Annotated in this window: 54 protein-coding genes, 1 tRNA gene, 1 pseudogene and 1 other annotated feature (1 of these 57 running past the window's edge); of the genes and pseudogenes, 18 read left to right on the top strand and 38 right to left on the bottom strand. The window is 53.2% G+C overall.

The annotated features are described in order from the left end of the window. The 3 genes and pseudogenes from ileS to ACVXHP_RS13625 all read right to left on the bottom strand — a co-directional run. A protein-coding gene (ileS, locus tag ACVXHP_RS13635) for an isoleucine--tRNA ligase (RefSeq protein WP_447571643.1) crosses the window boundary here: on the bottom strand, positions 1-327 show its beginning. The gene continues 2490 nt to the left of window position 1, outside the view; only the first 327 of its 2817 coding nucleotides appear in the window; its start codon is at positions 325-327; its stop codon lies beyond the left edge, outside the window. 37 nt (positions 328-364) lie between these two features. Continuing rightward, the gene (gene ribF / locus ACVXHP_RS13630) at positions 365-1303 is read right to left on the bottom strand and encodes a bifunctional riboflavin kinase/FAD synthetase (RefSeq protein ID WP_200008533.1); all 939 of its coding nucleotides are present in this window, start codon (positions 1301-1303) and stop codon (positions 365-367) included. A 7-nt stretch (positions 1304-1310) separates the two neighbouring features. Continuing rightward, positions 1311-1526 (bottom strand): annotated as a pseudogene (locus tag ACVXHP_RS13625) (DUF2575 domain-containing protein). Positions 1527-1631: 105 nt separating this feature from the next. Between ACVXHP_RS13625 and rpsT the strand changes: the two are divergent. The 3 genes from rpsT to ACVXHP_RS13610 all read left to right on the top strand — a co-directional run bounded on the left by rpsT (position 1632) and on the right by ACVXHP_RS13610 (position 5796). Beyond that, positions 1632-1895: a 30S ribosomal protein S20 gene (gene rpsT, locus ACVXHP_RS13620; RefSeq protein ID WP_038637070.1), complete on the top strand. Its 264-nt coding sequence runs from the start codon at positions 1632-1634 to the stop codon at positions 1893-1895. Between the two features lie 448 nt (positions 1896-2343). After that, positions 2344-3717, top strand: a complete 1374-nt coding sequence (locus tag ACVXHP_RS13615; RefSeq protein ID WP_447571642.1) for an MFS transporter — start codon at positions 2344-2346, stop codon at positions 3715-3717. 39 nt (positions 3718-3756) lie between these two features. Beyond that, positions 3757-5796, top strand: coding sequence for a glycoside hydrolase family 31 protein (locus ACVXHP_RS13610; RefSeq protein ID WP_200008529.1), 2040 nt, complete (start codon positions 3757-3759; stop codon positions 5794-5796). Between the two features lie 54 nt (positions 5797-5850). On the opposite strand, the gene nhaR is transcribed toward ACVXHP_RS13610, so the two are convergent. The 4 genes from nhaR to dnaK form a co-directional block, all read right to left on the bottom strand. After that, entirely contained in the window at positions 5851-6744 is an 894-nt protein-coding gene (gene nhaR / locus ACVXHP_RS13605; RefSeq protein WP_006686630.1) for a transcriptional activator NhaR, read from the bottom strand. Between the two features lie 37 nt (positions 6745-6781). Further along, positions 6782-7948, bottom strand: coding sequence for a Na+/H+ antiporter NhaA (gene nhaA / locus ACVXHP_RS13600; protein ID WP_042312462.1), 1167 nt, complete (start codon positions 7946-7948; stop codon positions 6782-6784). A gap of 209 nt (positions 7949-8157) precedes the next feature. Beyond that, positions 8158-9291 carry a molecular chaperone DnaJ gene (dnaJ, locus tag ACVXHP_RS13595; protein WP_201442871.1) on the bottom strand — a complete coding sequence of 378 codons (1134 nt, stop codon included), beginning with the start codon at positions 9289-9291 and terminating at the stop codon, positions 8158-8160. Positions 9292-9376: 85 nt separating this feature from the next. Next, positions 9377-11299, bottom strand: coding sequence for a molecular chaperone DnaK (dnaK, locus tag ACVXHP_RS13590; RefSeq protein ID WP_042312465.1), 1923 nt, complete (start codon positions 11297-11299; stop codon positions 9377-9379). A 384-nt stretch (positions 11300-11683) separates the two neighbouring features. Here dnaK and ACVXHP_RS13585 point away from each other — a divergent pair, with 384 nt between their 5' ends. The 3 genes from ACVXHP_RS13585 to satP all read left to right on the top strand — a co-directional run bounded on the left by ACVXHP_RS13585 (position 11684) and on the right by satP (position 13549). Beyond that, the gene (locus ACVXHP_RS13585; RefSeq protein WP_042312469.1) at positions 11684-12088 is read left to right on the top strand and encodes a DUF2541 family protein; all 405 of its coding nucleotides are present in this window, start codon (positions 11684-11686) and stop codon (positions 12086-12088) included. Between the two features lie 32 nt (positions 12089-12120). After that, complete coding sequence (msyB, locus tag ACVXHP_RS13580; RefSeq protein ID WP_447571641.1) at positions 12121-12834, top strand: acidic protein MsyB; 714 nt, start codon at positions 12121-12123, stop codon at positions 12832-12834. A 148-nt stretch (positions 12835-12982) separates the two neighbouring features. Then, positions 12983-13549, top strand: coding sequence for an acetate uptake transporter (gene satP / locus ACVXHP_RS13575; RefSeq protein ID WP_042312473.1), 567 nt, complete (start codon positions 12983-12985; stop codon positions 13547-13549). Positions 13550-13583: 34 nt separating this feature from the next. On the opposite strand, the gene ACVXHP_RS13570 is transcribed toward satP, so the two are convergent. The 3 genes from ACVXHP_RS13570 to tal form a co-directional block, all read right to left on the bottom strand. After that, positions 13584-14891, bottom strand: a complete 1308-nt coding sequence (locus tag ACVXHP_RS13570; protein WP_200008522.1) for an MFS transporter — start codon at positions 14889-14891, stop codon at positions 13584-13586. 124 nt (positions 14892-15015) lie between these two features. Further along, positions 15016-15603, bottom strand: a complete 588-nt coding sequence (gene mog / locus ACVXHP_RS13565; RefSeq protein WP_003829749.1) for a molybdopterin adenylyltransferase — start codon at positions 15601-15603, stop codon at positions 15016-15018. Between the two features lie 110 nt (positions 15604-15713). Then, complete coding sequence (gene tal, locus ACVXHP_RS13560; RefSeq protein ID WP_005124064.1) at positions 15714-16667, bottom strand: transaldolase; 954 nt, start codon at positions 16665-16667, stop codon at positions 15714-15716. A 274-nt stretch (positions 16668-16941) separates the two neighbouring features. On the opposite strand from tal, the gene ACVXHP_RS13555 reads away from it, so the two are divergent. Both ACVXHP_RS13555 and yaaA read left to right on the top strand, forming a co-directional pair. Then, a complete protein-coding gene (locus tag ACVXHP_RS13555; protein WP_447571640.1) occupies positions 16942-18372 on the top strand; it encodes an alanine/glycine:cation symporter family protein in 1431 nt (476 codons plus the stop codon). A 77-nt stretch (positions 18373-18449) separates the two neighbouring features. Next, positions 18450-19223 (top strand): peroxide stress protein YaaA, encoded by a 774-nt coding sequence (gene yaaA, locus ACVXHP_RS13550; protein WP_447571639.1) that lies wholly within the window; start codon positions 18450-18452, stop codon positions 19221-19223. Between the two features lie 84 nt (positions 19224-19307). Here the strand turns inward: yaaA and thrC are convergent, their stop codons facing one another. The 6 genes from thrC to yjjY all read right to left on the bottom strand — a co-directional run bounded on the left by thrC (position 19308) and on the right by yjjY (position 25573). Next, positions 19308-20594 carry a threonine synthase gene (gene thrC / locus ACVXHP_RS13545; RefSeq protein WP_447571638.1) on the bottom strand — a complete coding sequence of 429 codons (1287 nt, stop codon included), beginning with the start codon at positions 20592-20594 and terminating at the stop codon, positions 19308-19310. Positions 20595-20597: 3 nt separating this feature from the next. After that, positions 20598-21527 (bottom strand): homoserine kinase, encoded by a 930-nt coding sequence (thrB, locus tag ACVXHP_RS13540; protein WP_204561636.1) that lies wholly within the window; start codon positions 21525-21527, stop codon positions 20598-20600. A 1-nt stretch (position 21528) separates the two neighbouring features. Further along, on the bottom strand, positions 21529-23991 hold the full coding sequence (gene thrA / locus ACVXHP_RS13535) for a bifunctional aspartate kinase/homoserine dehydrogenase I (RefSeq protein ID WP_200008514.1): 2463 nt from the start codon (positions 23989-23991) through the stop codon (positions 21529-21531). Between the two features lie 23 nt (positions 23992-24014). Continuing rightward, positions 24015-24141: a sequence feature (Thr leader region), on the bottom strand. Beyond that, positions 24071-24136, bottom strand: coding sequence for a thr operon leader peptide (thrL, locus tag ACVXHP_RS13530; protein ID WP_032337689.1), 66 nt, complete (start codon positions 24134-24136; stop codon positions 24071-24073). (Overlaps the previous feature by 66 nt.) Positions 24142-24347: 206 nt before the next feature. Next, the gene (locus tag ACVXHP_RS13525) at positions 24348-25034 is read right to left on the bottom strand and encodes a tRNA/rRNA methyltransferase (protein WP_150344638.1); all 687 of its coding nucleotides are present in this window, start codon (positions 25032-25034) and stop codon (positions 24348-24350) included. A gap of 398 nt (positions 25035-25432) precedes the next feature. Further along, complete coding sequence (gene yjjY, locus ACVXHP_RS13520) at positions 25433-25573, bottom strand: YjjY family protein (RefSeq protein ID WP_042998021.1); 141 nt, start codon at positions 25571-25573, stop codon at positions 25433-25435. Between the two features lie 95 nt (positions 25574-25668). On the opposite strand from yjjY, the gene arcA reads away from it, so the two are divergent. Beyond that, on the top strand, positions 25669-26385 hold the full coding sequence (gene arcA / locus ACVXHP_RS13515) for a two-component system response regulator ArcA (RefSeq protein ID WP_001194359.1): 717 nt from the start codon (positions 25669-25671) through the stop codon (positions 26383-26385). 60 nt (positions 26386-26445) lie between these two features. On the opposite strand, the gene creD is transcribed toward arcA, so the two are convergent. From creD to creA, 4 genes are read right to left on the bottom strand one after another with little or no spacing between them, the layout of a single operon-like run. Continuing rightward, positions 26446-27807 carry a cell envelope integrity protein CreD gene (gene creD, locus ACVXHP_RS13510; RefSeq protein WP_447571637.1) on the bottom strand — a complete coding sequence of 454 codons (1362 nt, stop codon included), beginning with the start codon at positions 27805-27807 and terminating at the stop codon, positions 26446-26448. Positions 27808-27864: 57 nt separating this feature from the next. After that, the gene (gene creC, locus ACVXHP_RS13505) at positions 27865-29289 is read right to left on the bottom strand and encodes a two-component system sensor histidine kinase CreC (RefSeq protein WP_316130650.1); all 1425 of its coding nucleotides are present in this window, start codon (positions 29287-29289) and stop codon (positions 27865-27867) included. Further along, positions 29289-29978, bottom strand: a complete 690-nt coding sequence (gene creB, locus ACVXHP_RS13500) for a two-component system response regulator CreB (protein ID WP_316130651.1) — start codon at positions 29976-29978, stop codon at positions 29289-29291. Before creB ends, creC begins: the two co-directional genes overlap by 1 nt. A 12-nt stretch (positions 29979-29990) precedes the next feature. Then, positions 29991-30464 (bottom strand): protein CreA, encoded by a 474-nt coding sequence (gene creA, locus ACVXHP_RS13495; RefSeq protein ID WP_003018998.1) that lies wholly within the window; start codon positions 30462-30464, stop codon positions 29991-29993. Between the two features lie 211 nt (positions 30465-30675). Here creA and robA point away from each other — a divergent pair, with 211 nt between their 5' ends. Continuing rightward, on the top strand, positions 30676-31545 hold the full coding sequence (robA, locus tag ACVXHP_RS13490; RefSeq protein WP_200008502.1) for an MDR efflux pump AcrAB transcriptional activator RobA: 870 nt from the start codon (positions 30676-30678) through the stop codon (positions 31543-31545). On the opposite strand, the gene gpmB is transcribed toward robA, so the two are convergent. Continuing rightward, entirely contained in the window at positions 31542-32189 is a 648-nt protein-coding gene (gene gpmB / locus ACVXHP_RS13485) for a 2,3-diphosphoglycerate-dependent phosphoglycerate mutase GpmB (protein ID WP_069324097.1), read from the bottom strand. The genes robA and gpmB overlap by 4 nt on opposite strands. A 52-nt stretch (positions 32190-32241) precedes the next feature. On the opposite strand from gpmB, the gene yjjX reads away from it, so the two are divergent. Beyond that, entirely contained in the window at positions 32242-32757 is a 516-nt protein-coding gene (yjjX, locus tag ACVXHP_RS13480; RefSeq protein WP_038637026.1) for an inosine/xanthosine triphosphatase, read from the top strand. Between the two features lie 55 nt (positions 32758-32812). Here yjjX and trpR read toward each other — a convergent pair whose 3' ends face one another. Together trpR and sltY are read right to left on the bottom strand one after the other, a co-directional pair. Beyond that, complete coding sequence (gene trpR / locus ACVXHP_RS13475) at positions 32813-33139, bottom strand: trp operon repressor (protein WP_137360207.1); 327 nt, start codon at positions 33137-33139, stop codon at positions 32813-32815. Between the two features lie 89 nt (positions 33140-33228). Next, positions 33229-35166, bottom strand: coding sequence for a murein transglycosylase (gene sltY / locus ACVXHP_RS13470; protein ID WP_447571636.1), 1938 nt, complete (start codon positions 35164-35166; stop codon positions 33229-33231). Between the two features lie 211 nt (positions 35167-35377). Here sltY and ettA point away from each other — a divergent pair, with 211 nt between their 5' ends. Next, positions 35378-37045, top strand: coding sequence for an energy-dependent translational throttle protein EttA (gene ettA / locus ACVXHP_RS13465; protein WP_200008498.1), 1668 nt, complete (start codon positions 35378-35380; stop codon positions 37043-37045). Positions 37046-37127: 82 nt separating this feature from the next. On the opposite strand, the gene nadR is transcribed toward ettA, so the two are convergent. The 3 genes from nadR to serB form a co-directional block, all read right to left on the bottom strand. Next, positions 37128-38360 (bottom strand): multifunctional transcriptional regulator/nicotinamide-nucleotide adenylyltransferase/ribosylnicotinamide kinase NadR, encoded by a 1233-nt coding sequence (gene nadR, locus ACVXHP_RS13460; protein WP_042312507.1) that lies wholly within the window; start codon positions 38358-38360, stop codon positions 37128-37130. Between the two features lie 140 nt (positions 38361-38500). Then, positions 38501-39883 carry a DNA repair protein RadA gene (radA, locus tag ACVXHP_RS13455; protein ID WP_001728171.1) on the bottom strand — a complete coding sequence of 461 codons (1383 nt, stop codon included), beginning with the start codon at positions 39881-39883 and terminating at the stop codon, positions 38501-38503. 60 nt (positions 39884-39943) lie between these two features. Next, positions 39944-40912, bottom strand: a complete 969-nt coding sequence (gene serB, locus ACVXHP_RS13450) for a phosphoserine phosphatase (RefSeq protein WP_038637014.1) — start codon at positions 40910-40912, stop codon at positions 39944-39946. Positions 40913-41028: 116 nt separating this feature from the next. Here serB and ACVXHP_RS13445 point away from each other — a divergent pair, with 116 nt between their 5' ends. After that, positions 41029-41664 (top strand): YtjB family periplasmic protein, encoded by a 636-nt coding sequence (locus ACVXHP_RS13445; RefSeq protein WP_038637011.1) that lies wholly within the window; start codon positions 41029-41031, stop codon positions 41662-41664. Between the two features lie 15 nt (positions 41665-41679). Next, complete coding sequence (gene lplA, locus ACVXHP_RS13440; RefSeq protein WP_447571635.1) at positions 41680-42696, top strand: lipoate--protein ligase LplA; 1017 nt, start codon at positions 41680-41682, stop codon at positions 42694-42696. 93 nt (positions 42697-42789) lie between these two features. Here lplA and deoD read toward each other — a convergent pair whose 3' ends face one another. From deoD to deoC, 4 genes are all read right to left on the bottom strand, one after another. Next, positions 42790-43509 (bottom strand): purine-nucleoside phosphorylase, encoded by a 720-nt coding sequence (deoD, locus tag ACVXHP_RS13435; RefSeq protein ID WP_000224864.1) that lies wholly within the window; start codon positions 43507-43509, stop codon positions 42790-42792. Positions 43510-43704: 195 nt separating this feature from the next. Beyond that, positions 43705-44928 carry a phosphopentomutase gene (deoB, locus tag ACVXHP_RS13430; RefSeq protein WP_447571634.1) on the bottom strand — a complete coding sequence of 408 codons (1224 nt, stop codon included), beginning with the start codon at positions 44926-44928 and terminating at the stop codon, positions 43705-43707. 51 nt (positions 44929-44979) lie between these two features. Further along, complete coding sequence (gene deoA / locus ACVXHP_RS13425) at positions 44980-46302, bottom strand: thymidine phosphorylase (protein WP_016151609.1); 1323 nt, start codon at positions 46300-46302, stop codon at positions 44980-44982. Between the two features lie 107 nt (positions 46303-46409). Next, positions 46410-47189, bottom strand: coding sequence for a deoxyribose-phosphate aldolase (deoC, locus tag ACVXHP_RS13420; protein ID WP_447571633.1), 780 nt, complete (start codon positions 47187-47189; stop codon positions 46410-46412). 261 nt (positions 47190-47450) lie between these two features. Here deoC and ACVXHP_RS13415 point away from each other — a divergent pair, with 261 nt between their 5' ends. Together ACVXHP_RS13415 and ACVXHP_RS13410 are read left to right on the top strand one after the other, a co-directional pair. Further along, positions 47451-49001: a YjjI family glycine radical enzyme gene (locus tag ACVXHP_RS13415; protein WP_447571632.1), complete on the top strand. Its 1551-nt coding sequence runs from the start codon at positions 47451-47453 to the stop codon at positions 48999-49001. Next, a complete protein-coding gene (locus ACVXHP_RS13410; RefSeq protein WP_447571631.1) occupies positions 48973-49836 on the top strand; it encodes a YjjW family glycine radical enzyme activase in 864 nt (287 codons plus the stop codon). Before ACVXHP_RS13415 ends, ACVXHP_RS13410 begins: the two co-directional genes overlap by 29 nt. Before the next feature lie 95 nt (positions 49837-49931). On the opposite strand, the gene ACVXHP_RS13405 is transcribed toward ACVXHP_RS13410, so the two are convergent. The 8 genes from ACVXHP_RS13405 to ACVXHP_RS13370 form a co-directional block, all read right to left on the bottom strand. Beyond that, the gene (locus ACVXHP_RS13405; protein WP_447571630.1) at positions 49932-50708 is read right to left on the bottom strand and encodes a metal-dependent hydrolase; all 777 of its coding nucleotides are present in this window, start codon (positions 50706-50708) and stop codon (positions 49932-49934) included. Further along, complete coding sequence (locus ACVXHP_RS13400) at positions 50705-51778, bottom strand: patatin-like phospholipase family protein (RefSeq protein ID WP_447571629.1); 1074 nt, start codon at positions 51776-51778, stop codon at positions 50705-50707. The genes ACVXHP_RS13405 and ACVXHP_RS13400 overlap by 4 nt, the downstream gene beginning before the upstream one ends. Positions 51779-51899: 121 nt before the next feature. Next, entirely contained in the window at positions 51900-52061 is a 162-nt protein-coding gene (locus ACVXHP_RS13395; protein WP_003019081.1) for a DUF1328 domain-containing protein, read from the bottom strand. Positions 52062-52188: 127 nt separating this feature from the next. Next, the gene (gene osmY, locus ACVXHP_RS13390) at positions 52189-52806 is read right to left on the bottom strand and encodes a molecular chaperone OsmY (RefSeq protein ID WP_447571628.1); all 618 of its coding nucleotides are present in this window, start codon (positions 52804-52806) and stop codon (positions 52189-52191) included. Between the two features lie 308 nt (positions 52807-53114). Continuing rightward, positions 53115-54704: a peptide chain release factor 3 gene (gene prfC, locus ACVXHP_RS13385; protein ID WP_200008474.1), complete on the bottom strand. Its 1590-nt coding sequence runs from the start codon at positions 54702-54704 to the stop codon at positions 53115-53117. Positions 54705-54796: 92 nt separating this feature from the next. After that, the gene (gene yjjG / locus ACVXHP_RS13380; RefSeq protein WP_008786125.1) at positions 54797-55477 is read right to left on the bottom strand and encodes a pyrimidine 5'-nucleotidase; all 681 of its coding nucleotides are present in this window, start codon (positions 55475-55477) and stop codon (positions 54797-54799) included. Between the two features lie 14 nt (positions 55478-55491). Continuing rightward, on the bottom strand, positions 55492-55938 hold the full coding sequence (gene rimI / locus ACVXHP_RS13375; protein ID WP_038636994.1) for a ribosomal protein S18-alanine N-acetyltransferase: 447 nt from the start codon (positions 55936-55938) through the stop codon (positions 55492-55494). Further along, complete coding sequence (locus ACVXHP_RS13370) at positions 55907-56320, bottom strand: DNA polymerase III subunit psi (protein ID WP_447571627.1); 414 nt, start codon at positions 56318-56320, stop codon at positions 55907-55909. Before ACVXHP_RS13370 ends, rimI begins: the two co-directional genes overlap by 32 nt. A 103-nt stretch (positions 56321-56423) precedes the next feature. On the opposite strand from ACVXHP_RS13370, the gene rsmC reads away from it, so the two are divergent. Continuing rightward, entirely contained in the window at positions 56424-57455 is a 1032-nt protein-coding gene (gene rsmC, locus ACVXHP_RS13365; RefSeq protein WP_304702378.1) for a 16S rRNA (guanine(1207)-N(2))-methyltransferase RsmC, read from the top strand. Positions 57456-57602: 147 nt separating this feature from the next. After that, a tRNA-Leu gene (locus ACVXHP_RS13360) sits at positions 57603-57671 on the top strand.

Below are 57671 nucleotides of genomic sequence, written 5' to 3'. Positions count from 1 at the left end.
TTCCTGCTCTACTTTCAGCTCGATCGGCAGACCGTGGCAATCCCAGCCCGGAACGTAAGGCGAGTCATAGCCCGTGAGTCCTTTGGACTTCACGATAATGTCTTTCAGAATCTTGTTAACCGAGTGACCAATATGAATACTGCCATTCGCATAAGGAGGGCCATCATGCAGAATGAAGGTTTTTTTGCCTTTTTTGGCCGCACGAATGATGCCGTACAGGTCATCATCAGTCCAACGCGCCAGCATTCCCGGTTCGCGCTTGGCGAGATCGCCGCGCATCGGGAACCCTGTTTCCGGCAAATTCAGGGTTGATTTATAGTCACTCATCAGATTCTCGGTTCCGTATTTAAAACTCGTATAGGCATTAAGCCGGTTTTGTTAGCCCAAAAAAATCGCGGGCAGTCAACTCATCACGCGCAATCTGCGCTTTTAGTTCATCCAGCGAGGCAAATCGCTGCTCGCTGCGAATTTTTTTACGCAGCACTACATCTATATGGCGACCATAGAGGTCCATTACAACGTCCAGTAGATGCACTTCCAACTGCTGGCGTACGCCGGCTACCGTCGGGCGGGTGCCGATGTTGGCAACGCCGGGAAAAGGTTTGTCACCCAGCCCCATCACTTCAACCGCATAAACCCCTTTCACCGGAGAAACCTGGCGACGAAGCGGTAAGTTTGCCGTCGGAAAACCAATGGTGCGTCCTAACTCGTCACCATGTACCACCCGTCCTGAGATGGTAAAAGGGTGCCCAAGCAGGCTTTCGGCCAACTGCAGGTTATCTTCAGCCAGCGCCTGACGGACCGCGGTGCTGCTAATACGCACACCGCCTTCACAGAAGGTCTGGGTGCTGGTGATATCAAAGCCATACTCAGCGCCCGCTTCCTGTAATAACAAGAAATCGCCCGCACGGCTAGCGCCAAAGCGGAAATCATCGCCAACGGCGAGAAATTGTACACCAAGGCGCTTAACCAGCAGATCGCTGATAAAAGTCTGCGCCGTTAATGCCGCGAAGCGCCTGTCAAAACGCACACACAGTACGTAATCTACGCCACACTCCGCCAGATAACGCAGTTTTTCGCGCAGGCGGGTGAGTCGCGCAGGTGACTTGTCCGTGGCGAACAATTCCAGCGGCTGTGGCTCGAAAATCATCACCATTACCGGTAAATTGCGTTTGCGTCCTTCTTCCTGTAAGCCCTGCAACAACGCCCGGTGGCCGCGGTGCACACCGTCGAAATTACCAATAGTCAGCACACACCCATGCGGGGCCTGACTGAGATTATGTATGCCTCGTATCAGCTTCATGTCTGGCTCAAAACAGTGAAAATCGTGAAAGTATACCCTGTACCGCGGTCAAGGTTAACCGGCGATTGTTTCTCCGAAACAGAAAGAGGATGGTTTTCATTGTTATGAAGCAAATTGATGCCCTTCACGGGCAAGCCAATGCAATTTTTCTCATGGAAAGGCTGTATTCACGGCACGCAAGCTGGTAGAATCCTGCGCCATCACTACGCAACGAGTGCTGCAATTTAAACGGCGCTTATTTGCACAAATCCATTGACAAAAGAAGGCTAAAAGGGCATATTCCTCGGCCTTTGAATTGTCCATATAGAACACATTTGGGAGTTGGACCTTGGCTAATATCAAATCAGCTAAGAAGCGCGCCGTTCAGTCTGAAAAGGCCCGCAAGCACAACGCTAGCCGTCGCTCTATGATGCGTACTTTCATCAAGAAAGTATACGCAGCTATCGAAGCTGGCGACAAAGCTACTGCACTGAAAGCATTTAACGAAATGCAACCACTCGTGGACCGTCAGGCTGCTAAAGGTCTGATCCACAAAAACAAAGCTGCACGTCATAAAGCAAACCTGACTGCACAGATCAACAAACTGGCTTAATCGCCTGCTTGTTGTCGCTTTGTGAAAAAACCCGCGCAAGCGGGTTTTTTTATGTCTGTCGTTCAGGCCCACACTTTCTCCACTGCGGCCTGCTATCGCACCTTTCGTGCACTATGCTTGTTTAATCCCCTGTCCACCCACATCGCCATCAGGCAGATGAAAGTTGTTTTCTTTCACTGTTTACTTTTTTTTATTTCATTACTGTCGAAATTGTGACCGCCATAGCAAATAATATCATTGCTCAACAAAAAACGAATAAACGCAATCCTGATGTGAGATTTGATAATTGATCGCCACGCCGGGGTTAACTACTTTTCATAAAACGTCTTTATCCTTATTTTACCTAAAGGTTAATTTCCCCGGACAATAAAAAATAACGACAACCCTACTGCTTAGAAAGTAAAAGCTGTTTTTCTGGGCGTATCGCACCAATATCGGAGTTATCATTATGAGTTCTGTTATTGAGGATACCCAGTCTTGCGGGTCAACATCATTATCTTTACTACAGCGAATTAGCTACGGTTCTTTAGATGTAGCGGGAAATCTGCTGTACTGTTTCGGTTCAACATACATTCTATATTTCTATACAGACGTTGCCGGTATCAGCCTCGCCGTAGCGGGTGTCATCCTGCTGTTGGCGCGTATTGTTGATGGCATAGATGCTCCAATCTGGGGGATCATCATCGACAAGACCCGTTCACGCTACGGTAAATGCCGTCCCTGGTTTTTATGGTTACCGCTGCCTTTTGCCGTATTCAGCGCGCTTTCATTTTGGTCTCCTGATATCAGCATGACCGGAAAAGCCATATATGCAGCAATATCCTACATGATAGCCAGTATTTTATTTACCGGACTTAACACCCCGCTCAGTGCAATATTGCCCTTAATGACCCTGTCCCCCAAGGAACGTCTGGTCTTAAATTCCTGGAGAATGACCGGCGGGCAAATAGGGGTTTTATTAATGAACGCGACCGCCTTACCGTTAGTCGCTTTTTTAGGTAACGGTGATGACCATGCAGGTTTTATTTATACGGCAATTACATTTGCCATTATATCTTGCGCGCTAACGCTCTTTGCGTTTAAAAACATTCGTGAAATGGATGCGGATAAAATACAGCAAGAGCCAAGATTGCCGATGAAAAAAAGTTTCGCGGCCATGAAAGGCAACTGGCCGTGGATCCTGATGGTGCTGGCTAATCTGATCTTCTGGGTAGCGCTTCAACAGCGCTCAACGACCATTGTCTATTATCTGACCTACAACCTGGATCGCAAAGATCTGGTCCCGCTAATCAACAGCCTGGCGACGATTCAGATCCTGTTTATCATCGCCATCCCTTTCTTTAGCAAATATCTTTCTAAAACCTGGATCTGGATCGGCGGTCTGCTGGTCGCTACGTTTGGCGGTGTGATGATGTGGCTGGCTGCGGATAACATTCCAATGCTGATTGCCGCCTGGGTTCTGGGCAATATCGGTAGCGGTATCGCCTGCTCAATGCCCTTCGCCATGCTCGGATTCGCCGTCGACTTTGGCGCATGGAAGACGGGTGTCAAAGCTACCGGCATTCTTATCGCCTTTGGCAGCACCTTCTGCATCAAAATGGGCAGTGGTCTCGGTACCGCTTTTGCCGCCTGGATCATGAACAGTTTTGGCTACGTCCCTAACCATGCGCAGAGCGCTACAGGCCTGGAAGGGATAACCTGGGCTTTTATCTGGGCGCCCGCCCTCCTCTTCACGCTCGCAGCAATCCCCCTGCTTTTCTTCCGTAAATATGAAGCCATGGAAGACGAGGTTCGCCGCGATCTGGAAACGATCAATCACTAACGTTCTTATCTTTACCAGCCAAATATGGGAGAAACCACCATGCCATTTTTGCAACAAGACCCGCATCGTCTGGTCTGGCAGCAAAACGATCGCTATTTATGGATTGAACCCTGGGGCGAGAACAGCCTGCGCGTGCGTAGCGGCCGTCATCTGCCGGTTATGAGAAATGAAGACTGGGCGCTAACGGAGCCAGTGGCGGAGAGCGCCTGCCATATCGTCTATGACCAAAAGCAAGCCACGCTGACTAACGGAAAGATTATCGCTATCGTCAATCAAAAGGGCCAAATCAGCTTTTACCGCCATCCCCATAAATGTTTACTACAGGAGTTCTGGCGTCTGCGGGGAGAAATCGGCGAGGACGAATCTTCACACGGCCAGTACGTCAGCGCACTTAACCTTGAGGGGCGCGAATTTCGCCCTATTCAGGGTGGAAAATATGCGATTAAAGCCCGTTTCGAAGCCGCCGAAGACGAAAAAATTTATGGCATGGGCCAGTATCAGCAAGCCAATCTGGACCTCAAAGGGTGCGTGCTTGAGCTGGCACAGCGTAATTCCCAAGCCTCAGTACCTTTTATGCTCTCCAGCCTCGGCTATGGTTTTTTATGGAACAACCCGGCCGTAGGCCGCGTAACCTTCGCCCACAACGTTACCGAATGGGAAGCTCAGGTCAGCGAACAACTGGACTACTGGATCACCGCAGGGGATACGCCAGCGGAAATCAGCCAGGCTTACGCGCTCGCGACCGGCACGCCGCCGATGATGCCGGATTACGCCATGGGTTTCTGGCAGTGCAAACTCCGTTATCGTACCCAGGAAGAACTGCTGGCGGTCGCCCGCGAGTATAAACAGCGCAATCTGCCCATTTCGGTTATCGTTATCGACTTCTTCCACTGGCCGAATCAAGGTGACTGGATGTTCGACCCGCGCGACTGGCCCGATCCCGACGCCATGATCGCCGAACTGAAATCACTGGGTATCGAACTGATGGTGTCCGTCTGGCCAACGGTAGACAACCGCACCGAAAGCTATCGGGAGATGCGTGAAAACGGCTGGCTGGTACAAACGGAACGCGGATTGCCAATCAATATGGATTTCCTCGGGAATACCACTTTCTTTGATGCCACCCATCCGGGCGCGCGCGACTATGTCTGGGGCAAAGCCAAGCGCAATTATTACGATAAAGGCGTGAAGTTATTCTGGTTAGATGAAGCCGAGCCTGAATTCAGCGTTTACGACTACGACAACTATCGCTACCACGCCGGTCCGGTACTGGAAGTGGGCAATATCTACCCGCGAATGTATGCCAAAACCTTTTTTGACGGCATGAAAGCCGATGGCGAAGACAAGGTTATCAATCTGTTGCGCTGCGCCTGGGCGGGGAGTCAGAAATATGGCGCGCTGGTGTGGTCAGGTGATATTCACTCTTCGTTTCGATCGCTGCGCAATCAGTTTGCCGCCGGACTCAATATGGGGATTGCGGGTATCCCGTGGTGGACAACGGATATTGGCGGTTTTCATGGTGGTAATATTCACGATCCACGCTTTCATGAACTGCTGATCCGCTGGTTCCAGTGGGGCGTCTTTAGCCCGGTTATGCGCCTGCACGGCAATCGAGATCCGCAAATTTTACCCGAACAACCGTATCGGGACGGTATTGCGCAATGCCCGACCGGAGCGCCGAATGAAGTCTGGAGCTATGGCGAAGACGTTTACGATATATTGACGGGTTGCCTGACCTTACGTGAAAAGCTGAAGCCCTATATCAAGGCGCTGATGGCAGAAACGCATGAACGCAATGCGCCGGTGATGCGCACCCTGTTTTTTGAATTTCCTGAGCAGACAAAAAGCTGGGAGATCGCCGACCAGTACTGTTTTGGTCCCGATCTGCTGATTGCTCCGGTGATGCATGAGGGCATGCGCGAGCGTGATGTCTGGCTACCGGAAGGGGAAAAGTGGACAGATCTTGCGACCGGTGAAAGCTATTCAGGAGGGCAGACGCTGCATTACGCTACGCCATTGGACAGAATTCCGGTGTTTATCCGCGAAGGTGGACAGTACCGTAGCCTACTGAGTTTATAGAATGATTCCGGCTGCGGTAATTGCCCGCAGCCGGAAGTCTTACCGTGTTGATGTCTATTGCAGCTTAAATAATGCCGAGTAGTCCGCATTACAAATACGCTGTACCGCCGGATGCTGGATCATCCTTTCCGCAAATATAGCGTGGTACTCCTCCATCACATTCTCCACGCGCCCAATCTCAACAATCGAATCATCGGCATAGAAGTTGTTCGAATAGAGCGTTGGGGCAACGAAAATAGCGTTATGCGTTGCACCAAACGCTTTCATCAATGCGGCGTCATCAAACTCGCCGAGGATTTCAACGTTCAAGCCTTGTGAGTTAATCCAGTTCAACAGCTTACGCCCGAGCATCGAGCGACGTCCTGGGATTAGCAATCGACGCTCTTCCAGGCAGGCCGGAAACGGTTTCTCAGGCAAAGGCTGCGTGCACCAAAAACTCACGCCGCATTCGCCTATGCGCACCGAGAACAGTCCTTCCTGTTGCGTAGAATCGATCGGACAGTCAGAGATAATCATATCCAGCTTATGCTGGCTGAGCTGATCCAGCAGCATCTCGTGCGTTGATTCAAAACAACGCAGATGGATTTGTTCATCTTCCACCACCGCGGCATCCAACACACGGCTGACCAGCTGTTTGGATAGCGCATCCGCCACGCCGACATCAAACAGCAAATTAGACTCTTTGCGGTAGTTCACGATATCCAGCATTTCCTGGCTTAACGTGAACATTTTATCCGCATAACGAAAGACTAATTCGCCTAACTCACTTGGCTCCAGCCCACGCCCCTTCCGCTTGAACAATTTTCCCTGTAAGCGTTCTTCAAGCGCTTTGATCTGCCCGGTAATGGTTTGTGGTGTCAGATAAAGCGCTTCTGCTGCACCAACCACCGAACCTTCTTTATAGACATGCCAAAAGTAATACAGGTGGTTGTAATTTATATGAGACATACTCTCTCCCTGAAAATTGTCACGAAAGGGTTACCTGTCAGGCGGATGCGTTTAACCGGGTGCGTAACCAGCAGTAACCAATTACCGCCGACAGCAAGGAGCCAATCAAAATCCCCAGTTTCGCCCAGTTAATCAGCTCAGGATCGACGTTCCCAAACGCCAGGCTGGCGATGAAAATCGACATCGTAAAGCCAATGCCGCACAGAATCCCGACCGCCATGATCTGCTGGAAATTCGTTCCTTCAGGTAATTGCGCCAGCTTTAAGCGTAACGCCAGCCAGCAAAACAGGCTGATACCCAGCGGTTTACCGATCAACAGACCTGCAATAATCCCCAGCGGTAATACGGAGGTCAGCCCATCAATGGTGACACCCTGCAGTGAAACGCCCGCGTTAGCGAAGGCAAACAGCGGCAGGATCAGGTATGCCACCCACGGATGTAAAACATGCTCCAGACGCTTTGCCGGTGAGCGTCCATGTTTTTCCTTTAACGGAATGAAGAAACCGACGATCACGCCAGCCAGCGTCGCATGCACGCCGGACTTCAGTACCGCAGTCCACAGCACCACGCCCACCAGAATATAAATCCCGGTACGTCTCACGCCACACAGATTCAATGCCGCCAAGACGAGAATGGCACATGCGGCAACGCCCAGCGACAGCAGTGAGAGATCGCTGGTGTAGAACAGCGCGATGATCACGATAGCGCCAAGATCATCGATAATCGCCAGCGCCATGAGGAAGATTTTCAGCGCCAACGGGACACGACTGCCCAACAGTGCCAGCACGCCTAATGCAAAAGCGATATCTGTTGCAGCCGGGATCGCCCACCCTTCACGCGTGATAGGGTCAGCATAGTTAAATGCCAGATACAGCAGCGCAGGGACAATCATCCCCCCGATAGCGGCGATGATCGGAAAGGCCGCCTGACGCAGACTGGCCAGCGAGCCTTGCATTAACTCGCGCTTCACCTCCAGACCAATCAACAGGAAGAACACCGCCATCAACGCGTCGTTGATCCACAGCAGCATATTTTTGTTGATCTCAAGCGCGCCAACCCGCAGTTGCACAGGCGTTTCCAGAAAGGCGTGGTACCATCCACTGGTAATCCCGATATTTGCCATCAACATAGCGACGACGGCTGCGATGATCAGGATGATGCCCCCCGAGGCATCACTACTAAAAAAACGATGCAGATGTTTCACTTTTATTCTCTCTATTGGGTGAATACTTCGTAAATACTATATTACACCCTCAAAAAGCTCGTTAAAATTAGATTATTCATGTTGAATGATTCGGTTTTTACGATCCAATAAAGTAAAGTCGATAAAGATTTTCCGAACGGAAAACAGAAATAAAAAAGCCTGAAACATTTCAGTCCCAGGCTTTTAATCGAAGATTTCTGAGTCGAGAATTAGCGCGTCAGATCGTCAAAGAACTTCTTCACACCGTCGAAGAAGCTTTTCGAACGCGGGCTGTTGTTTTCGCCGGTAGGACCGCCGAAGCTTTCCTGCAGATCTTTCAGCAACTGCTTCTGCTTGTCGTTCAGACCAACCGGGGTTTCAACAACTACACGGCACAGCAGATCGCCCTGAGCGCCACCGCGAACCGACTTCACACCTTTCCCGCGCATGCGGAACAGTTTGCCGGTCTGCGTTTCGCCCGGAATTTTTAACTTCACGCGACCGTCCAGCGTCGGGACTTCAATCTCGCCGCCCAGCGCTGCCATTGAGAAGTTGATCGGCACTTCACAGTACAGGTTGTTACCTTCACGCTCAAAGATGGCGTGCTGTTTCACCTGCACCTGAACGTACAGATCTCCTGCTGGTGCGCCATGCTCACCGGCTTCACCTTCGCCAGACAGACGAATACGATCGCCGGTGTCAACGCCTGCCGGGATTTTAACGGACAGCGTTTTGCTTTTCTCAACGCGACCATGACCGTGACATTTGTTGCACGGATCTTTAATCAGCGTACCGCGCCCCTGACAATGTGGACAGGTCTGCTGTACGGCAAAAAAGCCCTGACGCATCTGCACCTGGCCGGAACCGTGACAGGTTGGACAGGTTTGCGGCTGAGTGCCCGCCTTGGCGCCGCTGCCGTGGCAGACGTCACACTCTTCCAGCGTCGGAATACGGATCTCTTTGGTGACGCCACGCACGGCTTCTTCCAGAGTGAGATCCATGTTGTAACGTAAATCAGCACCACGTGAGGCGCGCTGACGACCACGACCGCCGCCAAAGATATCGCCAAACACGTCACCAAAGATATCGCTGAAGTCAGCCCCGCCGCCAAAACCGCCGCCGCCGCCCATACCACCTTGCTCAAACGCAGCATGACCGTATTGATCGTAAGCCGCGCGTTTTTGCGCATCGGTCAGGATCTCGTAGGCTTCTTTGATCTCTTTAAACTTGGCTTCGGCCTCTTTATCACCCTGGTTACGGTCCGGGTGATATTTCATGGCCAGGCGCTTGTAGGCCTTTTTGATTTCACGCTCTTCCGCTGATTTGGAAACGCCTAAAATCTCGTAATAGTCTTGCTTAGCCATCTCTTTTTATCTGCCCCTAACATGCGTGCACGGGCGGAGAGGAAACCTCTTCGCCCGTGCCAGTAATTACCCGTTCAAAGGGCGATTATTTTTTGTCTTTCACTTCTTCAAACTCAGCGTCGACAACGTCGTCATCTTTCGCGTTGTTTGCAGAAGCATCAGCGCCTGCTGCACCAGCTTGCTGCTGTGCGTGCTGCTGCTGAGCGATTTCCATCAGTTTCTGGGAAACCTGTGCCAGCGCCTGCATTTTCGCTTCAATATCCGCTTTGTCTTCGCCTTTCAGAGAAGTTTCCAGCGCGGTCAGTGCAGACTCGATGGCAGTTTTGTCGTCAGCCGGCAGTTGGTCGCCTGCTTCTTCAACCTGCTTGCGAGTGCTGTGCAGCAGATGGTCGCCCTGGTTACGGGTCTGAACCAGCTCTTCAAACTTACGGTCAGATTCTGCGTTCGCTTCTGCTTCGCGAACCATTTTCTGGATTTCTTCTTCGTTCAGACCAGAAGAAGCCTTGATGGTGATCTTCTGCTCTTTACCGCTGTTTTTATCTTTCGCGGAAACGTGCAGGATACCGTCGGCATCAATATCGAAGGTAACTTCGATCTGCGGCATGCCGCGCGGAGCCGGGCTGATACCATCCAGGTTAAACTGACCCAGGTCTTTGTTATCGGCAGCACGTTTACGTTCACCCTGCAGCACGTGGATGGTTACCGCAGACTGGTTGTCTTCAGCGGTAGAGAACACCTGGCTGTGCTTAGTCGGGATGGTCGTGTTTTTCGCGATCAGTGGCGTCATCACGCCGCCCATGGTTTCGATACCCAGAGACAGCGGGGTAACGTCCAGCAGCAGTACGTCTTTCACATCACCAGTCAATACACCACCCTGAACGGCAGCACCGATTGCCACGGCTTCGTCCGGGTTAACGTCTTTACGCGGCTCTTTACCGAAGAATTCAGCAACTTTCTTCTGGACCATCGGCATACGCGTCTGACCACCAACGAGAATAACGTCGTTGATATCAGAAACAGACAGGCCGGCGTCCTGCAGAGCAACTTTCAGCGGCTCGATAGAACGGTTAACCAGGTCTTCAACCAGGCTTTCCAGTTTCGCACGGGTCACTTTGATGTTCATGTGTTTCGGACCAGTCGCGTCTGCAGTGATGTACGGCAGGTTCACGTCGGTCTGCTGAGCGGAAGACAGCTCGATCTTCGCTTTCTCAGCGGCTTCTTTCAGACGCTGCATCGCCAGCGGGTCATTACGCAGGTCGATACCCTGATCTTTCTTAAACTCGTCAACCAGGTAGTTGATCATACGGCTGTCGAAGTCTTCACCACCCAGGTGGGTATCACCGTTGGTTGCCAGAACTTCGAAGGTTTTTTCGCCGTCAACTTCGTCGATTTCGATAATAGAGATATCGAAAGTACCACCACCGAGGTCATAAACCGCGATAGTACGGTTGCCGACTTCTTTGTCCAGGCCGTAAGCCAGCGCAGCTGCGGTTGGTTCGTTGATGATACGTTTTACTTCCAGACCAGCGATACGACCGGCGTCTTTGGTTGCCTGACGCTGAGCATCGTTAAAGTATGCAGGCACGGTGATAACCGCTTCAGTTACCGGTTCACCCAGGTAATCTTCAGCCGTTTTCTTCATTTTCTTCAGCACTTCTGCAGAGATCTGCGGCGGTGCCATTTTCTGACCTTTTACGTCAATCCATGCATCACCGTTGTCAGCACCGATGATTTTGTACGGCATGATGGCTTCATCACGCTGCACTTCTTCGTCCTGGAAGCGGCGGCCAATCAGGCGTTTAATCGCAAACAGGGTGTTTTGCGGGTTTGTCACTGCCTGACGTTTAGCCGGCTGACCAACCAGAGTTTCACCATCCTGGGTATAAGCAATGATAGAAGGCGTGGTGCGATCGCCCTCGGCGTTCTCCAGCACACGTGCAGTAGTGCCATCCATAATCGCTACACAAGAGTTGGTAGTACCCAGGTCGATACCAATAATTTTACCCATCTAAACGTCTCCACTAAAAATTCGGTCATCATGTGGTTGTGAATCTGTAATAAGGGCGAAACGTGCGGTTTCAACTACCCTGAATCGTTTTTTTTCAGACTCACCACTGCGGTTGACTACTAAGTGGGGTCGTAACCCACTTCATCAAGGGGGGCATGAAAAATTTTTTTAGCGCAGAAGCAATAAATTTGCCGAAAAAAGGCACAAAACCACAAAAAATGAATAATCGCCGATCAAAATTAATTCATAAAACCAATTAATAAAGCACTGTTATTCACATAAAAATTGTAATAAAAAGAAAAGATTACGCGAATGAATCGTTTTTCTGTCGGCGGTAAAATAGTGCAAATCCTCACACTTTTGCAGCCGTCAAAGAGAAATTCCATGAAATCCGTTTTAACCCTTTCCGCCAGCCTGCTTATGGGCCTGCTGCTGAGCAGCGCCGCGCACGCTAACGATCATAAAGTTCTGGGGATGATTGCTATGCCCCGCAACGCAACTAACGATCTCACGCTCAAAATCCCGGTTTGTCGGGTGGTAAAGCGTATTCAGCTCACCGCCGATCGAGGCGATATTAACCTTAACGGCGCATCCGTTTACTTCAAAGCTGCGCGCACTTCCAGCCAAAGCCTGAATGTCCCGTCATCCATTAAAGAGGGGCAAACCACCAATTGGATCAACATTAATAGCGACAACGACAACAAACGCTGCGTATCCAAAATCACCTTTTCAGGCCAGTCGGTAAACTCTTCTGACATGGCGACGCTTAAAGTCATCGGCGACGACTAATTCCACCCTTTTATTCAGAAGCCATAGAAAACATGAATGTCACGTATTTGCATGACGACGACCTCGACTTTTTGCAGCATTGCAGTGAGGAACAACTCGCCACGATTACTCGCCTGTTAACGCATAATGAAAAAGGCAAAGCCCGTCTGTCGAGCGTTCTGAGCCACAACGAATTATTTAAATCGATGGAAGGACACCCGGAACAGCACCGCCGCAACTGGCAACTGATCGCCGGAGAACTTCAGCATTATGGTGGCGACAGCATTGCCAATAAACTTCGTGGTCATGGAAAGCTATATCGGGCGATTTTGCTGGATGTTTCGAAGCGTCTGAAGCTTAAAGCCGACAAAGCGATGTCCACGTATGAAATTGAGCAGTATTTACTGGAACACTTTCTACGAAATGCCTGGCAAAAAATGGATGCGGAACATAAGCAGATCTTTTTGCAGGCCGTTGATGCAAAAGTCTCTGAGCTGGAAGAGTTACTGCCGCTATTAATGAAGGATCGCCATCTGGCGACTGGCGTTTCTCACCTGCTCTCCAGTCAGCTTACTCAGATCCTGCGTACCCATGCCGCAGTGAGCGTCATCGGACATGGACTGCTACGCGGCGCAGGGCTTGGCGGCCCGGTCGGCGCGGCTTTAAACGGGGTTAAAGCGGTGAGCGGCAGCGCCTATCGCGTGACGATCCCGGCGGTACTACAAATCGCCTGTCTGCGCAGAATGATCAACAGCGCACAAGCGTGATGCACATCACAGGGAAAATAATTCATTTTCCCTTCGTTAGATCATAGACAGTGCCCTCTCCCCTGATTATCATGCCGCGCCCCGAAGACAGTGATCGTTATTCGGGGAAACTATTTCACCATTCAATCAATGATGATTTTGAGGAATTATGGGCAACACTAAGTTGGCTAATCCGGCACCGCTGGGCCTGATGGGCTTTGGCATGACCACCATTCTGCTTAACCTGCATAACGCGGGTTTCTTCGCCTTTGACGTTATTATTCTGGCGATGGGCATTTTCTACGGCGGTATCGCGCAAATTTTTGCCGGGCTGCTGGAATATAAAAAAGGCAACACCTTCGGTTTAACCGCCTTTACCTCCTACGGTTCGTTCTGGCTGACGCTGGTTGCGATCCTGATCATGCCGAAAATGGGCCTGGCGGATGCAACCAATGGTCAGTTCCTGGGCGTATACCTGGGTCTGTGGGGCGTGTTCACACTGTTCATGTTCTTCGGCACGCTGAAAGCGGCTCGTGCGCTGCAGTTTGTCTTCCTGAGCCTGACGGTGCTGTTCGCGCTGCTGGCCGTGGGCAACATTGCGGGTAACGAAGCGATCATCCACGTTGCTGGCTGGGTTGGCTTAGTGTGTGGCGCAAGCGCCATTTACCTGGCGATGGGCGAAGTGCTGAACGAACAGTTTGGCCGTACCATACTGCCGATTGGTGAAACGCACTAATCTGACGCTATCCCCCCTCGCGGGGGGATATTCCTTATAAGCGCTGTAACTCTCCCTGCACGCTCGTATCGCGATGATAAATATCCTGTCGCAGCCAAATCCCCAGTCCTAACCCCACCAGCGATAACGCCAGTACATACCAGGCTGGAGCCATTGGCGACACGCCCATTAACATCGTTACGGCGATTGGCGTCAGACCACCAAAAATGGCGTACGAAACGTTGTAAGAAAACGAGATACCGGTAAAGCGGACTTCCGCTGGAAACGCTCGTACCATGACATAAGGCACAGCCCCCACCACGCCAACGCACAAGCCTACCAGCCCATACAGCAGGAACAAGTGCTGAGGATGGCTACCGGTCAGATGATAGAAAAACCAGCTCGAACAGGCCAGCAGCAGGCTACCGACAATAAAGGTTTTGCTGGCACCAACCCGGTCGACAATAAACCCGGCCAGCAGACAACCGACGCACAGCATAATGGTCGCGACGCTGTTGGCTTGTAACGTCAATGCTGGCGCAAAGCCATACTGCTTTTGCAACCAGACTGGCGACATCAGGATCACCACAACAATCCCGGCCGATAACAGCCAGGTCAGCAGCATGGAAATGACCACCGCTTTTTTATGTTTGCTCACCACCGACTTCACCGGTAGCTCTTGCGCCAACGCTTTACGCTGCTGCATTTCGAGGAAGATAGGCGTTTCCTGCAGCCAGCGGCGCAGGTACATCGCCACCAGCCCAAACACGCCGCCCAGCAGGAAAGGAATACGCCAGCCGTAGTCATGCACCGCCTGTTGCGTCAGGCTGGTGTTCACCAGCGTTGCAACCACCGAACCCAGCAGAATCCCCACTGTCAGCCCAGCAGTCAGTGTTCCGCAGGCAATGCCGATGCGACGCGCCGGTACATGTTCCGCCACGAACACCCACGCTCCCGGCACTTCTCCCCCAATGGCTGCGCCCTGCAAAATGCGCATCAGTAATAATAGTAACGGCGCGAGGATCCCCATTGAGACATAGGTAGGCAACAAACCAATCGCCAGCGTCGGTATCGCCATCAGCAAAATGCTCAGGGTAAACATTTTCTTGCGTCCGACCAGGTCGCCAAAATGCGCCATAATGATGCCGCCCAATGGACGCGCCAGGTATCCGGCGGCAAAAATGCCGAAGGTTTGTACCTGACGTAGCCATTCAGGGATATCTGCCGGGAAGAAGAGTTCGCCAACAACAGCGGCAAAGAAGACGAAGATAATGAAATCATAAAACTCAAGCGCCCCGCCGAGTGCAGCAAGCGTAAGGGTTTTATAATCCTGGCGATTCAGGGGTCGAGTGTGTTGTGACATAGCAAACCATGAGTCAGTGGAGTAATTGAATATGTCTGTCGATAAATGTAAAGCAAAAATTACTATATCGTAAACAATTCAATACTCCACCTTCATTGTTACTTATATCACGATCAGGCTACTTTCAGGCGTTTATATCGCGTATTGCGCTTTTAGGACGAAAAGATGCTACAACTGCCGGTGCAGTTTCGACATAAGGCCCATCTAACAGCTGTATACAATACGGTACACTTGCAAAGATACCTGGCACGATGACCTTACCATCAGCATCTTTCACGCCTTCCAGCGTTTCTTTGATCGATTTCGGCTGCCCAGGCAGATTCAGGATCAGCGCCTGTTTACGAATCACGCCAACCTGACGGGAAAGGATTGCGGTTGGCACAAAGTGCAGGCTTATCTGGCGCATTTGCTCACCAAAACCTGGCATCTGGCGGTCAGCTACAGCCAGCGTAGCGTCTGGCGTTACGTCGCGACGTGCCGGACCCGTTCCGCCGGTCGTCAGCACCAGATGACAGCTCATTTCATCAACCAGCTCGCATAAGGTTTGTTCGATAATCGCCTGTTCATCCGGGATCAACCGCGTTTGCAGCTCAAAAGGGGTCGTAAGGGCTGATGCCAGCCACTCTTCAAGGGCCGGGATACCTTTATCCTGGTAAACGCCGCTGGAAGCACGATCAGAAATGGACACCAGGCCAATGCGTAAAGTATTCATGATTATTCCGTTTAAACAGTCTCGTTAAACAGAATGATACACTGCGAAAGGAAGGACAGACAGGTTTCAGAAGAGGTAGCGTGACCCCTGTCAGGGCCACGCCGAAATGATTACAGCAGATCGCCGATCATTTTTTCCAGTTTGCCCTGGTCTACAGCAAACTTACGGATACCGTCCGCCAGTTTGTCTACAGCCATTGGATCCTGGTTGTGCTGCCACAGGAACTCAGCTTCAGTGATACGTGCCGGACGCGCTTTCACTTCGCCAGAGAAAGACAGTTTACGTTCGATAGCGCCTTCGCTTTCCGCCAGCTCTTTCAGCAGTGCCGGTGCAATCGTCAGACGATCGCAGCCCGCCAGCTCAATGATTTCGCCGATGTTACGGAAGCTCGCGCCCATAACTACGGTTTCGTAACCGTGCTGTTTGTAATACTCGTAGATTTCCGTTACGGAAACCACGCCCGGATCTTCTGCCGGTGCATACTCTTTCTTGTCGGTGTTGGCTTTGTACCAGTCAAGAATACGACCAACGAACGGAGAAATCAGGTATACGCCAGCTTCTGCACAGGCACGCGCCTGCGCAAAGGAGAACAGCAGGGTCAGGTTACAGTTGATGCCTTCTTTTTCCAGCTGCTCAGCGGCACGGATGCCCTGCCAGGTTGAAGCCAGTTTGATCAGAATTCGATCGTTGCTGATGCCAGCATCGTTGTACAGTTTGATCAGACGTTTTGCTTTCGCGATGGACGCGTCGGTGTCATAGGACAGGCGAGCGTCAACTTCTGTGGAAATGCGTCCCGGGACCAGTTTCAGGATCTCCAGACCGATGTTTACCGCCAGTTTATCAGTCGCGTCGACGACCTGCTGCGCGCGGTCGTTGCTCTGCTGCTTAGCCCAGGCTACAGCGTCATCAATCAGCTTGCGATATTCCGGGATCTGCGCTGCGTTAAGAATGAGAGAAGGGTTAGTTGTGGCATCCTGAGGCTGATACAGCTTCATTGCCGCGATGTCTCCGGTGTCGGCCACTACTGTGGTGAACTGACGAAGGGAGGTCAATTTGTCCGTCATGATAGTGATTCTCTTTAAACAGCTTGTTAGGGGGATGTAACCGATCTTCCCTGATGATAGCACGACGCACTCTCAGCGCAACCGCCTGGATTGTCCGACCTGCCGCTCAGCCCTGATTACGCATCTCAAAGCCTGAGGTGCGCAATTAAGGGATATACCTATTGTTATGATAAACTCCCGCAATCAATCTGCTTATAAGGTATATACTGGTCGATAATTGGTAGCGCTTACATGGGATTATTCGCGCTTACCGGCATCAACAAGAGGGATGTTAATGCCTGATTTTTTCGCATTTATTAATGAAATACTCTGGGGATCGGTGATGATCTACCTCCTGCTTGGCGCAGGATGTTGGTTCACCTGGCGCACGGGGTTCGTTCAGTTTCGCTACATTCGCCAGTTTGGCAGAAGTCTTAAAAACAGCATCAGCCCGCAACCGGGCGGTTTAACCTCCTTTCAGGCTTTATGCACCAGTCTTGCCGCGCGGATCGGCAGCGGAAATCTGGCAGGCGTTGCGTTGGCAATCGCCGCAGGCGGTGCGGGAGCCGTTTTCTGGATGTGGGTCTCGGCAGTCATTGGTATGGCAACCTCGTTTGCCGAATGCTCACTTGCGCAACTGTATAAAGAACGCGACAGCAAGGGACAGTTTCGCGGCGGTCCCGCGTGGTATATGGCACGTGGTCTGGGTATGCGCTGGATGGGTGTGCTTTTTGCCATCTTTTTACTCATCGCATATGGGCTGATTTTTAACAGCGTGCAGGCAAACTCGGTCTCGCGCGCACTTGCTTTTGCCTTTGACATCCCTCCCCTATTCTCCGGTATCGCACTGGCAATAGCGTCATTGCTGGCAATCGTCGGCGGTATTAAAGGCGTTGCCCGTCTGATGCAATGGTTTGTTCCGGTGATGGCTCTGTTGTGGGTCGGTTGTAGCCTCGTCATCTGCCTTTGGCATTTCGGTCAGCTTCCCGGCATTATCATGACCATCGTTAAAAGCGCCTTTGGTTGGCAGGAAGCCGCCGCCGGCGCCGCCGGGTACACGCTAAGCCAGGCCATTGCCAGCGGCTTTCAACGCGGTATGTTCTCGAATGAGGCCGGAATGGGATCTACCCCGAACGCCGCCGCCTCGGCTGCCTCCTGGCCTCCGCATCCTGCGGCACAAGGCATTGTGCAAATGATTGGTGTTTTAGGCGATACGCTAATTCTCTGTACGGCCAGTGCGATGATCGTTCTGCTGGCGGGTAATGGCACCAGTACCATGCCCATTGAAGGCATCCAGTTGCTGCAGAGAGCGATGGTCTCGCTGACGGGTGAATGGGGCGCCGGATTCGTCGCCTTTATTGTGATCCTGTTTGCCTTTAGCTCTATCGTCGCCAACTACATCTATGCGGAAAACAACCTTGTTTTCCTGAAGCTGGACAATATCCGGGTAATTTGGCTATTACGTATCGCGACCATTAGCACCGTTGTCGGCGGCACATTACTTAGCTTCCCGCTGCTCTGGCAACTTGCCGACATCATCATGGCCTGTATGGCCATCACTAACCTGACGGCGATTTTACTGCTCTCGCCGGTTGTCCATACCCTCGCCAGCGACTATCTGCGCCAGCGTAAACTCGGGGTGCGACCAGAATTTAATCCGCGCCGTTATCCTGATATCAGACAACAGCTTGCACCCGAAAGCTGGGATGAAACGCCGCGTGAATAGCGCGGCAATCGCAACCATCGATCAACTCTGTCCTTTTTTTTGCTAAAGTCGCAGTAAATTTCCTGCAAGGACTGGATATGCTGATTCTGATTTCACCTGCAAAAACGCTCGACTACCAAAGTCCGCTGGCAACCACACGCCACACGCTGCCCGAACTGCTGGACCACTCGCAGCAGCTTATTCACGTGGCGCGACAACTCTCCGCGCCGCAGATTGGCAAACTGATGGGGATTAGCGACAAGCTGGCGGATCTGAATGCCACCCGTTTCCATGACTGGCAACCTGATTTCACACCGGAAAATGCGCGTCAGGCTATTCTGGCGTTTAAAGGCGACGTCTATACCGGACTGCAGGCTGAAACTTTCAGCGAGGCGGATTTCGACTTCGCTCAGCGGCATTTACGCATGTTGTCCGGGCTGTACGGCGTGTTGCGTCCGCTGGATTTGATGCAGCCTTACCGTCTGGAGATGGGCATCCGCCTCGCCAATCCAAAGGGGAAAGATCTTTACCAGTTCTGGGGCGATACCATCACCGACAAACTTAACGAAGCGCTGGAAGCGCAAGGCGACAGCGTGGTGATTAACCTCGCATCAGATGAATATTTTAAATCCGTGAAGCCGAAAAAGCTGAACGCCGAACTTATCAAACCGGTCTTCCTCGATGAGAAGAACGGCAAGTTCAAAGTCATCAGCTTTTATGCCAAAAAAGCGCGTGGCCTGATGAGCCGCTACATCATTGAAAACCGCTTAACGCAGCCAGAGCAGCTGACGGCATTTAACAGCGAAGGCTATTTCTTTGATGAGGAAGCATCAGGGCAAGGTGAGCTGGTGTTTAAACGTCACGAACAGTAGTGTACATGCCGGATAGCGGCTAACGCGTTATCCGGCCTACAGGTTTTGTGGGCCCGCTAAGCAAAGCGCCTGCGGGCACCACCGTTAACCGCGGGTCATCATCAGCTTACGCAGCGCAGCAAAATCCGCTGGCAGGTGATGAGAGAGCAGCGGCAGGTCCGCGCGCTCCGCCAGCTCTTTTGGCAGAGCCAGCGTAAGATCAAGAATCTCTTCAACGCTCTCCTTAAACTTCGCCGGATGCGCGGTTCCGAGGAACAAGCCATACTCGCCAGGATTCAACTGGTCACGCAGCGCACGGTAAGCCACCGCCGCATGCGGTTCTGAGGTGTATCCCATGTCATGCAGCTCGCGCATCGTATCCTGAGTGGTAGCATCGTCAACAGCGGCATAACCCAGCTCATTCAGACGCCAGATTTTACGGCGGAACAGTTCTTCCACGCGCGGCCAGTTGTTCGGCTGGCTGACATCCATCGCATTGGATAACGTCGCCTGCGTCGGCTTCGGCGCCCACTCACCCTCTGCAAGGAAGCGTGGAACCGTATCGTTGACGTTGGTCGCCGCGATAAAACGCTTCACCGGCAAGCCCAGTGATTTCGCCAGCAGTCCGGCGGTCAGATCGCCAAAGTTGCCGCTGGGAACGGAAATAACCAGCTGATTACGCGCTTCTTGCGGCAGTTGAGCCACAGCTTCAAAGTAGTAACAGATTTGCGCCAGCAGACGGCTGATGTTGATCGAGTTAGCCGAGTTCAGCCCCAGCGCCACCTTCAGTTCTTCGTCATCAAACGCCTGTTTCACCAATGCCTGACATGCATCAAAATCACCATCAATAGCGACGGTTTCAATGTTGCCACCCAGCGTACAGAACAGTTTTTCCTGTAATGGGCTAATCTTGCCGTTCGGGTAGAGGATCACCACGCGAACGTTCGGCAGACCATAAAACGCATGCGCCACGGCAGCGCCGGTATCGCCGGAGGTCGCCGTCAGAATCGTTACCGGTTTGTCGCCGCTGATGTGCGTCAGCATCTGCGCCATAAAGCGCCCGCCAAAGTCTTTAAATGCCAGCGTAGGACCGTGGAACAGCTCCAGACAGCCAACGTCCGCTGCAACCTGAGCAACCGGCGCCGGGAACGCAAACGCCGCGCGCACGCGCTCTTCCAGGATCTCCTGCGGGATCTCGTCGCCAATAAATGCGGAAAGGATCTTAGCGCTGCGGCTAACGAAGTCCTGGTTCAGCATCTCATCCACTTCTGTCAGATTGAATTCCGGCAGATCGTGCGGAAAAAACAACCCCTGATTCTTGCCAAGCCCTTGCGTGACGGCCTGCGCAAAGCTGACCTGTTCGTTGTGATCTTTCAGATTATAGAGTTTCATTAATTATCCCAGTACCCGTGCGCCTGCCGTGTCCAACCGGCAAATATGAACAAAGCCTTCCTGATTTTGCAGATAATGTTTAGCCAGCCAGTCTGCGACACGCTGCGCCGTATCCGGCTTATCGCATAAGGCGAACAGCGTCGGCCCTGACCCGGAGATCCCACTGGCCAGCGCGCCGATTTCCGCTACCGCCTGACGCGCCTGGCTGAAGCCTGGCAGCAAGCGGGTACGATACGGCTCAGCGATGACATCTTTCATTAGCTTCGCGGCCAGAAGGGGCTGACGGGAATAGCAGGCATGGATAAACCCAGCCAGATGCCGCCCGTGGGCGATACAGTCCTGACGGCGGTACTGCGCAGGTAAAATTGCCCGCGCTTCTGCCGTCGACACTTTAATCCCCGGATACGCCAGTACCCACAGCCACTCATCAAAGCCTGGCACCTGCTGGCTGATAATGCCGTTTTCTTCGATCATTAACTGCATACCGCCCAAAAAGCACGGGGCGACATTATCGTAATGGATACTGCCGGAGATACGCCCTTCCAGTTCGCCCATGATCGCCAACAGACGCGTGTCGTTGAGCGGTTTCCCACAGTGTTCGTTCATGGCGACCAACGCCGCCACAACGGAACAGGCGCTGGAACCTAACCCGGAGCCAATCGGCATATTTTTTTCCAGCGTCATCGCCACCGGAATGGTTTTACCCAGTTCCTGACAGAATCGCTCCCAGCACTGATAGACGATATTTTCTCGCGGCTCAGAAGGCAGTTTGTCAGCAAAGCGTCCAAGATTATTCAGACTGAACTGGTCGGCTGGCTCAACAGAGACAACATCACCCAATAGCGAACCGTCTATGGGGGTTACCGCCGCCCCAAGCACATCAAACCCGACGCTCATATTGGCACTGGAAGCCGGGGCATAAACTCTCACCATGTCAGACTCCTAACTTCCATGAAAGGGTACGTAGCAGGTCGGCAAATACGCCCGCCGCCGTTACGTCATTCCCCGCGCCATATCCGCGTAGTACCAGCGGTAACGGCTGATAGTAATGGCTATAGAACGCCAGCGCGTTTTCACCGTTCTTCACTTTGAACAGCGGATCGTTGCCATCTACTGCATCAATTTTCACGCGACAGACACCATCCTCTTCAATATTGCCAACATAGCGCAATACTTTCCCCTCATCACGGGCTTTCGCCACCCGTGCGGCAAAGGCGTCATCCAGTTGCGACAACTTCGCCATAAACGTAGAAACATCGCCGGAATCATCAAATTCTGTTGGCAGGACCGGCTCAATGACAATGTCAGACAGCTCCAGCTCACGGCCGGTTTCACGGGCCAGGATCAGCAACTTACGCGCCACGTCCGTCCCGGAAAGATCGTCACGCGGATCGGGCTCGGTATAGCCCAACTCACGCGCCATGGTAGTCGCTTGCGAGAAGCTCATGCCTTCATCCAGCTTGCCAAAAATAAACGACAACGAACCGGAAAGAATCCCGGAGAAACGCTGCAGCTCATCACCCGCGCTGAGCAGGTTTTGCAGGTTTTCAATCACCGGTAAGCCCGCGCCCACGTTGGTGTCGTACAGGAATTTACGTCGCGACTTCGCCGCAGCAAAACGCAGTTGATGGTAGTAATCCATCGACGACGTATTGGCCTTTTTGTTCGGCGTGACCACATGGAAGCCTTCGCGCAGGAAGTCGGCATACTGATCCGCCACCGCCTGGCTTGAGGTACAGTCGACAATCACCGGATTGAGCAAATGATATTCTTTCACAAGACGAATTAAGCGCCCGAGGTTGAAAGGTTCTTTCGCACACTCCAGCTCAGACTGCCAGTTTTCCAAATTCAGACCGTGGACGTTGGTCAGCAGGGCCTTCGAGTTCGCCACGCCACACACGCGTAAATCGATATGCTTGTTTTTCAGCCAGGTTTGCTGACGTTTAAGCTGCTCCAACAGCGCACCGCCTACTCCGCCGACGCCAATCACAAACACTTCAATCACCTGATCGGTATTGAATAGCATCTGGTGAGTCACGCGTACGCCGGTAGTTGCGTCGTCGTTGTTCACTACCACCGAAATAGAACGCTCAGAAGACCCCTGGGCGATAGCCACGATGTTGATGTTCGCACGAGCCAGCGCGGCAAAGAATTTCGCCGAGATGCCGCGCAGCGTGCGCATACCATCGCCCACCACCGAGATAATAGCCAGACGCTCAGTCACCGCCAGCGGCTCCAGCAGGCCTTCTTTCAGTTCGAGGTAGAATTCATCCTGCATCGCCCGCTGCGCACGCGCGCAGTCGCCCTGCGGGACACAGAAGCTAATGCTGTATTCAGAAGAGGATTGCGTAATCAGCACCACCGAGATGCCCGCACGCGACATCGCGGCAAAAACGCGTGCCGCCATGCCCACCATACCTTTCATTCCTGGGCCAGAAACGCTAAACATCGCCATGTTATTGAGGTTAGAAATACCTTTTACCGGCAAGTCGTCGTCATCACTGCTGGCGCCGATCAGCGTACCGGGCGCTTGCGGATTGCCGGTGTTTTTAATCAGGCACGGGATCTGGAACTGGGCAATGGGGGTAATGGTACGCGGATGTAGCACTTTAGCGCCGAAGTAAGAAAGCTCCATTGCTTCCTGATAAGACATCGACTTCAGCAGTCGGGCGTCGGGTACCTGGCGCGGATCGCAGGTATAAACGCCGTCGACATCGGTCCAGATCTCGCAACAGTCCGCACGTAAACAGGCGGCCAGTACAGCGGCAGAGTAGTCAGAGCCATTACGCCCCAGCACCACTAACTCACCTTTTTCATTCCCGGCGGTAAATCCGGCCATCAGAATCATATGGTCCGCAGGAATACGACTGGCGGCAATGCGGCGCGTAGACTCGGCGATATCAACGGTAGATTCGAGGTAATGGCCAACCGCCAGCAGCTTCTCAACCGGATCAATGACCGTCACGTTGTGCCCGCGCGCTTCCAGCAGGCCAGCCATGATGGCGATCGACATTTTTTCGCCACGGCAGATAAGCGCAGCATTGATGCTGTCCGGACACTGCCCCAACAGGCTGATACCATGCAGGACGTGCTTAATCTGGGCAAATTCTTGTTCAACCAAGGCTTTAAGCGGAGCCAGCGGAAAACCCGGCTGCGCGGCGGCAAGACCAACTAAAAGCTCTGAGAAAATGCGTTCGGCGTCGCTGATATTGGCTAAAGCATCCTGACCACCGATGGTCTTTTCAATCATCGCCACCAGATGGTTGGTAATTTTGGCGGGGGCAGAGAGAACGGTCGCGACCTGCCCCTGTCTGGCATTGCTTTCCAGAATGTCGGCAACCCGCAGAAATCGCTCTGCATTTGCCACTGATGTACCGCCGAACTTCAACACTCGCATGGTTTACCTCATTGCCTTTGGTCGAAAAAAAAGCCCGCACTGTTTAGGTGCGGGCTTTTTCTTGTGTTTCCTGTACGCGTCAGCCCGCACCGTTACCTGTGGTAATGGTGATGGTTGTGGTAATAGTGATGCTGATGCGTTTCATGATGTTGTGTGCTCTGTAATTATTATCTGTCTGTCTTGTATTCTTTTAGGGTTAAAGTATCTGCTGACCTAAGTCAATAAATTTTTAAATTGATCACATTCCGAAACTTGTTCATGAGCCACTGCTTGCCCTTTTACTTTCAACCAATACAGTATGTCAGACCCACTTGAAGCCAAAACAAAACGCTAACAAGACAGCATAACCCAGCATTTTATTTTGTTATGTTTTTTTCTATATCATGTAAAAAACGGTGCAGCATTGCCGTGTCTCGCTGCCCTAATAAGCCCATTCGCTGTTGCAGCCAGTCGGTGAGTTTGATGTCGTCAGAAACGTTCAGCGTGGCTAATAAACGCAAAACGCGCGCGCGCAACGCCTGCAACTGAAGTTCATCCGTCACCTCACTATTTTTGGCCGGTTGTTGTATTAAACCTGCTAATTGATAGCAATACACCATCACCGCCTGCCCCAGATTGAGTGAAGGGTAGTCAGCCACCATTGGTACCCCGGTAAGGACATCCGCCAGCGCTAATTCTTCGTTGGTCAGCCCGGAATCTTCGCGGCCAAACACCAGCGCGGCATGATCCATCCACGCCGATTTTTCCTGCAACAGAGGCACGAGTTCGACCGGCGTGGCGTAATAATGGAACTTTGCCCGGCTACGCGCAGTGGTGGCAACGGTAAAATCAACGTCGTGCAGCGCTTCGGCTAACGTTGGAAAAACACTAATATTATCAATAATGTCGCCAGAACCATGTGCGACCCACCGCGTTGCAGGTTCCAGATGGGCCTCGCTGTCCACGATCCGCAATTGGGTGAATCCCATAGTCTTCATGGCGCGGGCTGCCGCGCCAATATTTTCCGCTCTGGCAGGGGCAACCAGAATAATTGTTAAACGCATTTCGATACTCTTTTAGCCAGTCGGCAGGTAATAATGTGACGCACATCAACATATTACGCAGCGCGAATTTACATATTTTTAACAGAAATCACTGAAAAAGGATTTCGCTTCCGATAAAAAATGCTAAACTATTTCCAACCTGTACTATTGCTTTTTATGTTAACAAAAGTTGCATATCCTTCTGTTTATCCATGATAATTTAATTTAAAATGGATAGCATTGGTTGGATTCATTACATTTATTAATTAGCTCGTGCAACTAGTTGTAATATTGCAATTTTGTGATGAAAGCAAACATTTGGATGCGTTGATTTCATCAAACTGTTAACGTGCTACAATTGAACTTGATATATGTCAACGAAGCGTAGTTTTATTGGGTGTCCGGTACGTCTTAGCCTGTTATGTTGCTGTTAAAATGGTTAGGATGACAGCCGTTTTTGACACTGTCGGGTCCAGAGGGAAACTACCCACGACCAAGCTAATGATGTTGTTGACGTTGATGGAAAGTGCATCAAGAACGCAATTACGTACTTTAGTCATGTTACGCCGATCATGTTAATTTACGGCATGCATCAGGCAGGTCAGGGACTTTTGTACTTCCTGTTTCGATTTAGTTGGCAATTTAGGTAGCAAACATGCAGACCCCGCACATTCTTATCGTTGAAGACGAGTTAGTAACACGCAACACGTTGAAAAGCATTTTCGAAGCAGAAGGCTATGATGTATTCGAAGCGACAGATGGCGCGGAAATGCATCAGATTCTCTCTGAATATGACATCAACCTTGTGATTATGGATATCAATCTGCCTGGGAAAAATGGCCTCCTGTTAGCGCGCGAACTCCGCGAACAAGCTAATGTTGCGCTGATGTTCCTGACGGGCCGTGATAACGAAGTCGATAAAATTCTCGGCCTCGAAATCGGCGCCGACGATTACATCACCAAGCCGTTTAACCCGCGCGAACTGACTATCCGTGCTCGTAACCTGCTGTCACGTACCATGAACCTGGGTACCGTCAGCGAAGAACGCCGTAGCGTCGAGAGCTACAAGTTCAATGGCTGGGAGCTGGACATCAACAGCCGCTCTCTGATTGGTCCTGATGGCGAGCAGTATAAACTGCCACGCAGCGAATTCCGCGCCATGCTTCACTTCTGTGAGAATCCGGGCAAAATCCAGTCTCGCGCAGAACTGCTGAAAAAAATGACCGGTCGCGAACTGAAGCCACATGACCGTACCGTTGACGTGACTATCCGCCGCATTCGTAAACATTTCGAATCAACGCCGGATACGCCAGAAATCATCGCGACTATCCACGGTGAAGGCTACCGTTTCTGCGGCGACCTGCAGGATTAATTCAATCCTCACACGTATAAAAACGGCGCTTTATGCGCCGTTTTTCATTTCACCGCTCCCCTATTTCCAGATACGAAACTCGTCACTCTCACCGGGTTGCGGCTCAGGAAGCGCTTTCGACGTGGGTTTTGGCTGCGCCAGCGAGTGCCAGTCAAGATGACGCGTCAGGAACATCACCCCACACAGCGCGAATAACAGCACGCTGGTCCCAAGCAGTAAAGAACTGTCCTGCGAACGGAGCAACACCCACATCACGCCATCCAGCCCCAGTAGCGCTACGGTGAATAAAATACTCTTACGCCAACCCTGTAATATCGCCTGCAAATACACACCGTTCATCAATGCGCCCACCAGACTGGCGGTAATCCACGCGGCGGTAAAACCAATGTGTTCTGACAACGCCAGCAGCAACAGATAAAACATCACCAGCGATAACCCCACCAGCAGGTACTGCATCGGGTGCAGTCGAAGGCTGGTCATGCTCTCAAGCACAAAGAAAGACATAAAGGTCAGCACAATCAGCAAAATGGCATATTTTGTCGCTCTGTCCGTTAATTGATATTGATCCGCAGGGGTGGCGACAGCGACGCTAAATGCAGGCATTCCCTCCCAGCCAATCTTCTCGCTATCAAAGCGTTCGCCGAGATTATTGGCAAACCAACTGCTTTGCCACTGGGCATTAAATCCAGACTCACTGATTTCACGCTTAGCCGGAAGAAAATCCCCAAGAAAGTTGGGATGTGGCCAATTGCTGGTTAAAGTCATTTCACTGTTACGGCCAACCGGAACGACGGAGAAGTCGCCGGTTCCGCTCAAATTAAGCGACAGCGCCATGCTGAGATTTTGCGCCGCCCAGCTCGCGTCGGGCAGCGGAATATGGATCCCCTGAGCACGACCAGCCAGCCCCGTTCCAGGCTCCACGGCCAGCGACGTGCCGTTGACCTGTGGGGATTTCACCACGCCGATACCACGCGCATCACCCACACCCACTACAATAAACGGTTTGCCGAGGCTGACATTAGGATGGTTTAAATCACTCAAACGCTCAGCGTTAAACTCGGCTTTCACCGCCAAATCGTTATGCCAGACCTGGCCTTCATAAATACCAATTTTACGTGCTTCAACGTTTTGGCTTCCCTCGACGACCAACGATTCCGGTAGCCAGAAATGGATATAGCTGCGCTTACGCTGCACCTCTTTACCCTCCTCCAGCTCGGTATAAAGTTCCGTCACCGGAATGGCAATCAACGGACCGACCAACTTTTGCGGCCCGCTGGTGCTCTGGCGGATTGCATCTTCAACGTCATTGCGATAATCCGATCGCTCAACGATTATCTGCCTGACCATTGTCAGGGGAATTAACAGCAACAGCATGGCGCCACCCAAAGTGACGATTTTCCAGAACAGGGGTGATTTCAACATAGCGTTCTCCTTTGCAATACCTGCAAGGTAGAACAGCTATGTGCGGAGAATTTGAAGTTATGTGAAGTGACGGTGAAGCGTAAACGAAGCCTGTGCGCCACCTTCCGGTCGATTGCGTAAGGTCACCGAGCCTGCATGCAGTCGCGCAACCTCACTGACAAACGCCAATCCCAATCCGCTGCTCTTAAGCCCATTTTCACGGGGCAACGAATAGAAGCGCTCAAAAATACGCGGCAACGCAAAGTCAGGGATCCCGCTACCGCTGTCGGTAACCTGCAACGTGACCTGATCCTCGTGCTGATGCGCACTCAGCACAATCGTCCCATCCGGTGGCGTAAAGTCGATAGCGTTGTCGAGCAAATTCCCCAATGCCTGCTCCAGCAGCGCGGGATCGGCATCGACGCTGAGCGATGAAGGCATAATGGTCAGCGTGATGTTTTTTGCCGCCAGTTGCACGCTTCGGGCCTCTTTGAGCTGGGCAAACAGCGTATCTACCGCCACTGGCATCAACGTAATGTCCTGTCGATTCTCCAGTCGCGCCTGGCGTAACAAGGTTTCAACCAGCGCCTGCATACGCGCATTTTGTGCCAGAATATTATCGGTAAAACGCGCCACCACGTTCGGCGGCGGGCCTTCGCGCAAAATTTCCGCCGCGCCGCGAATGGCCGCCAGCGGGCTTTTGAGTTCATGCGTTAACGCATAAACGTACTGCTCAATATAATTCTTGCCCTCCAGCTTCAGACGCATACTTTCCAGCGCCTGCGCCAGTTTACGTAGCTCGCTGCTGCCTAAATCAGGCAGCGCGACGGGGCGGTTCTCGGTAACAGAATCGGCATAGCGCGCCAGCCGGGCAATGGAACGGTTGATCCACCATACCATTGCGGCGCCTATCACTAAGGCGATCCCCAGCAATACCGCGCTGGCCCACAGCATCCGCCGCTCACTGCGTTTAATCACCGGCGCCATCGCCGCATTGGGTTTGCCGACGCTAAGCACGCCAATAATACGCCCGCCGTCAACGATCGGCGCGGCAACGTACATCACCGAACTTTCCGGATCGTTCGGATTCTGCAACGTACTGCGGGCGCCATACTGCCCGCGCAATGTTAACCATACATCATTCCAACGGGAGTAGTCCTGGCCGACCGCCTGGTTAGCGGAATCAAACAGCACCTTGCCCTGCGCATCCGTCATGTAGACATGGTATTCATTACGCACCTTGTTAATGCCACTGATATTGGCGCGGAATGGGCGGTTATGCAGTTGGGAAAATGCCTGCGCCAGCTTACCGTTAGCGGGGGCGTCAGAAAGTAAGTCATCACGCGCCAGCGCAGCCAGCAGCGTGGCAGTATCAATCAATGTGCCTTCAGTCGCCCGGCGGACGCCAGGCTTAATTTCCTGCACAAAGATCGACAACACGAACCAGGCGGCGACGGCGACAATCAGGAAATAACCGAGCAGCAAACGCATACCAATGCGCATCAGACGCTCCTCAGGCTGTATCCCATACCGCGATGCGTATTAATGGGCGAGATCTCAGGGTTGATCGCCCGCAGTTTGGCACGCAGCGTTTTGATGTGGGTATCGACCGTTCTGTCGAAAGTGTCCTGCGCATCGGCCCAGACTAAATCCATCAATTGCTGGCGAGAGTATATGCGCCCCGGCGACATCAGCAGTGTTTTCAGCAACAGGAATTCATAGCGCGTCAGGTTTAACGGTATACCGAACCAGGTAATCTGCGCGGCCAGCTCATTGAGTTCGAAATCCCCACAGCGCGTCGTTGAGGAAGGAGAGGCAAATTTTTGCACCCGCCGCAGCAGGGTACGTACCCGGGCGCACACCTCACGCGGCGAGAAAGGTTTGGCAACATAGTCATCCGCGCCGATTTCCAGCCCCAGTAGTCGGTCCACTTCATCGCTGCGCGCGGTGAGAAACAGGATCGGCAGCGCCGGATGACGTTCCAGCAGACGTCGACACAGCTCAAAACCACTGATATCCGGTAGGCCGACGTCCAGAATTATCGCATCGGGGCATCTCTGGCGCGCATTTTCCAGCACCGGTAGCCCGCGCTCAAACGCTTCTACGCTAAAACCTTCCTGCTGCAGCATGTAGATAAGCGTATCCGCGATTCCCTGCTCATCCTCAACCAACCAGATCAACGGCTGTTGCATATTGCTTCCTTGTTATTGCCGCCACGGCATAATGGGCACCGCGCTGATGGCATTTTTGGGCGATCCATCGACCACTTTATCTGAATAGGCCAGATAGGCCAGCGCATTACGTTTTGCGTCATAAAAACGTACGACCTGTAAGGATTTAAACACCAGAGAGGTACGTTTTTTAAACACCACTTCGCCTTGTGCTTTACCGTTCTTGATTCTGTCGCTCAGTTCCACCGGCCCTACCTGCTGGCAGGAGATGGCGGCATCAGAAGTATCCTCAGCCAGCCCCAGCCCACCTTTGATGCCGCCGGTCTTGGCACGACTCACGTAGCAGGTCACATTGGTGACATCCGGATCGTCAAACGCCTCGACCACAATTTTATGGTCCGGCCCAAACATTTTGAACACCGTATCGACAGATCCAATCTGTTCCGCATGGGCGACCTGCGCCAACATCAGCAGAATTGAGGAAATGACTAAGCTCTTATATTTCATATTGTTACCATTCTTAAAAGTTACGCTGGGTAATTATTCGACATTCTAAGATAAAACGTATACAGATCACAGGATTACAATAATCACGCTTTCGAATGTCCAAAAAAAGCATTTATGAGCAAAAAAAACACTGAATGCTAAAACAACAAAAAATGCTATTATCCTCATACCTGACGTCAGGTACTCGTTGTTGAAAGGATGAGGATATTTTATGGATCAGGCTGGCATTATTCGCGACCTATTAATCTGGCTGGAAGGTCATCTGGATCAGCCTTTGTCGCTTGACAATGTGGCGGCAAAAGCAGGCTATTCCAAGTGGCACCTGCAGAGAATGTTTAAGGACGTGACGGGCCATGCTATTGGCGCCTATATCCGCGCCCGTCGTTTATCGAAATCCGCAGTGGCGCTTCGCCTGACTGCGCGCCCTATTTTGGATATTGCCCTGCAATACCGCTTCGACTCTCAACAAACCTTTACCCGCGCGTTCAAGAAACAGTTTTCCCAGACGCCAGCGCTGTATCGCCGCTCGCCAGAATGGAGCGCTTTTGGTATTCGCCCGCCAATGCGACTCGGTGAATTTGCCATGCCTGCGCATGAATTTGTGACGCTGGAAGATACGCAACTGCTTGGCACCACGCAAAGTTATTCCTGCTCGCTGGAACAGATTTCAGATTTCCGTCATGAAATGCGTGTTCAGTTCTGGCGCGACTTCCTTGCTCATGCCCCCGCGATCCCGCCGGTGCTGTACGGGCTTAACGAAACGCGCCCGAGCATTGAAAAAGATGACGAGCAGGAGGTGTTTTACACTACGGCACTGACGCCGGAACAAGCCAATGGCTATGTACCGTCGGCGCAGCCAATCCTGCTGCAGGGCGGCGAGTACGTGATGTTTACCTATGAAGGGCTGGGGACCGGCGTACAGGAGTTTATCCTGACGGTGTACGGCACCTGCATGCCGATGCTAAACCTGACCCGCCGTAAAGGGCAGGATATCGAGCGATACTACCCGGCAGAAGATGCCAAAGCGGGAGATCGCCCGATCAACCTGCGCTGCGAATTCCTGATACCGATTCGCCGCTAACGCTGCAGCTCATCCAACGCAGGGGCGTCCAGATGTGAGATATCCCCTGCCGTTTCAACCACCCATCCCGGCGCGAGCCATAAACTTTCCTGGTAATCAACGCGGGAAATTGAGCAATTGCGCAGACGCAAGCGACGTTCGGCCCATGCCGGCAATCCCAGAATCGTACTCACCAGGCAGCCCAGCGCGATACCGTGGCTCACCAACAGCGGGCGGCTCCCCTGCGGAAGGTCCAGGCAGGCTGCCAGAGCCGCATTCACGCGATCGCTCAGCTCCTGCATCGATTCCCCTTCAGGAATACGCCCATCAACCGTACCGTTCACCAACTGGCGACGCCAACCCTCTTCTTCTGCCGTCAGCGTGTCGATATGACGTTTTTCCAGCACGCCCATATTCAGTTCACGCAGCCGGGAGTCATAAGTGATATCACAACCACAGGCCTGGGCGATGATTTCTGCGGTGCGTCGTGTACGACCTAAATCACTGCTGATGACATGCGTAATACCCAACGAGCGGGCGCGTTCACCAACCTGCATGGCCTGCTGCTCACCTTTAGCGGTCAGTGGGCTGTCTGACTGGCCTTGAATACGTCGCTCGGCGTTCCACTGCGTTTCACCATGGCGAACAAGGTATACCTGTAACATGCTTTTTTTCCGTTATACTGCGATGCGATGAATTTTCAAACTGAGCTTTATTATGCACAAGGTTATCTCTGCTACCACCAATCCTGCCAAAATTCAGGCAATTCTCCGGGCATTTGAAGAGATTTTCGGGGAAGGATCCTGCCATATCGAACCCGTCGCCGTCGAGAGCGGCGTACCGGAACAGCCTTTTGGAAGCCAGGAAACGCGCACTGGCGCACGAAATCGCGTGGATAATGCGCGCCGCCTGCATCCACAAGCTGATTTCTGGGTAGCCATTGAAGCTGGAATTGACGATGACGCCACCTTCAGTTGGGTGGTAATTGATAACGGCGTTCAGCGCGGTGAAGCGCGATCGGCCACGCTGCCGCTGCCCGCCGTCATTCTCGACAGAGTCCGCCAGGGGGAAGCGCTTGGTCCGGTGATGTCGCAGTACACAGGTATTGATGAGATTGGTCGTAAAGAGGGCGCGATTGGCGTGTTTACCGCGGGTAAGCTGACGCGCTCGAGCGTCTACCACCAGGCGGTAATTCTGGCGCTCAGTCCGTTTCATAACGCGGTGTATTTATAGCATTGTGCCGGATGTTCAATCGTAGGCCGGATAAGGCAAAGCCGCATCCGGCGGATCAATTTTTCCCGAGCAGTATCTGCTCCAGCCACTGGCGCAGATCCACCGGCGCGGATTTCAGGCTGTTCGAACCGCGCGTAATGGTGGCGATACCCGCCCCAAGCTCATTTTTCAGCTCGCGCTGGCTCATCTCGCCGCGCAACAGCTCTTCAATGATACGCACGCGCGTGCCCAACGCTTCGCGCTCATCCGGCGTCAGCATCAAATTGAGCAGCGGCAGATGTAAATCTTGTTCATAGGCGTGTTTAAGTAAGTCGACAAAACGTAACCACTCCTGGTGACGCTGTTCTGCCATCTCTGCTGAATAGGGTGATTGCTGAGTCATAAGATATCGCCATCGTTGTGGGGGAAGCGTGCTTGCCTCCCCCTTTTGTACTCTTTAACGAGTACGATAGCATAACACAACCGATGCGATCAGTAACGACGTTGCCATTCTGCGTCGCTCATCAGTTCCGGTTTATCGCCAAGGAAATAACGATAGTAGGCATCGTAAGCCAGCACGTTCTTCACATAACCACGCGTCTCTGAGAACGGAATGCTTTCGACAAACGCCACGGCATCAATACGACCTGCGCTATTACCCAGCCAGGTGCGCACGCGCCCCGGTCCGGCATTATAGGCCGCCGACGCAAAGATGCGGTTATTGCCAAATTGCTGATAAACATACTGCAGATAGCTGGTGCCAATGTTGATGTTGGTATCAGGATCCAGCAGCTGACTCGGGCTGCTGTAACCCGGAATCGAGAACATTTTCACCGTGTGCGTCGCGGTGCCCGGCATAATCTGCATCAGCCCACTGGCGCCAACCGGCGATTTCACTTTCGGGTTCCAGGCGCTTTCCTGACGCGCAATCGCCATCGCATAACTTGGCGGAATATCTTTCCCACTGGTATAGCGGGTAAACAGATCTTTATAGGCCAACGGGAAGCGCTCTTCCAGATGATCCCACAGCTTACCGGCGATCGTGGCCTGTACGCTCAGATCCCACCAATGATTGTTAAACGCGTAGCGCGCCAACTGCGCCTGCTCAGACTTCGTGCGGCTGGTGACCAGATTTGCCCATTCACTGCGCGCGGTATTATCCAGATTCCAGTACATCAGCTCGCGTACGCGGGCCATTTCCGGTCCCTGAGTCAGCGCAGAGTCAACGTTAGCTGGGGCTTTATCCACCTTCAGCTCGTACTCTTCGCCGAGGCGTTGCGCCGCCACCATCGGGTAGAAACCGCGCTGCTGCATGAGTTGATGCAGGATCTCTTTCGCTTCTGCCTCGCGTCCGCGCTCCAGCAGCAGATCCGCTTGCCAGTAGCGCCATTCATCTTTTTCTTTGGCATCCATCGGCAGACGTGCCAGCCAGGTATTCAGGCCGCGACGATCGCCGGTTCCCAGCGCCATCCGCACGCGACGCTCCACAAGCGAGGTAGAATTTGAGCGCATAATCGCATCATCACGCCATTTCGCCTGCTCGTCGGTGACGTCATTGCCCATCAGACGCCAGGCGACGATGTCGCGCAGTTCCTGAGTCTGTTCGTCATTTAACTGCTGCGCCTGCACCAAAGAGGGGATCATCAGGCGGGCGTTTTCGACATCCTGACGCGCCACGCTGGCAAAAGCCACTGCCGCCATCTGTCGGGTGAAATCTGTAGCGCCAGTGGTGCGCGCAAAGGTCATTACGGTGTTTGGATCGTTAGCCAGAGCGATGATCGCCGACGCAATCGTCTGGTACTCCCCAGGCATCTGCCCGGCCAATGCCGTGACCAGTCCGGTATTACCGGCTTTCATCGCCAGACGGATACGCTCCAGATAAGCCAGCGGATCCTGAGTGCCTGAGGCGCGCCACACGCCGAATAATTTGTCACAGGCGTTCGGCTGGCTTTTCCCGGTCAACCACAGATCTTTCGCGCCCTGCCAGGCCACTTCGGTTTGTCCAGTACTCCATTTCGCGAAGTAATAGTTACATTGTGCTTCCGTGGTGCCCGGTTTTTCCGGGCTAAACGCCAGCAGTCCACGCCAGTCTTCCCGTCGCGCCAGTTCATTCACAAAACGCGATTGCAGGGTACGTGCTGGGGGCAGCGTCGGGTTGGCGCGCACAAAATTGGTGACGGTAATAGTCGGCTGATTCATCAGATCGTCAGTGATCTGACGATATTCCAGATAGGGATACAGAGGATAGTTCTTCAGGCCGGGCATCATCTGCTCCACGACATCCATCTGTCGGTTATCCCAGGCCTGCTTAATTTGCGCGTAGCGATTGCGCTGCTCATCCAGGGAATCGGCTCGCGCCACTTGACTGACCGTCAGCAGACATACGCTGGTCGCCAGCAGGCGCCAGGTAAATTGTTTGGCTTTGTCCACAAGCTCTTCCTCTTGTCATGTTACGTCTGTGCAGCATCATGCCGCTTAATTCATTCATGCTAACCAGACATTGCAGAATGCGCCACGTCACGGACACTTTTTTACTTTTGTTGCGAGTGAGATCTGCTGGCTGGGATTGGGCAATGAAAAAGGCTACACTTCGCCTTTGATAACTATTCATCATCACGATAAACATAGAGGCGAGTCCAACGTGGCCCAATTCGTTTATACCATGCATCGTGTCGGCAAAGTCGTACCGCCGAAACGTCATATTCTTAAAAACATCTCACTGAGCTTCTTCCCTGGCGCCAAAATTGGTGTACTCGGTCTGAACGGCGCGGGTAAATCTACCCTGCTGCGCATCATGGCCGGCATTGATACCGATATCGAAGGCGAAGCTCGCCCACAGCCTGGCATTAAAATCGGTTACCTGCCGCAGGAACCAAAACTGAACCCGGAACACACCGTCCGCGAATCCGTTGAAGAAGCGGTGGCCGAGGTGGTTAACGCCCTGAAAGGCCTGGACGAAGTGTATGCCAAGTACGCAGAACCGGACGCCGACTTCGATAAACTGGCCGCGCAACAGGGCAAGTTTGAAGAAATTATCCAGGCGCACGACGGCCATAACCTGAACGTGCAGCTCGAGCGTGCCGCTGACGCCCTGCGTCTGCCGGACTGGGATGCCAAAATCGAGAACCTTTCCGGTGGTGAACGCCGCCGCGTCGCGCTGTGCCGCCTGCTGCTGGAAAAACCAGATATGCTGCTGCTCGACGAACCAACTAACCACCTGGACGCCGAATCCGTCGCCTGGCTGGAACGCTTCCTGCACGACTTCGAAGGTACCGTCGTGGCGATTACCCACGACCGTTACTTCCTCGACAACGTTGCGGGTTGGATTCTGGAGCTGGACCGCGGCGAAGGTATTCCATGGGAAGGCAACTACTCCTCCTGGCTGGAGCAGAAAGATCAGCGTCTGGCGCAGGAAGCTTCTCAGGAAGCCGCTCGTCGTAAATCTATCGAGAAAGAGCTGGAGTGGGTGCGTCAGGGCGCGAAAGGCCGTCAGTCTAAGGGCAAGGCCCGTCTGGCACGCTTTGAAGAGCTGAATAACACCGAATATCAGAAACGTAACGAAACCAACGAACTGTTTATCCCACCGGGACCGCGTCTGGGCGATAAAGTCGTTGAAGTCACTAATCTGCGTAAATCCTACGGCGATCGCGTGCTGATCGATGACCTGAGCTTCTCTGTTCCGAAAGGCGCTATCGTCGGCATCATCGGACCGAACGGCGCGGGTAAATCGACCCTGTTCCGTATGATGTCCGGTCAGGAACAGCCTGACAGCGGCACCATCTCGCTGGGCGAAACCGTGAAGTTGGCCTCCGTTGACCAGTTCCGTGATGCAATGGATAACAGCAAAACCGTGTGGGAAGAAGTTTCCGGCGGGCTGGATATCATGAAGATCGGCAACACCGAAATGCCAAGCCGCGCCTACGTGGGCCGCTTCAACTTCAAGGGCGTCGATCAGGGTAAACGCGTGGGCGAGCTGTCCGGCGGTGAGCGCGGTCGTCTGCACCTGGCGAAGCTGCTGCAGGTTGGCGGCAACATGCTGCTGCTCGATGAACCGACCAACGACCTGGATATCGAAACCCTGCGCGCGCTGGAAAACGCCCTGCTGGAGTTCCCGGGCTGCGCGATGGTTATCTCGCACGACCGTTGGTTCCTCGACCGTATCGCGACCCATATTCTGGATTACCAGGATGAAGGTAAAGTGGAGTTCTTCGAAGGTAACTTTACCGAATACGAAGAGTATAAGAAACGCACGCTGGGCGCGGATGCGCTGGAGCCGAAGCGTATCAAGTACAAGCGTATTTCTAAGTAACTACCGTTAAGCGCCGTATCCGGTCTACGAGGTTAGTACGACTTGTAGACCGGATAAACGCGGCGCCATCCGGCATTAAAACCTAACCCTGCTCACCCATCAATTCTTTCACCAACTCCACGCAGCGCAGGAATCGGCCATCGTAGTCAGGCTCCTGAACGTGCACGAAATTGATATTGTTTTCCTGCAGCATCTCGACCAGCAGCGACTGAAACGCTTTTCGGTCAACCGAGCTGCCAAGGCTACGCAAACCATCCGCCACCCATGGCGTGTTGTTTTCCAGCAGGATCACAAGGTCAAAACGGTACTCATCAATCAGCGCCTGCACAAACGGGTGTTCACGCCCTTCGTATTTTTTACAGAATGCCTGAGTGGTCACGAAATCGGTATCGATAAACGCCACTTTATTGGCATACTTGACAGCAAAATCAATGTATTGCGCTTGTCCGAGGGCGATCTTATCGTAGTCGGAATATTGCAACGCCATCTCGTCGCCACCTAAATGGGAGAAGACGTAATCACGCCCGTATTCCCACGCACTGGTGGTGTTAAAGATATTGGCGAGCTTGTTCACCAGCGTGGATTTTCCGCTCGACTCCCCGCCGAGGATCGCCACGGTGCGCACGAAAAACGGCTTCACTTCGGTGGGAATATACTCCCAATAGCGAAACGGGTTTTCGCGAATTTGCCCGCCACTGATGTTCATAAACGTCCGTTTCGGATCCACCAGCACCGTTTCGATCCCCAGATGTTTCAGATACTGCGGAGCATCTGACTCTTCAGAGGTGTAGATCCAGTTTGGCTGGATCCCCTTCTCCTGCATAAACGTTTTGATACCGTTGCTCCACACGTCCCAACCGTGCGGATACGGCTCCATGCCCTCTTCGTTGAAGGCATGAATTCGGATATTTTTCTGATACTTAAATGTTTGCAGCAACCAACGTAAACGATCGGGCACCGTCGGCTGTTGCGACATGGCGCTGTCTTCAAACAGGCTGCGATCGCGCGTATCGTCATAACCCATGATGATATGCAGCTCATCGACCTGACTACAGGCGCGCTGGATAAGATAGATGTGGCCGGTGTGCAGCGGATAAAACTTACCGAATACCACACCGATATTTTTCTGCTGGCGCGGAAACTCCAGCCCGAGAAAACGGTGCAACGCCTCCAGCTTTTGCGCGCTGGGGCTTTTGATTTTGGCATTCAGCAGTTGGCTTAAATATCCCTTGGTCATGCCACTGGCATCCGCCACCTGTTGCAGGGTACAGCCCTTTTGCTTTATGGCGGTTTTGAGATAGTCGAACGATGACACAAGAGCCTCCTGCTGGAAAAATCGCGTAACACTGCCTGATGGCGCTTCGCTTATCAGGCCTACAACATCAATCCGTAGGCCGGATAAGACGCATTGCGTCGCCATCCGGCAAATTATACAACATCACTGCATACAGAGGATTATAAGTCGTCAAACACGCTTAGCGCATCTGCAAGCTTTTTCACGCCAAAAACCTGCATCCCTTCCGGTACTTTTTTCGGGACGTTGGCGGCAGGCACAATCGCCCGACGGAAACCATGCTTCGCCGCTTCAGAAATACGCTCCTGGCCGCTCGGCACCGGGCGAATCTCGCCCGCCAGCCCTACTTCGCCAAAGACCACTAAATCCTGCGGCAACGGTCTGTCACGTAAGCTGGAGACCATTGCCAGCAGCAGCGCCAGATCGGCGCTGGTTTCCGTCACTTTGACACCGCCCACCACGTTGACGAACACGTCCTGATCCGCCATCTGCAAGCCGCCGTGACGATGCAGCACCGCCAGCAGAATCGCCAGACGGTTCTGTTCCAGACCGACCGCCACGCGACGCGGGTTCGCCATCATTGAATGATCGACCAGCGCCTGTATCTCTACCAGCAGCGGACGCGTGCCTTCCCAGACCACCATCACCGAACTGCCGGAAGTGACTTCATCACCTCGGCTTAAGAAGATAGCGGAAGGGTTGCTGACTTCACGCAGGCCCTGCTCGGTCATGGCAAAAACACCCAGCTCATTCACCGCGCCAAAGCGGTTTTTATGGCTACGCAGGGTACGGAATCGAGAGTCGGCATCGCCGTCGAGCAGTACCGAGCAGTCGATACAGTGCTCCAGCACTTTTGGCCCCGCCAGCGATCCGTCTTTAGTCACATGACCTACCATCACAATCGCCACGCCGCGCGTTTTGGCAAAGCGCGTCAGGTAAGCTGCCGTTTCGCGCACCTGCGCCACGCTGCCCGGCGAAGACTGAATATCCGCCATGTGCATCACCTGAATGGAGTCGATCACCATCAGCTTCGGCTGTTCTTCTTCGGCAATCAGGCAAATTTGTTCGATGCTGGTTTCCGACAGCATGTTCAGATTCGCCGTCGGCAGGCCAAGCCGATGCGCGCGCATCGCCACCTGCTGTAGCGACTCTTCGCCAGTGACGTACAGCGTTTTCATCTGTTCGGCGAGCCTGCACAGCGTTTGCAGCAGCAACGTCGATTTGCCCGCGCCGGGGTTACCGCCAATCAGAATAGCGCTGCCGGGCACCACACCGCCGCCCAGCACGCGGTCAAACTCTTTAAATCCGGTGGAAAAACGCGGCAATTCTTCCAGGCTGATGTCAGACAGCTTCTGCACTTTTGCGACACCCGCATTCCCGGCATAGCCGCTGAGCCGCTCGTTACGCGCCACCGTCGGCGACGCGGCAAGGCGCACCTCGGTAATGGTGTTCCAGGCCTGGCAGGCGCTGCATTGCCCCTGCCAGCGCGGGTAATCGGCCCCGCATTCATTACAAACAAAGGCGCGTTTTGGAGCTTTTGCCACGTTTTACCTCTTTCGTTAACGCTGTTGCCGGATGACGCTGACGCTTATCCGGCATCAAAACTATTTCTGGTTCATGCTGCCGGAGAGAATGCAGAACACCCCCATCAGATCGGCGTGACGGATAGTAATCTCTGTCTTTTCATTCACTTTTGGTTTGGCATGATACGCAATGCCCAACCCTGCGGTTTTGATCATCGGCAGATCGTTCGCGCCGTCGCCGATCGCCACCGTCTGCGCCATCGGGATCTCATACTCTTGCGCCAGACGGGTCAGCGTATTGGCTTTGTACTGCGCATCGACGATATCGCCGATCACATTGCCGGTAAATTTCCCGTCCATGATCTCCAGCTCGTTTGCAACAGCCGCCGTCAGACGTAACTTATTACGCAGATAATCCGCAAAGAAAGTAAACCCGCCGGAGGCGATAGCCACTTTCCAGCCAAGCGTTTCCAGTTTCAACACCAGTTGAGTCAGGCCAGGCATCAACGGTAAATTTTCGCGTACCTGATGCAGAATATTGGCATCCGCGCCTTTCAGCGTTGCCACACGGCTGCGTAGGCTGGCGGTAAAGTCCAGCTCACCGCGCATCGCACGTTCGGTAACTTCGGCAACCATCTCACCGGTGCCAGCCAGCTTCGCGATTTCATCAATGCACTCGATCTGGATAGCCGTTGAATCCATATCCATCACCAGCAAACCCGGCGTACGCAGATGTGGAATCTTGCCTAATGGCGCAACATCCAGTTTGGCATCATGCGCCAGTTTTGCCGCACGCGGCGTTAACGAACCCGCCAGGCGAATCACCTGATAATCTTCAACGCACCAGGCGGCCACGATCACCATCGCCGCGCCCAGTTTGCTCTGGTATTGCGTGAGACGTTGTTTATCCAGCCCGCGACCATACAGCAGCCAGCCACTACGGCCCGCGTGGTAATCCAGCGGCATGACTTCATCGCCACTTAAAGAGAGGGGCAGACCTGGCCACAGAGAGACATCTTCAGGTAGATCGCACCAGGTAATGTTAGGCATTAAAGCTCCTGTAAAATCGTTCGGGTCGGAATCATCCAGGGGAAAATAACGCATGAGGCTACCCTGTAACCAGCGCTTCTGGCAACATTAAGTCTCAAATTTTCAGCAGGTGGAATATGGCTCGCACAAAACTGAAATTTCGACTACATCGTGCAGTGATTGTATTGTCCTGCCTGGCGCTGCTCGTCGCCCTGATGCAGGGCGCATCCTGGTTTAGTCAAAGCCACCAGCAACAACGTAATCCGCAACTGGAAGAGCTGGCCCGCACGCTGGCTCGCCAGGTCGCATTAAACGTCGCGCCGCTGATGCATACCGAAACGCCGGATGAAAAGCGCATTAAAGCAGTGCTCACGCAGTTGACGGAAAGTAGCCGTATTCTGGATGCGGGCGTGTACGATGAACAGGGTGACCTGATTACCCGTACCGGTGAGAGCGTTAACGTTCGTGACCGACTGGCGCTGGACGGTAAAAAAGCCGGGGGCTATTTTAACCAGCAGATTGTCGAACCCATTCAAGGAAAAAATGGTCCACTGGGCTATCTGCGCCTGACGCTGGATACCCACACGCTCGCCACCGAGGCCAAACAGGTGGATAACACCACCAACATTCTACGCCTTATGCTGCTCCTGTCACTGGCGATTGGCGTGGTGCTGACCCGGACATTACTGCAAGGTAAGCGCACCCGCTGGCAGCAATCGCCGTTCCTGCTCACCGCCAACAAACCGGTGCAGGAAGAAGATAAAGATGATTAAGAAAAGGAAATCGCTATGACTACCCTGCGTCTGCTTATCTCAGACTCTTACGATCCGTGGTTTAACCTGGCGGTTGAAGAGTGCATATTTCGCCAGATGCCCGCTACGCAGCGCGTTCTGTTCTTATGGCGTAACGCCGATACGGTGGTGATTGGCCGGGCGCAAAACCCGTGGAAAGAGTGTAATACCCGCCGTATGGAAGAGGATAACGTGCGGCTCGCCCGTCGCAGCAGCGGCGGCGGCGCGGTATTCCATGACTTAGGTAATACCTGCTTTACCTTTATGGCCGGCAAACCGGAATACGATAAAACCATCTCCACCACTATTGTGCTCAACGCCTTGAATTCATTGGGCGTCATGGCCGATGCTTCGGGACGCAACGATCTGGTGGTGAAAACGCCGGACGGCGATCGCAAAGTCTCCGGTTCAGCCTATCGCGAAACCAAAGATCGCGGCTTTCATCACGGTACGCTGCTGCTGAATGCTGACCTCAGCCGCCTGGCGAACTATCTGAATCCGGATAAAAAGAAACTCGCGGCGAAAGGGATTACCTCCGTTCGCTCCCGCGTGGCCAATCTTACCGAGCTATTACCGGGCATCACCCATGAACAGGTGTGCCAGGCGGTCACGGACGCCTTTTTCGCCCATTACGGCGAACGCGTCGAAGCGGAAGTGATATCCCCGGATAAAACGCCGGATCTGCCGAATTTTGCCGAAACCTTTGCGCGCCAGAGCAGTTGGGAGTGGAATTTCGGCCAGGCACCGGCATTCTCACATTTGCTGGACGAGCGTTTCACCTGGGGCGGCGTCGAGCTACATTTCGACGTCGAAAAAGGTCATATCACCCGGGCACAGGTCTTTACCGACAGCCTCAATCCCGCGCCACTGGAAGCGCTGGCGGGGCGGCTGCAAGGGTGTTTGTATCGCGCGGATATGCTGCAACAGGAGTGCGAGGCGCTACTGGTTGATTTCCCGGAGCAGGAAAAAGAACTGCGGGAACTGTCGGCGTGGATTGTCAAAGCGGTACGCTAACTGATTGCCGGATGGCGGCTACGCCTAATCCGGCCTACGATCGCGAGCCTCTGTAGGCCCGGTAAGCGCAGCGCCACCGGGCATAACACAGACTTACTCTTTATCGCCCAGCAGAACGGATTCCAGCGCGATTTTGATCATGTCGTTGAAGGTCGTCTGACGCTCAGCGGCAGTGGTCTGCTCGTGGGTACGGATATGGTCGGACACGGTGCAGATGGTCAGCGCTTTCGCACCGAACTCAGCCGCAACGCCATAGATACCCGCCGCTTCCATTTCCACGCCCAGTACGCCGTATTTTTCCATCACGTCGAACATTTCGCCGTCCGGAGAGTAGAACAGGTCTGCGGAGAACAGGTTACCCACGCGCGCGTCTACGCCCAGCGCTTTTGCCGCATCAACCGCGTTACGTACCATGTCGAAGTCAGCGATAGCCGCGAAGTCATGATCTTTAAAACGGATACGGTTCACTTTGGAGTCGGTGCAGGCGCCCATGCCGATCACCACGTCACGCAGTTTGACGTCCATGCGCACAGCGCCACAGGAGCCGACGCGAATGATTTTCTTCACGCCGAAATCGGTGATCAGCTCTTTGGTGTAGATGGAGCAGGACGGGATACCCATACCGTGGCCCATCACGGAGATCTTACGGCCTTTGTAAGTCCCGGTGAAACCTAACATGCCGCGAACGTTGTTCACTTCACGAACATCTTCGAGGAAAGTTTCAGCAATATGTTTTGCACGCAGCGGGTCGCCCGGCATCAATACGACGTCAGCGAAATCACCCATTTCTGCATTAATATGTGGAGTTGCCATCTTTTATCCTTATCTTGTTGTTATTGCCTGATGGCGGCTACGCCTTATCAGGCCTACAAAACCTATTCAAATACCCTAAGGATTTCGCGTTGTAGGAAGGCGACGAATTCGTGAATCCCCGGGAGCATAGATTAACTATGTGACCGGGGTGAGCGAATGAAGTCAACGCATCTACAGCGCGAAAGACAACGGGCATTACAGCATGTTTTTGCCGTAGTCCATTGGCGACGTACCGAAGTAGCTCGCCAGCGTCTGGCCGATATCCGCGAAGGTTTCACGGTGACCTAAAGAGCCCGGTTTCACTTTCGGACCGTAGATCAGCACAGGAATGTGCTCACGGGTATGGTCGGTACCGCTCCAGCTCGGGTCGCAGCCGTGGTCGGCGGTGAGGATCAGAATGTCATCTTCACCCACCAGCTCCATCAACTCCGGCAGACGGCGGTCGAACAGCTCCAGACCTGCGGCATAGCCCGCGATGTCGCGGCGGTGGCCCCAGGAAGAGTCGAAGTCCACGAAGTTGGTGAAGACAATCGTCTCATCGCCCGCTTCTTTCATCTCTTTGATGGTGGCGTCAAACAGCGCATCCAGGCCGGTCGCTTTCACTTTTTTAGTGATACCGCAGTTGGCGTAAATGTCCGCGATCTTACCGACAGAGACAACCTGGCCTTTTTTCTCGTCTACCAGTTTCTGCAACACGGTCGGCGCTGGCGGCTCAACGGCCAGGTCGTGACGGTTACCGGTACGCTGGAAGTTACCGGCTTTATCACCGATAAACGGACGCGCGATAACACGACCGATGTTGTAACCCCCTTCGGTCAGCTCTTCACGGGCGATTTCGCACAGCTCGTAGAGTTTATCCAGGCCAAAGGTCTCTTCGTGACAGGCAATCTGGAACACGGAGTCAGCGGAGGTATAGAAAATCGGCTTCCCGGTTTTCATATGTTCTTCGCCCAGTTGATCCAGAATCACGGTACCGGAAGAGTGGCAGTTACCGAGGTAACCCGGCAGGTTGGCACGTTTTACCAGCTTATCCAGCAGCTCCTGCGGGAAGCTGTTTTCGTGGTCGCTGAAGTAGCCCCAGTCGAACAGAACCGGCACACCGGCGATTTCCCAGTGGCCAGACGGCGTATCTTTCCCGGAAGAGAGTTCATGCGCCCAGGCGTAGGCGCCAATGACTTCCGCGTTACCGTCCTGACCTGCAGCAATTTTACCGGTAGAACCTTCGTGAGCTTTCACCAGGCCCAGACGGGTCAGGTTAGGCAGATTCAGTGGGCCTTTGCGACCATTGTCAGCTTCGCCTTTCGCACAGGCTTCCGCAATGTGTCCCATAGTGTCTGAACCTACGTCGCCAAAGCGATCCGCATCTTCAGTCGCACCAATACCAAAGGAGTCCAGCACCATAATAAATGCACGTTTCATCTTGTTCTCCATACATCTGCGCCGCAAAAAAGCGATCAGATCAGTATACAGTTATTCGGTTATACGACGATAGACTGTCGGTGTAATTTCTGGCGCTTTATCGTCAAGGCTGATTGCCGCTTTGACCGCTTTCGCCGCTTCCTGCCAACTGGCTTCATCTTTCGCGTGGATCACTGCCAGCGGACGCTGTCCGTCTACGCTGTCGCCCAAACGGGCCATGTCACTAAAGCCGACGCTGTAATCAATGGTGTCCGATGCCTGACGGCGTCCGCCGCCCATAGAAACGACTGCCATACCCAGCGCACGGGTATCCATCGCGCTGACGAAACCTTCGGTATCAGCATAGACGGCTTTACTGAGCATCGCCGTCGGCAGATACTTCGCATAGTTTTCAACGAAGTCGGTCGGGCCTTTCTGCGCCGCAACCATACGGCCAAAAATTTCCGCCGCTTTACCGTTGTCCAGCACCGCCTGCAATTTCGCGCGGGCTTCGGCGTCATCTTTCGCCAGATTGCCGGAGATCAGCATTTCCACGCACAGCGCCATAGTGACGTCTAACAGACGTGGATTACGGTATTCACCGGTCAGGAACTGGACGGCCTCGCGGACTTCTACCGCGTTACCTGCGCTGGAAGCCAGCACCTGGTTCATATCGGTTAACAGTGCGGTGGTACGTACACCCGCTCCGTTCGCCACGCCGACAATCGCTTCGGCAAGGGCTTCAGAAAGTTCATAGGTCGGCATAAATGCGCCGCTGCCTACTTTCACATCCATCACCAACGCATCCAGACCTTCGGCCAGCTTTTTCGCCAGGATAGAGCCGGTAATCAGCGGGATAGAATCCACCGTCGCGGTAATATCGCGGGTGGCATAAAAACGTTTATCCGCCGGTGCGAGCGAGCTGGTTTGCCCAATAATCGCCACACCCACGTCTTTAATAATTTCACGGAAACGCGCGTCGTCCGGGAAGATATCAAACCCAGGAATCGCTTCCAGTTTATCGAGCGTACCGCCGGTATGGCCCAGGCCGCGCCCGGAAATCATCGGAATATAGCCGCCACAGGCAGCAACCATCGGGCCTAACATCAGTGACGTTACGTCACCCACGCCGCCGGTAGAGTGTTTATCCACAATCGGGCCGTTCAATTGCAGGCTTTTCCAGTCCAGCACGGTTCCTGAATCACGCATTGCCATGGTCAGCGAAACTCGCTCAGGCATTGTCATATCGTGGAAGAAAATGGTCATCGCCAGGGCGGCGATTTGCCCTTCAGAGATGGTGTTGTCGCGAATCCCATTGATAAAGAAACGAATTTCTTCATCGCTCAGCGCATGACCATCACGTTTTTTACGAATAATTTCTTGTGCGAGAAACACGTTAACCTCCCGATTATGGGCCGGGTAAGCAGTGCGCTTCCCGGCAAGTCGTATTGATGCCGGATGGCGGCTTACGCCTTATCCGGCCTACGATGGGCAATTCAAACTTAGTAGCTGCTTGCGCTCTTACCGTCGCCGTGACCAAGCGCTTTTAGCAGGCTCGCCAGCAGGCTGGATGCACCAAAGCGGTAATGGCGGGAATCTGCCCAGTCGGCGCCAAACAGTTCGTCAGCAATCGCCAGGAACTGCTGCGCGTCTTCTGCAGTACGCACGCCGCCAGCCGGTTTGAAACCAACGGTTTTAGAAACGCCCATATCACGGATCACTTCCATCATGATGCGAGCGCTTTCAGGGGTCGCATTGACCGGTACTTTACCAGTAGACGTTTTGATGAAATCCGCACCGGCTTTGATGGAGATTTCTGACGCTTTGCGAATCAGCGCTTCTTCTTTCAGTTCACCGGTTTCGATGATCACTTTCAGCAGCACGTTTGCCGCCGCACACGCGTCTTTACAGGCTTTAACCAGATCAAAACCGATCTGCTCGTTACCCGCGATCAGCGCACGATACGGGAACACCACGTCAACTTCATCAGCACCGTAGGCAATCGCCGCGCGGGTTTCAGCCAGCGCGATCTCAATGTCGTCATTGCCTTGCGGGAAGTTGGTGACGGTGGCAATACGGATGTCCGGTGTGCCCTGCTCTTTCAGAGTCTTACGCGCAATAGGAATGAAACGTGGATAGATGCAAATTGCTGCCGTGTTGCCAACCGGGGTCTTCGCCTGATGACACAGCGCGATCACTTTTTCATTGGTGTCGTCGTCATTCAGGGTGGTCAGGTCCATCAGTTTCAGGGCACGCAGGCTGCTTGCTGTTAAATCGGTCATAACATTCTCCAACGGCATCGCCGTATAAAATTTCACCTTGCGAGTTTGTTAGTATTCTAACATCCACTCGCTATTACACTTCGATATACATCACAGTTAATGAAAACCACATACAGATTTGCATTACTCTAATGAGATCTACCTCAAATAATTCACCTTTCCAGACACGATGGGGTGGCATGAAGCGCATCCGGATCAAAGGTTGGGGCGCTGTTGCTTTCTACAATGACGCGATACCTTCGGCACATAAAGGAACCAACGATGCCTACTTCAAGCGAATTCGCGCTGCAACAGCGGTGCCAACAAATCGTGACCAGCCCAACGCTCAGTCCTGAGCAGAAACGCCACTTTCTGGCGCTGGAGGCTGAAAACGCGCTGCCTTATCCGCAACTGCCCGCTGAGGCCCGCCAGGCGCTGGATGACGGGGTGATCTGCGATATGTACGAAGGTCATGCCCCATTCAAACCGCGCTATGTGCTGCCTGATTACGCGCGTTTCTTGGCCAATGGTTCCTCATGGCTGGAGCTTGAAGGCGCCAGCGACCTTGATGATGCACTGTCCTTGCTCACCATCCTGTACCACCATGTTCCGTCAGTGACCTCAATGCCGGTCTACCTCGGCCAGCTCGACGCCCTGCTGCAACCGTATGTTAGAATTCTAACACAAGAAGAGATCGATATTCGAATAAAACGTTTCTGGCGTTATCTCGACAGAACCCTGCCAGACGCGTTTATGCATGCCAATATTGGTCCCGCCGATACGCCAGTCACCCGTGCAATTTTACGCGCCGACGCAGAGTTAAAGCAGGTGTCGCCTAATCTGACATTCATTTATGATCCGCAAATTACCCCTGACGATCTGCTGCTCAACGTGGCGCAAAATATCTGCGAGTGCAGTAAGCCGCACATATCCAACGGCCCCGAAAATGATAAAATTTTCACAAAAGGTCAGTATGGCGTCGTGAGTTGTTACAACTCTTTACCGCTCGCCGGAGGCGGCAGCACGCTGGTCAGGCTCAATCTGAAAGCCATCGCAGAGCGCAGCACCTCTGTCGATGACTTCTTTACGCGCACCCTACCGCACTACTGCCAGCAGCAAATCGCCATCATTGATTCACGATGTGAATTCCTCTACGAGAAATCACATTTCTTTGAGAATAGCTTCCTCGTGCAGGAAGGGTTGATTGATCCCGAACGTTTTGTGCCGATGTTCGGGATGTATGGTCTGGCGGAAGCGGTAAACCTGCTGTGTGAGAAGGCAGGACAAAGCGCCCGCTATGGTAAAGATGCGTTCGCCAATCAGCTTGGGTATCGCATTAGCGGCCAACTGGCGGAGTTTGTCGTACGGACACCGGTGAAGTATGGCTGGAAGCAGCGCGCAATGCTGCATGCGCAGTCGGGGATCAGTTCTGACATCGGCACCACGCCCGGCGCGCGTCTGCCTTATGGTGATGAACCTGACCCCATCACCCATCTGCAAACCGTCGCGCCGCATCACGCATATTATCACGCGGGGATCAGCGATATCCTGACGCTGGATGAAACCATCAAGCGTAACCCACAGGCGCTGGTGCAACTGTGCCTCGGCGCGTTTAAAGCCGGAATGCGTGAATTCACCGCCAACGTGAGCGGCAACGATCTGGTCCGCGTCACGGGCTATATGGTGCGCCTGTCGGATCTGGAAAAATATCGTGCCGAAGGATCTCGCACTAATACCACCTGGCTTGGTGAAGAGGCCGCACGCAATACGCGCATTCTGGAAAGACAACCTCGTGTGATAAGCCATGAACAGCAGATGCGCTTCAGTCAGTAAACTGATCCCTTTCTCCTGCGTCGACGGGCCGGGCAGCCGCCTGGCTCTGTTCCTGCAAGGGTGTAATCTGCGCTGTAAAAACTGCCACAATCCATGGACGATGGGGCGCTGCAACGACTGCGGAGAATGTGTGCTGCATTGCCCGCATGAAGCGCTGAGCCTGAGTGCAGGAAAAGTATGGTGGCAGTCCGATGTGTGTCAGCAGTGCGACACCTGCCTGCGCCTGTGCCCGCAGCAGGCGACGCCGATGGCGCAAACCATGAGCGTTGATCAGGTGTTGCAGCATATTCGCAAGGCAGCCCTGTTTATTGAAGGCATTACGGTCAGCGGTGGCGAAGCGACTACCCAGTTGCCGTTTATTGTAGCGCTGTTTACCGCGCTCAAAACCGATCCTCTGCTGCAACATCTGACCTGCATGGTCGACAGCAACGGCATGCTGAGCGAAACCGGCTGGCAAAAACTGTTGCCGGTGTGCGACGGCGTTATGCTCGATTTAAAAGCCTGGGATAGTACATGCCATCGCCAGCTTACCGGGCGAGACAATACGCTGATTAAACAAAGCATTACCTTTCTGTCAAGGCAGGGAAAGCTTGCTGAGCTACGCCTGTTAGTGATCCCCGACCATGTGGATTATTTGCAACATATTGATGCGCTGGCTGCGTTCATTAAGCAGTCAGGCGACGTACCGGTGCGTCTGAACGCCTTTCATGCGCATGGGGTGTATGGCGAAGCAAAAGACTGGCCGAGCGCAACGCCAGAGGATGTGGAGCAACTGGCGGCAGGGCTACGCGAACGCGGTGTGAATAATATGATCTTCCCGGCGCTGTACCTGTGAAATGCCGGATGGCGGCTATGCCTTATCCGGCCTACACATGAGGTCAATCCGTAGGCCGGATAAGACGCTTTTGCGTCGCATCCGGCACGCAACCATCACACATTAAACAACGCGGTCGCATTGCGATACAGTGCATCGGCTATCACGTCCGCAGGCTCTTGACGCAGTTCGCATAATGTCTCAAAGACTCTGACCGCCTGCTCGGGGCGGTTGGGCTGCCCCTGAAAGCCATTGAGCGGCATGTCCGGCGCGTCGGTTTCCAGCAGCAGCGATTCCAGCGGCAGTTGCGCCATCACCTCACGGGTTTTACTGGCGCGTGGGTAGGTAATGGTGCCGCCAACGCCAATTTTGTACCCCAGTTGCACAAAGCGTTGCGCCTGCTGCAAGCTCCCGGAAAAACCATGCACCACGCCGGTTCGTGGCAGTACATGGCGTTTCAGATACATCGCCAGTTTGTCATGAGTCCGTCGCGAATGCAGGATCACCGGCAGTTCGTAACGCTTCGCCAGTTTAAGTTGCGCCTCCAGCACCCGTTCTTGTTTATCAAATTGCGGATCGTCCCGGTAAAGGTCCAGTCCAATCTCGCCTACGGCTACCAGCTTTTGCGGGCGCGTATCCAACGCCTGTTGCAGTTGCTCCAGACTGTCATCGCCGTGTTGTTCAATAACAATGGGGTGCAGACCCAAAGCCGCAAACAGCGGCGGATAATTTTCCGCTAACGCCAGTACGCGGGAAAAGTTTGCCGCCTGCGTCGCCGGAACAATGATGCAATTCACACCGACCGCCGCGGCACGTTGAATGCTGGCGGGTTCATCGTCGGTAAACGGCGGGAAATCAAAGTGACAATGTGTATCAATGAAGCGAAAACTCACGCCAGATCCTCGTTTTCAAACGTTGTATCGTTAGCCAGAGGCGCATTGGTCACCACGGGCGCGTGGGCATCGTTGGCCACCGGGGCGGGAGGAACCACCACCGGTCCCGGCACGACAATCTTCGGCGTCTGACGAGGCAGTGGCGCGTTTTTCGCCAGCAGCTTGCCGACGGTGGCCAGGAAGTAACGACCACATAAACGCCCGGTCTTATAGTCTTCTCGCAGCGCCGGAATACGGCTGCCCAGCGCCATGCTGTGGAGCGGTTTTGGCGGATAGATCTCAAAGATACGCAGCTTACCTGGCGGCTTTTCAATAAAGCTCTGGATCGCGCGATAGCTGGCTTCATGATGCTGGACCAAATTCAGCAACGGTTGCAAACTGCTTTCGCCCAGCCAGCGCTCCATACGTTTAAACCACTGCGGGGTGTAGTACATTTGCGAAGGCACAGTGCGGATCACCACCAGCGTTTTCGCTCCGTGCTTCGCCGCCTCCTGCACAGGTATGGCATCGCTGACTCCCCCGTCCAGATAGCTCACACCGTCCAGCGCAACGCCTGAGCGGTAGAACCCCGGAATAGCGCTGGAGGCGCGAATGAGATCGAGCCAGTTTTGCCGGTTCGGCGAAAAATAACCAGGCGTATAATCATCGCCCCGACAGGCGCACATATAAAACGTTTTCCCTGAGGCAAACAGGCGCTCGGCGTTATCCATCGCCAGCGGCATCTGGGATGCGGTCGAATCCACCAGCCAGTCAAGATCGATTAAGTTTCCCCCGCGCACAAAACGTACCGGGTCAAAGAACTCACGGCGGGTGGTGTAACGCATGATGACTTTACGACCGTAACCAGGCTGGTTACACAGATAGGCTGAAAGGTTTTGCGCACCAGCGGACGTCCCGTAGTAAAGGTCAAAGGGATTGAACTGCGCACGCATGAATTCATCCAGTACGCCAGCGGTGAAAATGCCTCTTTGTCCCCCGCCCTCACACACCAGCGCCATACTGCCTGGTTGAAACGGACGTAACGATAACGGCGCAATATTACCGAGCGTGACGGGTATTCTCTGCCCCACCTCTGCCTTCCTGTTGTTTTTGTAATAGAACAACAAAGTAACGCAAATTGCCTGACGCTAAAACCGTAAAAGCCAGTCCACTGGACTGGCTTAGTAGCAAGTTATCTTTACGGTTTACTTACTAGGGTCGTTTACGACCGGTAAACAGGCTGACCAGAAACAGAATGATCCCCACCACGAAAACAATTTTCGCTGCGCCTGCAGCGGTACCTGCCAGTCCACCAAAACCCAGTGCGGCGGCAATTAACGCGATAACCAGAAATATGATGCCCCATCGAAACATGCGCTTCTCCTTTACCATAGTTAATGTCACCGCTTGTTATGAGCGCTCAGGTTGCTCATCGGCGATATTTTTAGTGTGGTGCACAACACGCCTCCCGACAAATGCCAGGAGGACGAATTAAGTCAAATTACTGAGTTTTGAGGTCGTTTTTGACGCTTTTCACGCCATCAACGGCTTTGGCGATGCTCTCAGCACGATCGCTTTGTGCTTTTGAGTCAACGGTGCCTGAAAGCTGGACCACGCCATCAGTCGTCTCTACTTTCACTTTACGGGAAGGGACAATGTCATCAGCCAGCAGTTTTGCTTTCACTTCACTGGTGGTTGCCGTGTCGCCCGCATAGCCTTTTACTGAGGTGCTTTTGCTGTCGCGTACGTGCAGTTTGTCGCTCACTGAGGTTACGCCCTCAACGCCTTTAGCCACTTTCACGGCTTCTTCAGCCTGTGTCTGGCTTTCAACAAACCCGCTTAACGTCACCACTTTCTGGTCTGTTTTCACGGAAATATCGGTGCTCTTGATGCTTTCGTGATCCACCAGCGCAGCTTTTACTTTTGCTGTGATAGTGCTGTCATCCATGAAATTACCGACTTTGTTCATAGAGCTATCGACTTTCTGCCCCGCACTTTCGACACCAGATTGCGCTTTATCCATCGTGGCGTTTTCTGCAAAAGCAGAACCCGTTGCAACAGCGGAGGTCAGCATCACGGCCAGCAGCGTTTTAGAAATCTTAAGTCCTGTCATTGTCATCGATGTATTCCTGTATGTTTTGCCAAACGCCATGCTCTGCCGTTAAACGGCTTGAGCCAGCAACTAATCTTGTAAGTGGAATAAATATCAGCAATAGAAGCTGCAACAGGCAGCCTAAAAAGCATTTAACGCCGACATTTATGTCATCACCTTGTTAAATATAGTTGAGGATTTCGTGATCGCAGTCCGAATTGAGCAAAAAACAGGCAAACAAAAGAAAAACGAGAGGTTTTAAGAACATTCCGCAAGGGATTTAAAAGACAGGGAAAGTTGCAGGGCACGGCGGATACCGTGCCCTGGAGGGTCTATTAGTGTTCGCGCGTTTTGCGGAACTGAACGTCAGGGTAACGTTCCTGAGTGAGATTCAGGTTAACCATGGTTGGTGCGATATAGGTGAGGTTATCGCCGCCATCCAGCGCCAGCTGAATTTCGTTTTTACGCTTAAATTCTTCGAATTTTTTCACGTCAGAGCATTCTACCCAGCGCGCTGTCGCCACGTTGACCGACTCATAAATCGCTTCAACGTTGTACTCGCTCTTCAGACGCGAAACCACCACGTCGAACTGCAGTACACCGACTGCGCCCACAATCAGATCGTTATTCGCAATTGGACGGAAGACCTGTACCGCGCCCTCTTCCGACAGCTGAACCAGCCCTTTCAGCAGCTGTTTCTGCTTCAACGGATCTTTCAGGCGAATACGACGGAACAGCTCCGGCGCGAAGTTCGGAATACCGGTGAACTTCATCATTTCGCCCTGAGTAAAGGTATCGCCGATCTGGATAGTGCCGTGGTTGTGCAGACCAAGAATATCGCCCGGATACGCTTCTTCCACATGAGAACGGTCACCGGCCATAAAGGTCAGCGCATCGGAGATCACCACGTCTTTACCAATACGCACCTGGCGCATTTTCATGCCTTTCTCGTACTTACCGGAAACCACGCGCATGAACGCCACGCGGTCTCGGTGTTTCGGATCCATGTTGGCCTGGATTTTAAACACGAAACCGGTGAACTTCTCTTCAGAGGCTTCAACCACGCGAGTGTCGGTTTTACGCGGCATTGGCGCAGGCGCCCACTCAACCAGACCGTCCAGCATATGATCAACGCCGAAGTTACCCAACGCGGTACCGAAGAAGACCGGGGTGATTTCGCCTGCCAGGAACAGTTCATGGTCGAACTCGTTAGACGCGCCCTGCACCAGCTCCAGCTCGTCGCGCAGCTGTTGCGCCAGATCTTCACCCACGGCGGCGTCGAGATCCGGGTTATTCAGCCCTTTAACAATGCGCACTTCCTGGATGGTGTGTCCTTTACCGGTCTGATACAGATAAGTTTCGTCTTTATAAAGGTGATAAACGCCCTTGAACAGCTTCCCGCAGCCAATCGGCCAGGTGATCGGCGCACAGCCGATTTTCAGCTCGTTCTCGACTTCATCCAGCAGCTCCATCGGGTCACGGATGTCACGGTCGAGTTTGTTCATGAAGGTCAAGATCGGCGTATCGCGCAGACGGGTAACTTCCATCAGCTTGCGGGTACGATCCTCAACGCCTTTCGCGGCGTCGATAACCATCAGACAGCAGTCCACCGCCGTCAGGGTACGGTAAGTATCTTCGGAGAAGTCTTCGTGCCCCGGGGTGTCCAGCAGGTTCACCAGGCAGTCGTGATACGGAAACTGCATCACAGAAGTGGTAATGGAGATACCACGTTGCTTTTCCATCTCCATCCAGTCAGATTTTGCATGCTGGCTGGAGCCACGGCCTTTTACCGTACCGGCGGTCTGAATCGCCTGTCCGAATAACAGGACCTTTTCAGTAATGGTCGTTTTACCGGCATCCGGGTGAGAAATAATGGCAAAAGTGCGGCGTTTGGCCACCTCTTGCAAATAAGGAGACAACGTCATAGTCAAATCTTCTTAGGTAAGCACGGCAAAGGGCCGTGCAAGTTGAATACGAAAAATTGCGGCTATTTTACCCATCAACGGGGGGGAGGCAATCAGTGTTTACACAGGAGCTGCTCCAGTTCGCTTAATGACGCCACCGTCCAGGTCGGCTGAATGCCGGCTGGCTGCTCGCGATGGTGCGTATTTAGCCAGCAGGTGGATAGCCCGGCGTTAATGCCGCCCAGAATATCGGACTCTGCGGTATCGCCCACCATCAGCACGCGGGAACGATCAGGATTGCCCGCCTGCTCCAGCGCGTGGTCAAAAATACGGGGATCGGGTTTTGCCACCCCAACCTGCTCAGAAATCACCAGCAGATCGAAATAGTCGCGCAGCCCCGTCCGCTCAAGGCGGATTTGCTGCAACGCCGTAAAGCCGTTAGTAATGATGCCGATTTTGGTTTTATCACGAATCGCATTGAGCAGAGAAACCGCCCCAGGCAACGGCGAACAGATCTCCGCCATCGCATTGATAAATGCGTCATTAAGCTGGCCTGGTTCAACCTTCAGGCGTTCAGCCCAGCTCTGGAAACGGGCATGCTGCAGTTGTAATGACGTAATCGCGCCGTTTTGATAATCCACCCATAGCGGTTTATTCACGGCCTGATAGTCCTGAAAATCTTCAGCGGTAAAGGTAATGCTATAGTCGAGAAACATCCGCTGTAAGCCGGTAAACGAGTCAAACGTAAACAGCGTTTCGTCGGCATCAAAGAAAATCCAGTCCCACTTCTTCATCATTACACCTTGTCTTACATGCTGATTGGCAATGCCATGATAATGGCGTCTTCATGACCATCGGCCGTCGGATAGTAATTGCGCCGGATCGTCGCCTCGTTAAAGCCCAGGCTTTCGTACAGCGCGATAGCGGCAGCATTTGAGGCGCGCACCTCCAGCCACAGCGTCAAAATGCCACGCTTTTCCAGCTCATCGATCAGGTGCTCCAGCAGTTCGCGCCCCAGGCCCTGACGCTGAAAGTCAGGATCGACGGCGATATTGAACAGCGTAGCTTCATCCAGCACCACCTGCGTAATCGCAAAGGCGGCCATCACGTCGTCAACCCTCAACTGAAAATTGAGATAGCGATCGCCCTGGTTGCTGGCAAATGTTTTTTCACTCCACGGAAAAGCGTGGGCGCGTTTTTCAATCTGAAATGCTGCAGGTAAATCAGTCGGTTCGAGGGAAGAAATCGTGTTCATATGCGCAGATTTGTTGCCATAACGCGGCGCGGGCCGCTGGTTTTTCCCGTAATTCATTAAACGCAGGACTCTCGACCTGAGCGCCTTCCAGCAGCAGCGGCTCTTCGGTTCCCAGCCGCCAGCTATTACAGCGACTGCCCTGCGGCAGCATGGCGACACGGTCAGGTGTCAGTTGTAAAACCTGATCCGGGCTGACGGTTAATGCGCGTAAAATATCGCTCATTAACGGTTCGGTTAGCGCGGGTAACTGTGCAGCAACCATCACTAAACGGATATGCGCAGGAATTGAGATCGCGATTTCACCCTGCAGTGCGCCAGGACGACGCAGCGACCACTGCGTAATGCCCAGTTGCTGTAACTGCCAGTCTCGTCGGGATGTCATAGCGAAACACTCCTGTCTATCAGGGGCGCAAATATAGCAAATTTGTCGAATCCGTGCCATCAAACAACTATAATCCCCGGCTGTACAATTTAAGGAGCACTCCATGTCTGCTTTTACCCCGGCAAGTGAAGTCTTGCTGCGCCACAGTGATGATTTCGAACAAAGCCGTATTCTGTTTGCCGGTGATTTGCAGGATGACCTGCCTGCCCACTTCGAAAGCGCCGCCAGCCGTGCGCACACTCAACAACTTCACCACTGGCAGGTGCTTAACCGCCAGATGGGTGACAACGTCCGTTTCAGCCTCGTCGCCCAGGCCGATGACGTTGCCGATAGCGATACGCTGATCTACTACTGGCCGAAGAATAAGCCGGAAGCGCAGTTCCAGTTGATGAACATTTTGTCGCTGTTACCGGTGGGCACCGATGTTTTTGTAGTCGGTGAGAACCGCAGTGGCGTACGTAGCGCCGAGCAGATGCTGGCCGAATACGCACCGCTGAACAAAGTCGACAGCGCGCGTCGCTGTGGCCTGTACCACGGTCGTCTGGAAAAACAGCCGGTCTTTGATGCAGAAAAATACTGGGATGAATATCAGGCTGATAATCTGACCATCAAAACGCTGCCGGGCGTATTCAGCCGTGACGGTCTGGATGTTGGCAGCCAATTGCTACTCTCCACACTGACGCCGCATACCAAGGGTAAAGTTCTGGATGTCGGTTGTGGCGCGGGCGTACTCTCCGTCGCTTTAGCCAGCCATTCGCCAAAAGTCCGCTTAACCCTGTGTGATGTAAGTGCAGCCGCTGTTGAAGCCAGCCGCGCCACGCTTGCCGCCAACGGTATTGAAGGTGATGTGATCGCCAGCAACGTTTTTTCTGACGTGACGGGCCGCTTTGATATGATCATCTCCAACCCACCGTTCCATGATGGGATGCAGACCAGCCTCGATGCCGCGCAAACGCTGATTCGCGGCGCGGTGCGTCATCTTAACAGCGGCGGTGAGCTGCGTATCGTGGCGAACGCCTTCCTGCCCTATCCGAAGGTGCTGGACGAAGTATTCGGATTCCATGAAGTTATCGCACAGACCGGACGCTTCAAAGTCTATCGCACCATCATGACGCGTCAGGCGAAAAAAGCGTAATTGTCTCGCAGCGAACGGCCATTCACATGGCCGTTTTTGCATCAATCGGCCCAGCCTGTACAATTAACTATTGACGAAAAGTTGAAAACAACTAGAATGCGCCTCCGTGGTAACGATACTTTTTGAGTGTCGATGGTATGCGAAGGTGGCGGAATTGGTAGACGCGCTAGCTTCAGGTGTTAGTGTCCTTTCGGACGTGGGGGTTCAAGTCCCCCC

This window comes from Citrobacter freundii complex sp. 2025EL-00176 (genome assembly GCF_053309355.1).
The sequence above is the reverse complement of the archived record's forward strand: the minus strand, read 5'-3'. Positions and strand labels throughout refer to the sequence as shown.

Coding starts and splice junctions, on each gene's coding strand:
- ACVXHP_RS13395 (WP_003019081.1), bottom strand. CDS start 52,061: ATGTTTCGATGGGGCATCATATTTCTGGTTATCGCGTTAATTGCCGCC.
- arcA (WP_001194359.1), top strand. CDS start 25,669: ATGCAGACCCCGCACATTCTTATCGTTGAAGACGAGTTAGTAACACGC.
- ACVXHP_RS13525 (WP_150344638.1), bottom strand. CDS start 25,034: ATGCGTTTAACAATTATTCTGGTTGCCCCTGCCAGAGCGGAAAATATT.
- deoC (WP_447571633.1), bottom strand. CDS start 47,189: ATGACCGATTTAACAGCAAGCAGCCTGCGTGCCCTGAAACTGATGGAC.
- tal (WP_005124064.1), bottom strand. CDS start 16,667: ATGACGGACAAATTGACCTCCCTTCGTCAGTTCACCACAGTAGTGGCC.
- deoD (WP_000224864.1), bottom strand. CDS start 43,509: ATGGCAACTCCACATATTAATGCAGAAATGGGTGATTTCGCTGACGTC.
- nhaR (WP_006686630.1), bottom strand. CDS start 6,744: ATGTCTCATATAAATTACAACCACCTGTATTACTTTTGGCATGTCTAT.
- thrB (WP_204561636.1), bottom strand. CDS start 21,527: ATGGTGAGAGTTTATGCCCCGGCTTCCAGTGCCAATATGAGCGTCGGG.
- ACVXHP_RS13445 (WP_038637011.1), top strand. CDS start 41,029: ATGGCTCGCACAAAACTGAAATTTCGACTACATCGTGCAGTGATTGTA.
- ACVXHP_RS13370 (WP_447571627.1), bottom strand. CDS start 56,320: ATGACATCCCGACGAGACTGGCAGTTACAGCAACTGGGCATTACGCAG.
- creC (WP_316130650.1), bottom strand. CDS start 29,289: ATGCGCATTGGTATGCGTTTGCTGCTCGGTTATTTCCTGATTGTCGCC.
- yaaA (WP_447571639.1), top strand. CDS start 18,450: ATGCTGATTCTGATTTCACCTGCAAAAACGCTCGACTACCAAAGTCCG.
- ACVXHP_RS13615 (WP_447571642.1), top strand. CDS start 2,344: ATGAGTTCTGTTATTGAGGATACCCAGTCTTGCGGGTCAACATCATTA.
- ACVXHP_RS13610 (WP_200008529.1), top strand. CDS start 3,757: ATGCCATTTTTGCAACAAGACCCGCATCGTCTGGTCTGGCAGCAAAAC.
- creD (WP_447571637.1), bottom strand. CDS start 27,807: ATGTTGAAATCACCCCTGTTCTGGAAAATCGTCACTTTGGGTGGCGCC.
- ACVXHP_RS13585 (WP_042312469.1), top strand. CDS start 11,684: ATGAAATCCGTTTTAACCCTTTCCGCCAGCCTGCTTATGGGCCTGCTG.
- prfC (WP_200008474.1), bottom strand. CDS start 54,704: ATGACGTTGTCTCCTTATTTGCAAGAGGTGGCCAAACGCCGCACTTTT.
- gpmB (WP_069324097.1), bottom strand. CDS start 32,189: ATGTTACAGGTATACCTTGTTCGCCATGGTGAAACGCAGTGGAACGCC.
- thrC (WP_447571638.1), bottom strand. CDS start 20,594: ATGAAACTCTATAATCTGAAAGATCACAACGAACAGGTCAGCTTTGCG.
- yjjX (WP_038637026.1), top strand. CDS start 32,242: ATGCACAAGGTTATCTCTGCTACCACCAATCCTGCCAAAATTCAGGCA.
- ACVXHP_RS13555 (WP_447571640.1), top strand. CDS start 16,942: ATGCCTGATTTTTTCGCATTTATTAATGAAATACTCTGGGGATCGGTG.
- serB (WP_038637014.1), bottom strand. CDS start 40,912: ATGCCTAACATTACCTGGTGCGATCTACCTGAAGATGTCTCTCTGTGG.
- dnaJ (WP_201442871.1), bottom strand. CDS start 9,291: ATGGCTAAGCAAGACTATTACGAGATTTTAGGCGTTTCCAAATCAGCG.
- satP (WP_042312473.1), top strand. CDS start 12,983: ATGGGCAACACTAAGTTGGCTAATCCGGCACCGCTGGGCCTGATGGGC.
- rsmC (WP_304702378.1), top strand. CDS start 56,424: ATGTCTGCTTTTACCCCGGCAAGTGAAGTCTTGCTGCGCCACAGTGAT.
- osmY (WP_447571628.1), bottom strand. CDS start 52,806: ATGACAATGACAGGACTTAAGATTTCTAAAACGCTGCTGGCCGTGATG.
- yjjG (WP_008786125.1), bottom strand. CDS start 55,477: ATGAAGAAGTGGGACTGGATTTTCTTTGATGCCGACGAAACGCTGTTT.
- deoB (WP_447571634.1), bottom strand. CDS start 44,928: ATGAAACGTGCATTTATTATGGTGCTGGACTCCTTTGGTATTGGTGCG.
- robA (WP_200008502.1), top strand. CDS start 30,676: ATGGATCAGGCTGGCATTATTCGCGACCTATTAATCTGGCTGGAAGGT.
- creB (WP_316130651.1), bottom strand. CDS start 29,978: ATGCAACAGCCGTTGATCTGGTTGGTTGAGGATGAGCAGGGAATCGCG.
- thrA (WP_200008514.1), bottom strand. CDS start 23,991: ATGCGAGTGTTGAAGTTCGGCGGTACATCAGTGGCAAATGCAGAGCGA.
- rimI (WP_038636994.1), bottom strand. CDS start 55,938: ATGAACACGATTTCTTCCCTCGAACCGACTGATTTACCTGCAGCATTT.
- ACVXHP_RS13415 (WP_447571632.1), top strand. CDS start 47,451: ATGCCTACTTCAAGCGAATTCGCGCTGCAACAGCGGTGCCAACAAATC.
- ACVXHP_RS13410 (WP_447571631.1), top strand. CDS start 48,973: ATGAACAGCAGATGCGCTTCAGTCAGTAAACTGATCCCTTTCTCCTGC.
- creA (WP_003018998.1), bottom strand. CDS start 30,464: ATGAAATATAAGAGCTTAGTCATTTCCTCAATTCTGCTGATGTTGGCG.
- dnaK (WP_042312465.1), bottom strand. CDS start 11,299: ATGGGTAAAATTATTGGTATCGACCTGGGTACTACCAACTCTTGTGTA.
- lplA (WP_447571635.1), top strand. CDS start 41,680: ATGACTACCCTGCGTCTGCTTATCTCAGACTCTTACGATCCGTGGTTT.
- mog (WP_003829749.1), bottom strand. CDS start 15,603: ATGAATACTTTACGCATTGGCCTGGTGTCCATTTCTGATCGTGCTTCC.
- ribF (WP_200008533.1), bottom strand. CDS start 1,303: ATGAAGCTGATACGAGGCATACATAATCTCAGTCAGGCCCCGCATGGG.
- msyB (WP_447571641.1), top strand. CDS start 12,121: ATGAATGTCACGTATTTGCATGACGACGACCTCGACTTTTTGCAGCAT.
- trpR (WP_137360207.1), bottom strand. CDS start 33,139: ATGACTCAGCAATCACCCTATTCAGCAGAGATGGCAGAACAGCGTCAC.
- yjjY (WP_042998021.1), bottom strand. CDS start 25,573: ATGACTAAAGTACGTAATTGCGTTCTTGATGCACTTTCCATCAACGTC.
- ACVXHP_RS13570 (WP_200008522.1), bottom strand. CDS start 14,891: ATGTCACAACACACTCGACCCCTGAATCGCCAGGATTATAAAACCCTT.